48 protein-coding genes, 7 tRNA genes and 1 pseudogene (1 of these 56 running past the window's edge) are annotated in these 44,368 nt (G+C 51.5%); 39 read left to right on the top strand and 17 right to left on the bottom strand.

Annotated elements, in window-relative coordinates; genetic code table 11:
* Positions 1-182 (top strand): annotated as a pseudogene (locus LC073_RS13130) (IS630 family transposase); the annotation flags it as partial.
* A 212-nt stretch (positions 183-394) separates the two neighbouring features.
* Here LC073_RS13130 and LC073_RS13125 read toward each other — a convergent pair.
* The 3 genes from LC073_RS13125 to LC073_RS13115 form a co-directional block, all read right to left on the bottom strand.
* Entirely contained in the window at positions 395-949 is a 555-nt protein-coding gene (locus LC073_RS13125) for a hypothetical protein (protein ID WP_226647699.1), read from the bottom strand.
* A 528-nt stretch (positions 950-1,477) separates the two neighbouring features.
* Complete coding sequence (locus LC073_RS13120; RefSeq protein WP_226647698.1) at positions 1,478-2,182, bottom strand: type 1 glutamine amidotransferase; 705 nt, start codon at positions 2,180-2,182, stop codon at positions 1,478-1,480.
* A gap of 1 nt (position 2,183) precedes the next feature.
* Entirely contained in the window at positions 2,184-2,831 is a 648-nt protein-coding gene (locus tag LC073_RS13115) for a hypothetical protein (RefSeq protein ID WP_226647697.1), read from the bottom strand.
* Positions 2,832-2,970: 139 nt separating this feature from the next.
* Between LC073_RS13115 and LC073_RS13110 the strand changes: the two genes are divergently transcribed.
* The gene (locus LC073_RS13110) at positions 2,971-3,873 is read left to right on the top strand and encodes a LysR family transcriptional regulator (RefSeq protein WP_226647696.1); all 903 of its coding nucleotides are present in this window, start codon (positions 2,971-2,973) and stop codon (positions 3,871-3,873) included.
* Between the two features lie 74 nt (positions 3,874-3,947).
* Here LC073_RS13110 and LC073_RS13105 read toward each other — a convergent pair whose 3' ends face one another.
* Positions 3,948-4,565 (bottom strand): hypothetical protein, encoded by a 618-nt coding sequence (locus LC073_RS13105; protein ID WP_226647695.1) that lies wholly within the window; start codon positions 4,563-4,565, stop codon positions 3,948-3,950.
* Between the two features lie 238 nt (positions 4,566-4,803).
* Between LC073_RS13105 and djlA the strand changes: the two genes are divergently transcribed.
* The 3 genes from djlA to LC073_RS13090 all read left to right on the top strand — a co-directional run bounded on the left by djlA (position 4,804) and on the right by LC073_RS13090 (position 7,636).
* A complete protein-coding gene (gene djlA / locus LC073_RS13100; RefSeq protein WP_226647694.1) occupies positions 4,804-5,586 on the top strand; it encodes a co-chaperone DjlA in 783 nt (260 codons plus the stop codon).
* Positions 5,587-5,759: 173 nt separating this feature from the next.
* Positions 5,760-6,068, top strand: a complete 309-nt coding sequence (locus LC073_RS13095; protein ID WP_226647693.1) for a BolA family protein — start codon at positions 5,760-5,762, stop codon at positions 6,066-6,068.
* A gap of 677 nt (positions 6,069-6,745) precedes the next feature.
* The gene (locus LC073_RS13090) at positions 6,746-7,636 is read left to right on the top strand and encodes an OmpW/AlkL family protein (protein WP_226647692.1); all 891 of its coding nucleotides are present in this window, start codon (positions 6,746-6,748) and stop codon (positions 7,634-7,636) included.
* A 105-nt stretch (positions 7,637-7,741) separates the two neighbouring features.
* On the opposite strand, the gene LC073_RS21675 is transcribed toward LC073_RS13090, so the two are convergent.
* The 3 genes from LC073_RS21675 to recQ all read right to left on the bottom strand — a co-directional run bounded on the left by LC073_RS21675 (position 7,742) and on the right by recQ (position 11,623).
* On the bottom strand, positions 7,742-7,870 hold the full coding sequence (locus LC073_RS21675; RefSeq protein ID WP_264190556.1) for a hypothetical protein: 129 nt from the start codon (positions 7,868-7,870) through the stop codon (positions 7,742-7,744).
* Positions 7,871-8,140: 270 nt separating this feature from the next.
* Complete coding sequence (locus LC073_RS13085; RefSeq protein ID WP_226647691.1) at positions 8,141-9,652, bottom strand: CoA-acylating methylmalonate-semialdehyde dehydrogenase; 1,512 nt, start codon at positions 9,650-9,652, stop codon at positions 8,141-8,143.
* A gap of 165 nt (positions 9,653-9,817) precedes the next feature.
* The gene (gene recQ / locus LC073_RS13080) at positions 9,818-11,623 is read right to left on the bottom strand and encodes a DNA helicase RecQ (RefSeq protein WP_226647690.1); all 1,806 of its coding nucleotides are present in this window, start codon (positions 11,621-11,623) and stop codon (positions 9,818-9,820) included.
* Positions 11,624-11,786: 163 nt separating this feature from the next.
* Between recQ and LC073_RS13075 the strand changes: the two genes are divergently transcribed.
* Positions 11,787-12,218: a hypothetical protein gene (locus LC073_RS13075; protein WP_226647689.1), complete on the top strand. Its 432-nt coding sequence runs from the start codon at positions 11,787-11,789 to the stop codon at positions 12,216-12,218.
* Between the two features lie 2 nt (positions 12,219-12,220).
* On the opposite strand, the gene LC073_RS13070 is transcribed toward LC073_RS13075, so the two are convergent.
* On the bottom strand, positions 12,221-13,012 hold the full coding sequence (locus LC073_RS13070) for a glutaminyl-peptide cyclotransferase (protein WP_226647688.1): 792 nt from the start codon (positions 13,010-13,012) through the stop codon (positions 12,221-12,223).
* A 9-nt stretch (positions 13,013-13,021) separates the two neighbouring features.
* On the opposite strand from LC073_RS13070, the gene LC073_RS13065 reads away from it, so the two are divergent.
* The gene (locus LC073_RS13065; RefSeq protein ID WP_226647687.1) at positions 13,022-13,654 is read left to right on the top strand and encodes a DUF502 domain-containing protein; all 633 of its coding nucleotides are present in this window, start codon (positions 13,022-13,024) and stop codon (positions 13,652-13,654) included.
* Between the two features lie 54 nt (positions 13,655-13,708).
* Here the strand turns inward: LC073_RS13065 and mnmC are convergent, their stop codons facing one another.
* From mnmC to LC073_RS13045, 4 genes are all read right to left on the bottom strand, one after another.
* The gene (gene mnmC, locus LC073_RS13060; protein ID WP_226647686.1) at positions 13,709-15,688 is read right to left on the bottom strand and encodes a bifunctional tRNA (5-methylaminomethyl-2-thiouridine)(34)-methyltransferase MnmD/FAD-dependent 5-carboxymethylaminomethyl-2-thiouridine(34) oxidoreductase MnmC; all 1,980 of its coding nucleotides are present in this window, start codon (positions 15,686-15,688) and stop codon (positions 13,709-13,711) included.
* Between the two features lie 13 nt (positions 15,689-15,701).
* The gene (gene fldB, locus LC073_RS13055) at positions 15,702-16,241 is read right to left on the bottom strand and encodes a flavodoxin FldB (protein ID WP_226647685.1); all 540 of its coding nucleotides are present in this window, start codon (positions 16,239-16,241) and stop codon (positions 15,702-15,704) included.
* A 14-nt stretch (positions 16,242-16,255) separates the two neighbouring features.
* A complete protein-coding gene (trmL, locus tag LC073_RS13050; RefSeq protein WP_226647684.1) occupies positions 16,256-16,729 on the bottom strand; it encodes a tRNA (uridine(34)/cytosine(34)/5-carboxymethylaminomethyluridine(34)-2'-O)-methyltransferase TrmL in 474 nt (157 codons plus the stop codon).
* A gap of 94 nt (positions 16,730-16,823) precedes the next feature.
* Entirely contained in the window at positions 16,824-17,354 is a 531-nt protein-coding gene (locus LC073_RS13045; RefSeq protein WP_226647683.1) for a glycine cleavage system protein R, read from the bottom strand.
* 130 nt (positions 17,355-17,484) lie between these two features.
* Between LC073_RS13045 and LC073_RS13040 the strand changes: the two genes are divergently transcribed.
* From LC073_RS13040 to LC073_RS13025, 4 genes are all read left to right on the top strand, one after another.
* Positions 17,485-17,784 carry an MTH1187 family thiamine-binding protein gene (locus tag LC073_RS13040; protein WP_226647682.1) on the top strand — a complete coding sequence of 100 codons (300 nt, stop codon included), beginning with the start codon at positions 17,485-17,487 and terminating at the stop codon, positions 17,782-17,784.
* Between the two features lie 22 nt (positions 17,785-17,806).
* Positions 17,807-18,619, top strand: coding sequence for a class I SAM-dependent methyltransferase (locus LC073_RS13035; RefSeq protein WP_226647681.1), 813 nt, complete (start codon positions 17,807-17,809; stop codon positions 18,617-18,619).
* An 81-nt stretch (positions 18,620-18,700) separates the two neighbouring features.
* Complete coding sequence (locus LC073_RS13030; protein ID WP_226647680.1) at positions 18,701-18,925, top strand: YheU family protein; 225 nt, start codon at positions 18,701-18,703, stop codon at positions 18,923-18,925.
* Positions 18,918-19,565: an alpha/beta family hydrolase gene (locus tag LC073_RS13025; RefSeq protein WP_226647679.1), complete on the top strand. Its 648-nt coding sequence runs from the start codon at positions 18,918-18,920 to the stop codon at positions 19,563-19,565. The genes LC073_RS13030 and LC073_RS13025 overlap by 8 nt, the downstream gene beginning before the upstream one ends.
* On the opposite strand, the gene LC073_RS13020 is transcribed toward LC073_RS13025, so the two are convergent.
* Positions 19,540-19,827, bottom strand: coding sequence for an antibiotic biosynthesis monooxygenase family protein (locus LC073_RS13020; protein ID WP_226647678.1), 288 nt, complete (start codon positions 19,825-19,827; stop codon positions 19,540-19,542). The two genes, LC073_RS13025 and LC073_RS13020, sit on opposite strands and share 26 nt — an antisense overlap.
* Before the next feature lie 77 nt (positions 19,828-19,904).
* On the opposite strand from LC073_RS13020, the gene tusA reads away from it, so the two are divergent.
* Positions 19,905-20,171: a sulfurtransferase TusA gene (gene tusA / locus LC073_RS13015; protein WP_226647677.1), complete on the top strand. Its 267-nt coding sequence runs from the start codon at positions 19,905-19,907 to the stop codon at positions 20,169-20,171.
* Between the two features lie 90 nt (positions 20,172-20,261).
* On the opposite strand, the gene LC073_RS13010 is transcribed toward tusA, so the two are convergent.
* The gene (locus tag LC073_RS13010; protein WP_226647676.1) at positions 20,262-20,948 is read right to left on the bottom strand and encodes a hypothetical protein; all 687 of its coding nucleotides are present in this window, start codon (positions 20,946-20,948) and stop codon (positions 20,262-20,264) included.
* Between the two features lie 304 nt (positions 20,949-21,252).
* Here LC073_RS13010 and LC073_RS13005 point away from each other — a divergent pair, with 304 nt between their 5' ends.
* Genes LC073_RS13005 through LC073_RS12985 form a run of 5 tightly spaced genes read left to right on the top strand, consistent with a single transcriptional unit; the run spans position 21,253 to position 25,980 of the window.
* Positions 21,253-21,849 carry an elongation factor P hydroxylase gene (locus LC073_RS13005; RefSeq protein ID WP_413231447.1) on the top strand — a complete coding sequence of 199 codons (597 nt, stop codon included), beginning with the start codon at positions 21,253-21,255 and terminating at the stop codon, positions 21,847-21,849.
* Positions 21,846-22,739 carry a 5'-3' exonuclease gene (locus LC073_RS13000; protein WP_226647675.1) on the top strand — a complete coding sequence of 298 codons (894 nt, stop codon included), beginning with the start codon at positions 21,846-21,848 and terminating at the stop codon, positions 22,737-22,739. Before LC073_RS13005 ends, LC073_RS13000 begins: the two co-directional genes overlap by 4 nt.
* The gene (locus LC073_RS12995) at positions 22,736-23,887 is read left to right on the top strand and encodes a 4-phosphoerythronate dehydrogenase (protein ID WP_226647674.1); all 1,152 of its coding nucleotides are present in this window, start codon (positions 22,736-22,738) and stop codon (positions 23,885-23,887) included. The genes LC073_RS13000 and LC073_RS12995 overlap by 4 nt, the downstream gene beginning before the upstream one ends.
* Positions 23,878-25,041 (top strand): ATP-NAD kinase family protein, encoded by a 1,164-nt coding sequence (locus LC073_RS12990; RefSeq protein ID WP_226647673.1) that lies wholly within the window; start codon positions 23,878-23,880, stop codon positions 25,039-25,041. Before LC073_RS12995 ends, LC073_RS12990 begins: the two co-directional genes overlap by 10 nt.
* Positions 25,042-25,980: a class I SAM-dependent methyltransferase gene (locus LC073_RS12985; RefSeq protein WP_226647672.1), complete on the top strand. Its 939-nt coding sequence runs from the start codon at positions 25,042-25,044 to the stop codon at positions 25,978-25,980.
* Positions 25,981-26,033: 53 nt separating this feature from the next.
* Here the strand turns inward: LC073_RS12985 and LC073_RS12980 are convergent, their stop codons facing one another.
* Positions 26,034-26,435, bottom strand: coding sequence for a hypothetical protein (locus LC073_RS12980; RefSeq protein ID WP_226647671.1), 402 nt, complete (start codon positions 26,433-26,435; stop codon positions 26,034-26,036).
* Positions 26,435-27,649, bottom strand: coding sequence for a pyridoxal phosphate-dependent aminotransferase (locus LC073_RS12975; RefSeq protein WP_226647670.1), 1,215 nt, complete (start codon positions 27,647-27,649; stop codon positions 26,435-26,437). Before LC073_RS12975 ends, LC073_RS12980 begins: the two co-directional genes overlap by 1 nt.
* A 126-nt stretch (positions 27,650-27,775) precedes the next feature.
* Here LC073_RS12975 and msrB point away from each other — a divergent pair, with 126 nt between their 5' ends.
* From msrB to cyoD, 17 genes are all read left to right on the top strand, one after another.
* Positions 27,776-28,201 carry a peptide-methionine (R)-S-oxide reductase MsrB gene (msrB, locus tag LC073_RS12970; protein ID WP_226647669.1) on the top strand — a complete coding sequence of 142 codons (426 nt, stop codon included), beginning with the start codon at positions 27,776-27,778 and terminating at the stop codon, positions 28,199-28,201.
* Positions 28,198-28,974 carry a DUF1499 domain-containing protein gene (locus tag LC073_RS12965; protein WP_226647668.1) on the top strand — a complete coding sequence of 259 codons (777 nt, stop codon included), beginning with the start codon at positions 28,198-28,200 and terminating at the stop codon, positions 28,972-28,974. Before msrB ends, LC073_RS12965 begins: the two co-directional genes overlap by 4 nt.
* 161 nt (positions 28,975-29,135) lie before the next feature.
* A tRNA-Glu gene (locus LC073_RS12960) sits at positions 29,136-29,211 on the top strand.
* A gap of 1 nt (position 29,212) precedes the next feature.
* Positions 29,213-29,288, top strand: a tRNA-Gly gene (locus LC073_RS12955).
* Positions 29,289-29,408: 120 nt separating this feature from the next.
* Positions 29,409-29,484 (top strand) — tRNA-Glu (locus tag LC073_RS12950).
* Between the two features lie 34 nt (positions 29,485-29,518).
* Positions 29,519-29,594 (top strand) — tRNA-Gly (locus LC073_RS12945).
* 114 nt (positions 29,595-29,708) lie between these two features.
* A tRNA-Glu gene (locus LC073_RS12940) sits at positions 29,709-29,784 on the top strand.
* 39 nt (positions 29,785-29,823) lie between these two features.
* Positions 29,824-29,899: transfer RNA gene (locus LC073_RS12935), tRNA-Gly, on the top strand.
* A 203-nt stretch (positions 29,900-30,102) separates the two neighbouring features.
* The gene (locus LC073_RS12930; RefSeq protein ID WP_226647667.1) at positions 30,103-31,038 is read left to right on the top strand and encodes an ABC transporter ATP-binding protein; all 936 of its coding nucleotides are present in this window, start codon (positions 30,103-30,105) and stop codon (positions 31,036-31,038) included.
* A complete protein-coding gene (locus LC073_RS12925) occupies positions 31,035-31,808 on the top strand; it encodes an ABC transporter permease (RefSeq protein WP_226647666.1) in 774 nt (257 codons plus the stop codon). The genes LC073_RS12930 and LC073_RS12925 overlap by 4 nt, the downstream gene beginning before the upstream one ends.
* A gap of 8 nt (positions 31,809-31,816) precedes the next feature.
* The gene (gene queF, locus LC073_RS12920) at positions 31,817-32,647 is read left to right on the top strand and encodes an NADPH-dependent 7-cyano-7-deazaguanine reductase QueF (protein WP_226647665.1); all 831 of its coding nucleotides are present in this window, start codon (positions 31,817-31,819) and stop codon (positions 32,645-32,647) included.
* A gap of 440 nt (positions 32,648-33,087) precedes the next feature.
* Positions 33,088-34,632, top strand: a complete 1,545-nt coding sequence (locus LC073_RS12915; protein WP_226647664.1) for a DcaP family trimeric outer membrane transporter — start codon at positions 33,088-33,090, stop codon at positions 34,630-34,632.
* Between the two features lie 109 nt (positions 34,633-34,741).
* A complete protein-coding gene (locus LC073_RS12910) occupies positions 34,742-35,194 on the top strand; it encodes a hypothetical protein (protein WP_226647663.1) in 453 nt (150 codons plus the stop codon).
* 217 nt (positions 35,195-35,411) lie between these two features.
* The gene (locus LC073_RS12905; RefSeq protein WP_226647662.1) at positions 35,412-36,440 is read left to right on the top strand and encodes a cytochrome c oxidase subunit II; all 1,029 of its coding nucleotides are present in this window, start codon (positions 35,412-35,414) and stop codon (positions 36,438-36,440) included.
* Positions 36,437-38,512, top strand: coding sequence for a cbb3-type cytochrome c oxidase subunit I (locus LC073_RS12900; RefSeq protein ID WP_226647661.1), 2,076 nt, complete (start codon positions 36,437-36,439; stop codon positions 38,510-38,512). The genes LC073_RS12905 and LC073_RS12900 overlap by 4 nt, the downstream gene beginning before the upstream one ends.
* A gap of 6 nt (positions 38,513-38,518) precedes the next feature.
* Positions 38,519-39,145: a cytochrome c oxidase subunit 3 gene (locus LC073_RS12895; protein ID WP_226647660.1), complete on the top strand. Its 627-nt coding sequence runs from the start codon at positions 38,519-38,521 to the stop codon at positions 39,143-39,145.
* On the top strand, positions 39,138-39,458 hold the full coding sequence (cyoD, locus tag LC073_RS12890; RefSeq protein WP_226647659.1) for a cytochrome o ubiquinol oxidase subunit IV: 321 nt from the start codon (positions 39,138-39,140) through the stop codon (positions 39,456-39,458). The genes LC073_RS12895 and cyoD overlap by 8 nt, the downstream gene beginning before the upstream one ends.
* A 33-nt stretch (positions 39,459-39,491) precedes the next feature.
* Here cyoD and LC073_RS12885 read toward each other — a convergent pair whose 3' ends face one another.
* Complete coding sequence (locus LC073_RS12885) at positions 39,492-40,886, bottom strand: adenylate/guanylate cyclase domain-containing protein (RefSeq protein ID WP_226647658.1); 1,395 nt, start codon at positions 40,884-40,886, stop codon at positions 39,492-39,494.
* A gap of 241 nt (positions 40,887-41,127) precedes the next feature.
* On the opposite strand from LC073_RS12885, the gene LC073_RS12880 reads away from it, so the two are divergent.
* The 5 genes from LC073_RS12880 to LC073_RS12860 form a co-directional block, all read left to right on the top strand.
* The gene (locus LC073_RS12880; protein ID WP_226647657.1) at positions 41,128-41,694 is read left to right on the top strand and encodes a nitroreductase family protein; all 567 of its coding nucleotides are present in this window, start codon (positions 41,128-41,130) and stop codon (positions 41,692-41,694) included.
* 139 nt (positions 41,695-41,833) lie between these two features.
* Positions 41,834-41,921 (top strand) — tRNA-Ser (locus LC073_RS12875).
* A gap of 754 nt (positions 41,922-42,675) precedes the next feature.
* Positions 42,676-43,641 carry a DUF2971 domain-containing protein gene (locus tag LC073_RS12870; protein ID WP_226647656.1) on the top strand — a complete coding sequence of 322 codons (966 nt, stop codon included), beginning with the start codon at positions 42,676-42,678 and terminating at the stop codon, positions 43,639-43,641.
* Between the two features lie 198 nt (positions 43,642-43,839).
* Positions 43,840-44,133, top strand: a complete 294-nt coding sequence (locus LC073_RS12865; RefSeq protein WP_226647655.1) for an HNH endonuclease — start codon at positions 43,840-43,842, stop codon at positions 44,131-44,133.
* A 91-nt stretch (positions 44,134-44,224) separates the two neighbouring features.
* Positions 44,225-44,368 carry the 5' end (the start) of a hypothetical protein gene (locus LC073_RS12860; RefSeq protein WP_226647654.1) on the top strand. It continues 450 nt past the right edge of the window, so the window shows 144 of its 594 coding nt (coding positions 1-144); its start codon is at positions 44,225-44,227; its stop codon lies off the right edge, out of view.

The following is a 44,368-nucleotide window of genomic DNA, read 5'->3' as shown; positions in this document are numbered from 1 at the left end:
CTGAATTGAACCCGGATGAATATTTGAATTGTGATCTCAAAGCGGGCGTTCACAGTGGGATGCCAGCACGAACGAGAGAGAAGCTGAAAAGCAAGGTACTTTCTCACATGAGAATGTTAGAAAAGAAGCCCGCACGTGTAGCTTCCTACTTTAAACACCGCTCAATTAAATATGCAGCATAATGAACCACTTATCCGCCGGGTTAATAACTTACTTGGGTTTGTGTTTGTTGGTTAGGTTTGGCTGCGTGTCTTATGATTATAACTGAGCTTAAATTTTTGATATTTTTTTTGTGGGGTATAAAATACCTAATATCTTTTCTATTGTTTTTTTTGAGCACTACGCCAGAAATATATTCTGGCGTAGTTAAAGGTGGTGAATCCTGTCTGGGTAATTATTCAGCCTGTACTGTAATTTGTAGTTGTCCCATAAATGGTGAGTCCATCTCTCTATTCATCCACTCGGCATTAGGAACAGTAACGGTAAATTTTGCATTCTCACCAGCAATTGGGTCTGTGCAGGCAGTTGCCTCGATTGATTGATTCATAATGGGGACGTTGGGCGTAGCCGGTATTGTCCCAGGTCCAGGGTTGTTGTTGTTCTTAAAGGCTACCATGTAGTTAATTGGCAAGGAGCCAGGATTTGTTTGTGAAGTTAACTCAAACGCTGGCCCTGTAGAAGCTGGATTGACAAAAGTAATACTGTAATTCATAACGGTGCCAGTTCCGGCAACACAGAATGATTCATCAGCAGTTGCATCTGCCGTGGGTGCAGGTTGCATGATATTTACAGGGTCAACAAACGCTATATCAATACTGTTCACCTGCATCAACATCAGCGTTATAGTGGTAGTTTCACTATCTGTTTGGGATAACGCAGATGTGGCTGAGCCTAACGCAATACTGGCAGCGGCTATAGATGTCAGTAATTTGGAGGATGAATTCTTCATGAAAAACTTCCTTGCATGAAAAAAATACTTTTGTGAAGATGCACCAAAACTAATCGTAGTTATAGGCGATTAGTGACAATGCGTTGGTCTAAAAATGATAGCTGTTAAATTTCTGGGGGGGAGTGGAAGTGGTTGGTTGTTTGCTGTATTTAGGAAAAATTTACTAGCGATTGAGAGTGATTTCTTATTTCTTGATTGCATGTATGATTTTTTGATTCTATGCATTTGAAGGTTTTTGAGATTTCTTGGTGGTGTGACTGATATTTGAATTTGTAAATGTCAATGTTTTTCATGGGTCTTCATATGCTTGAATTTAATTCTGAGTTATAAAATATTTGTCATTGTTTTCTTGGTTGTGTGGTGGGGTTGGTAGTTGGGTTAGATGTTATCGCTAGTGTTGGGCTGTCTGTCTTAGTTTGAAAATAGAGATTGTTTGGCTGGTTTTTTAGATTGTGTAGTAAGGTTTTACTAGGTGCTGAGACAAATTTCTTATTTTTCGGTGATGGATGGCGTCCTGGCTCTTCTATTCTACGCATTATGTGCGATGATGAGGGAGTGTTCAGCATCTTTATAAATATATTTTTTTGCTTCTCTGCTTATAAGGTGGGTATTTATAATTTCAAATAACACTTCATGGCTAGCTGAGTGATTCTTCTCAGGAGACCCGTATTTTTGGAAGTGCTCTGGAAAGAGTTGTGCGACCTTCTGTTGTGACCACTCCAGGTGAAATTGTAAGCCGAGAATGTTATCTCTATATAAAAATGCCTGGTTAGGGCAGAGTTTGGAGCTCGCCAGGCGTTTGGCCCCCTCAGGGATTTCAAAATAATAACTATGCGCTTGAAAGACTTTATCTTCGTTGGAGATGATGAGGTTCTGCGCTGCCATCCAGTCAAGAGAGTGCCAGCCCAATTCTTCCTGCTCCATTGGCTTAATATCTGCTCCCAGTGCGTGAGCGAGGATTTGTGCACCCAGGCAAATGCCTAAAAAGGGAATTTGCTGATGAATAGTACGTTTTACCCATTGAATTTCGTCTGCCAGCCATGGTAGTAACTTGTGATCTTTGACATTCATCATTCCACCAAAAATGATGACGCCACTAAAACCATTTTCTGGTAACACAGATTCTTGCGGGTTAAGAATGGTTGTTGGTATCTGGTGTTGGCTTGCCCAGTCGGCAATATATCCGGGACCTTCATCTTCTCCATGTTGGATAATGAGAATCGGTTTCTGCATCTTATTGAAAGTCCTGCTTTTCCAGGTAGAGCTGTCGGCGAAACACAATCCCCGCTTCTTTGAGACGTTCAGGCCAGTGGGCTTCAGAAACAGGGCGTTTACTATCCGTGTTGATAGAGTCGGGAGCAGATGGGCCCGCAGTAACTTCCAGAATCTGGTCGAAACTGGGAGGGGATGCTATTTCGTGGATAAGCAGGCTCGTTGAATTTAAGTGCACCAAACGGTAGTGACCATTCTCTTTGCGAGTGAGGGGGCGGTCTAGTAACTTGTTGGCAACCCTGAATTGAATAGATTTCAGTTGAACTTTTCCTTCACGCTCAAAGTGGCCATTAAATACTTCACCGGTAAAAAAACCTAAATCGCCGTTGCGCAAACGGTTTAAGGAGAATTCTTCGGGCTTGAGAGAAATGAACGGTGTGTTCTGAGCCAGCTCAACAATGGCTTTATCATTATCTGATTCCAGCGCCAGAAGAATCTGGTGTCCGTGGCGCCTGCTGTGAAGAGGCATATGGGAGGCAATGAGTTGCCCTTTTATGGGAAATAGCGCCATACCATGAGTGCCGTTCGAATCGTCTGCAGTCGTTAATGCCGCTGCCATGGTTAAGGCTGCCGAAATACTGAATCCCCAGAGTCGAGAAAGTTTGCCCATCAGTCTGTCAGTTCCTAGTGGTGGGACCGCTACATAGGAAGCTCCTTGCTATTAAGCGGACCCAAAGGCTTGGTGTTTTGCGATTTTAAACGTACATTGGTTACCAATCGATTCAATATCTACAGCTTTTGATTCCAAAATGGAAATAGAAGATCTTGAGAAATTCCTTGTTATTGCCGCTACAGAAAACCTGCAGCGCTCGGCTGACCGTTTGGATACGACCCCTGGGGGCTTAAGTAAGGTTTTACGTCGTCTGGAAAAGGCGTTGAACACGCGTTTATTCGACCGGGTGGGCAAACAAATCCGGCTCAACGATGCGGGGCGTCGATTACAGGGGCGGGCAGCTGAGATTACAGCCATCGCGCGGCAGGCCCAGGCTGAACTCGATGGGTTGGGCAATTTACCCGAGTGTCGGGTGGCGGCTCCTGCAGTCTTGCAACTGACCTGGGCTGCCTTAATTCAAAGTAAGTTGGCAGAAAGACACCCAAAAGCCCGCCTATCATTGACTTCTGCCTATGAATCCTTGGCACTGAGCATGCTGGTGAGAGGGGAGATGGACTTGGCCATAATCACCGGAGCAGTATTGGGGCAGGTACCAGCCCGGATAACGACACGCAGACTGGGAATAGAAACCCTGTGTATCGTTGCAGGGCCTGGCCATCCCTTGGCCTCTGATAAGTGGTCAAAATCTGGGGTGCCAATAGATATTATTCAACAATACCCCTTTGCTGCACCGAGAATTTCTCCGTTCTGTGGTGAGGAGAGAGGCATCGGCAGTGATGGTTGGGGAGAAAACCTACCTGCCAGAAAGCTTCAGGTCATGGTGAATGACTATGGAGTGCTTAGCCGCCTGATTCAAACGGGTCAGTTTCTCGCTTTGCTGCCAGAAGCTCTTGCTGAGGATGTGGGTGGTGCAAAAATAAAGGTTGCCGGTGAATTTGTAGAGCCGCAAGAAGAGCTTTTTATCGCTTGGAGGGGAGGGCATAAAGGATGGCTGGATGACTTGGCCCTGGCTTTATCGGGAGCAGAGGGACTTAAATAGAGGGACTTGAGTAGAGGGGTTAACAAATAGTGCCCCTCTAGCCTTTGCCTCATCAACCCTCTCCCCGCTAGCAGTTAATCTGAAGGAGCCTGTGGTGGACAGGGTGTTCCTGCGGCTATCCAACCTTTTAGTGCCTCTACCAGTTTCTCGTGGGGAATATTGACGGGTTCCCTCTTGCCGCCAGGATTCCAGCCCCAAAGAGCGAGGGGATTCTCACTCATAAATTGCATCAACTGCTCCGGGGAGCGGCCGCCATTATCTTGGGGGGTGGTCAGCAGCTTGCAGATTTGGGCCGACGACATATCAGACCAGTTAAGGCTGATGGGGGCCATAGCCCAACCCGGTGCACCGGGTGCGCCAGTTACTGGATTATTCTGGTTGGAGTGGCAGTTACTGCAGCGCATTGTGCCTATGCCCATATTATCGGGCCCCCGTTCTACGCGGGGTACATGAGGGGAGCCTTGATTGATAAGAGGCAACTCCAGCTGGTGACAATTCAAGCAGCGGGGGTGAAGGAGTACTTCAACAATGGTTTCCCAGTCCTGATGACCAGTGGTATCAACCTTGTTAGATTGTGACTCGGTAGCCTGACTATTTGTATCCTGCCGGTTTTCGCACCCTGTAAAAACCAGCAATATAAGAAGGCTCATTGTTAAATGGCGCAATAAGCCTACCGCTCGCCGCAGTTTCATTTAGCCTTTCCTCATTTCCTATGAGAATGCCCTGTACATCATTGTGGCAGATAGAGGGAGACTGTTAGGAAACTAAATGTACCTGACAGGGATCAAGGTGACGCCTTAAGGAAAAGTGCGCTTGACTTTTTAGTCACGTCTTTCGGCTGACGTTCTCTTACACGTGGTAAGATAGCCGGGATTTAACAGTTTGATTTAGATGATATTGGAGCGCCACTTGGCGTTCGGAGGAGAGTGTATGTCCTGGTTAGGGGCGGGAATTGGTGCCGGATTTGGTTTTATGTTTGGAGGCCCTATTGGCGCGGCCTTGGGTGCCTGGATTGGTAGCTCCTTTGGATCTGGCCTAAAGCGCCTGGGTAGTGCTGCTGCAGTCCTAAATAAAGAAGGCGCCCAGAAAGTTTTTATTGTTACCTTATTTTCCATGCTGGCCAAGATGGCCAAGGCAGATGGGCAAGTATCCAAAGCGGAAGTGCAGCTGATCGAGGATTTTATCCAAAATAATCTTCGCCTGAGCGCCGAGGATCGCAAACATGCAATCCGAATCTTTGAGAATGCGAAGACGGATAAGTACAGCATTTACGATTATGCAAAACAATATCGTATGTTGGTCCAGAACCAGGCGATGCGGGAAATGGTTTATCGCCTTTTATTTGCTGTTGCTTACGCAGATGGTGAATTGCATTCCTCTGAGGAAGTCATTCTCAGAAAAATTACTGCGGATTTGGGCTTGCATGAATCATTCTTTGAGGCCATGCAAAATCAATTTGGGCACGGTAGGGGAAGCAGTGCTTCTGAGCTTCAACAGCATTACGCAGTGCTTGGTTGCTCTGAGGAAACCAGCGATAAGGATTTGAAGTTGGCCTATCGCCGTAAGGCTGCTGAGTATCACCCTGACAAAATGGCGTCCAAGGGGCTTCCTGAGGAGTTTATGCGTCACGCCGAAGATCAAATGAAGAGTATCACCGTTGCGTACGAGGCAATAGTTGAAGCCCGGAAGAGCAAGACAAAAGTTGCCAGTTAATTGCCTTGCCTTGAAGGCACGTCGCGGAATGCTAAGCAGGTCGGAAGATCTGCTAGCCTTCCTGCTGTTTTTCCTAGCTAGGTGGCGGTAGTACATAAATCTTTTGTTTCAGCTCATTGTTTGAAATAAAAAATCCTGAAGACTCACCTGAAGAAAATTTGTAAAGAGAATTTATGAGCCTTGCAAATCAGATCGAAGAAAAATTAACCGCTAGCTTCCATCCCCAATTTATTGATGTTCAATGTGAAAGCCATTTGCATAATGTTCCAGCAGGATCTGAAATGCACTTCCGTGTGGTACTGGTGAGCGAGGCCTTCGAATCAATTCGAAAAGTTCAGCGTCATCAAAAAGTTTATGCCGTTCTTGCCGATGAATTGGCTGGCCCCATCCATGCCTTGGCTCTCCATACCTATGCGCCGAATGAGTGGGAAGGCGACGCTCCCGAGAGCCCTGAATGTCAGGGTGGTAGCAAGAAAGAGTAAGTGGTAACAGGCTATATCAAGTTAATATACCCGCGCGTACACATCCTTGATGTTCGTAGGGTTTAGCGACGTTCCACCCCTGAGAAGAGTGTTTTTTCGGGGGGAAGCTTATAAAAACAACAAAAAAACCAGGCTGCCCTGACCCAATTTAGAGCAGCCTGATTTTGAGTTCACAAGTTTTAACATTCCCAGATATATTCATAAGGTTTTCACCTCGCGCTTATAATCCCTTGAAGCAGAGAAATTAAGCCAAAAGTTGTTAGGCTGTAATTTCTGATAATGCGATATTTATTCAATTTTTCTGAAAGTAATTCTTTTATTTCCAGCTTAAGGCAAAATGTGGGTTTTTATGCCAACTCTATTCTGGCTCTCCTAATTCATTCCTGTTTTTATTTTTAGGCATGAAATTGTGTCAGCCCCTATTGGAATTTGAGGTAATACTAGTTGTCCAACTCACAACCGAAGAAATACTGTGGGCGCTAGATTCCTTGTTAGATTAAGATCTGATTGTTAATTTTCGCGTCAAAAGATCTTATCGGTGCCATAAAAACGTAGAATTATATTTGGGCGCCAACATTTGTTTGTTTTTTCTACATCTGTGATTTCGTGCGACTAGACTGACCATTGATTGGGCTGATTGCTGTTTGATCTGCTGAATTTCAATGGAGTTACCACAAATGAAGATGACGCGTATTCTGATCCCCGTTATGACGCCCCTCGCCTTAGCAATCTCTAGTGTCGCTTCGGCAGGACCTGCTGGCTATGCCCCACCACCCCCTCCTACCCAGGAGTTCAAGATCCGGATTGGCGGAGCTTACTGGTCACCAAATTCAGACAATGTAACCTTTGCTGATCGGTGGCTTCGCTGGTACGACGATGATGATGACGATTTTAATCGTTTTAATGATTGGGGTGCCTTCCGAACCAACCTTGACCCAGATGGTGAGTGGGGATGGTTTATCAATGCTGAATGGAAGCCAACTGATCACTGGGGTGTTTCCCTGAGCTACCAACAAGGTGATCGACATACTGGTGGTAGTCGTGATCCTTGGCTGTGGCGTTTCTGGGATGATGACTGGGATGATAATCTATTTGATCGCCGTCGAGGTGATTTTGCTCGCTGGAAGCCCCAAACCACGGCTGCATATCTGAACTGGTATCCACTGGATCCCAGCTGCCTGGTACAGCCTTACATGGGTATCGGTATTAACTATACCGACTTCAGTGATGAGCGCCTCAGACACTGGGGTTTCTGGTATGAGGATGATGATGATAATCTAGTCTGGCGTGACTGGGATGGCCGTTTGAACTTTGGCGATAGCTGGGGTTATACATGGCAAATTGGTGTTGATTTCACCTTTGGCCATGATAGTAGCTGGCTGATTAATGTGGCTGCTATTTACTATGATGTAACCACTGATATCGAAGTAGATACGTTCAATCGCCGTCTCTTTGATGATGATGACGATTTTGGCCGCTGGTGGGAGCACAGATTCGGAGGTGACTACGAGTTTGATCCCTGGGTATTCAATATCGGTGTAGGCTATAAGTTTGATTTCAACTGGTAATCAATCTTATCCTTTGAAAAGGGGCGCGTTGCGCCCTTTTTTTATTTATTTCATGAGTCACTTTGGGGGTAAAGCTAAATCCTTTTCTCTCTGAGCGGCTTTAACCTAGTCTTCTTCCATACCTACTGCATTTATTTTTCCTGAACTTATCTCGGTACTGCCGAATCTTTCCCTTCCATTCATCCATCTTTTTACCGGAGCCTCCCTTTTTTCTTTTGTCTTGATAGTGCTCAATCTTATTGTTCCAAGTTTGGCACTGTTTCAGGGTCGCACTTTGCGCTATGGATAGTGAAGATATGGAGGTAGTAAGTAAGAAAAACAGAAGAGTTATAAATGCTTTAATGATTGTTTTGGGGCTAGATTTATTGGTCATCTCTATCTCCTTAGATTTTAGGCTTCCGTTATTGCCGGTACATCAAGGGAGGGAGGCTTATTTGGGGGGGCTTAAATTGATGCTTTTTACTGGTGGAAGGGACGGATATCCGCCCCTGATTTTATCTCTAATTAGCTATTACTTGGGAAGCTGAACTGTGCACCTTCTCTTACCCCACTCGCAGGCCAGCGCTGGGTGATAGTTTTCCGCTTGGTATAAAATCGTACGGAATCTGGCCCATAAGCGTGCAGGTCTCCAAAAAGGGAGCGTTTCCAGCCGCCGAAACTGTGATGCGCTACAGGCACCGGTAAAGGCACATTGATGCCCACCATACCTACTTTAATGTTGTCACTAAAGTAACGGGCAGCTTCTCCATCTCTCGTAAATAGACAAGTACCATTGCCGTACTCGTGAGCATCAATGATATCCATCGCTTCCTGCATGGTATCTACACGCATTACGCAGAGTACTGGACCAAAAATTTCACTGCGATGTATGGCCATCTCTTGGGTTACACGATCAAACAAACAGGCTCCTAGGTAATTGCCACTTCCATAGCCTGGTACCTTAATATTGCGGCCATCCACTACCAATTCTGCGCCTTCTTCGATACCAGCAGCAATAAAGCCTTCAACCTTGTTTAAGTGAGTACTGGTAACCAAAGGCCCCATATCGTTTTGGTTGTCCATGCCATCGCCAATCTTTAGTTGGGAAATTTGCGCCTTAAGTTTTGCTACTAAAGTGTTGGCTGTATCATCACCTACTGCAACGGCTACAGAAATAGCCATACAACGCTCGCCACAGGAGCCGAAGGCAGCACCCATTAATGCGGCTACGGCATTGTCGAGATCGGCATCCGGCATCACGATGGCATGATTTTTTGCACCGCCAAAGGCCTGAACTCTTTTGCCGTGTGCAGTACCTGTGGTGTAGACATATTCTGCAATGGGCGTTGAGCCTACGAAGCTTACGGCCTGAATACGCTTGTCGGTCAGCAGTGTATCCACGGCTTCTTTATCGCCGTTAACAACATTTAAAACCCCGGCCGGGATGCCGGCCTCAATCCCCAGTTCGGCGATAAACAGGGCGGAGGAGGGAGTGCGCTCGGAGGGTTTTAAGATAAAGGTGTTGCCGCAGGCAATCGCCATTGGCCACATCCATAGAGGCACCATGGCCGGAAAGTTAAATGGGGTAATTCCTGCACAGACGCCCAGAGGTTGGAACTCACTCCAGGAGTCAATGGCTGGGCCTACATTCTTACTGTGCTCGCCTTTGAGCATTTCTGGTGAAGAGCAGACATATTCAATATTCTCGATGCCCCGCTGCAGCTCACCCATGGCATCATTGAACACTTTACCGTGCTCCAGGGTGATCAGCTCGCAGATCTTCTCCGCATTCTCCTCCAGCAGATCGCGCAAACGGTACATGATACGCACACGCTTTGCTGTGGGCAGGTTACGCCAGGCGGGGTAGGCGGCTTCTGCTGCAGAGATTGCCTCCTCAACGGTGGCTTTGCCAGCCAGTGCGACCTTACCGATTATTTCATTCGTTGAGGGGTTGGTTATGTCTTGTAGGCGAGGGTGCTGGGCCGAATCGTCGCTGGTTGTTAGCTTGCCATTAATCAGGTGACCAATAACTTTCATGGTTTCCTCTCACTGGGGATTTATACGTTATTTTTTTACCTCTTTGTGCCTTTGTAACACAGGTAACCCCAGGTGGGAAAATTCACCAGTTGTTGGTACATGAAATAAAATAGGTCTCTTGTACCTTTTTTTATTTTTTAAATAATTTCTATTAGCTTGCAGTTCTTAATTATGTTTCGGGAAGTCCCTAAGTACGGCAAGAAAAGCATCACCAAAACGTTCCAGTTTACTATCGCCAACACCGGAGACAGCCAGGAGTTCACTGTGGGTTTGCGGGTGCGCTTTTACCATTCCACGCAAGGTGGCATCGTGAAAGACGACATAAGGCGGGACCCCACGCTCTTCGGCCAGTTGTTTGCGGCAGTTGCGAAGCGCTAGCCAGAGAGGTTCTTCTTCCGGTTCTAGATCATCCAGCACTTTTGGATTCCGGGTTTGCGCACGAGGCATTTTCTTGGGAAGTTTTCGCAGCTGTAGCTTTTCCTCTCCGCGCAGTAATGGGCGGCAGCTTTCTGTGAGCCTGAGTCCTTGAAATTCACCTTCAACTTCCAAATAGCCTCTTACAATCAGTTGGCGAACCACGGCCCTCCACTCACTGCCACTGAGTTCTTTGCCAATACCATGGGTAGTGAGCTGATCGTGGTTGAATTTACGTACCTTTTCATTATCTGAGCCGCGTAGTACGTCAATCACATGACTGGCACCGAAGCGTTGACCGGTTCGGTACACACAGGAGATCAGCTTGATGGCGGCTTCACTGCCATCCCAGGTAGCGGGTGGTTCCTGGCAAATATCACAGTTGCCACAGGGGTGCTCGAGAGTCTCAGCAAAATAGTGTAATAGTGCCTGACGTCTGCAGCTGGTCATTTCGCACAGGCCCAGCATGGCATTTAGGCGTGAGCGCTCGAGGCGTTTGTGCTCTTCGCTACCTTCGGAGGATTCCACCATTTGCCCTAGTTTGACCACATCCTCCAGGCCATAGAGCAGTAACGCTATAGAAGCTTCTCCATCGCGCCCAGCCCGACCGGTTTCCTGATAGTAGGCTTCGATGCTCTTGGGCAGGTCGAGGTGTACCACAAATCGCACATCAGGCTTGTCGATACCCATACCGAAGGCGATGGTGGCGACAACGATCACCCCTTCCTCGCGCAGAAAGCGGCGTTGATGTTCTGCGCGGGTTTCCGCTGGGAGGCCAGCATGATAGGGAAGGGCAGTATAGCCCTGTTGCCTGAGCCACTCGGCGGTATTCTCTACTTTTGCACGGGACAGACAGTAAACTACACCAGCCTGGCCTTCTTGCCCGTTCTTCAGAAGTTGCAGGAGTTGCCTGCGTTGGTTTTCTTTTGGTTCGATACGGTATTGAATATTCGGACGATCGAAACTGCTGACAAAATGCCGGGCATTCTCCAAATCGAGACGTTGTGCTATTTCCGCACGTGTCCGTTTATCAGCAGTGGCTGTCAGCGCTATGCGCGGTACCCTGGGAAACTGCTCGTGTAAACAGCTGAGTTGTAGGTAATCCGCGCGAAAGTCATGGCCCCACTGGGAGACACAGTGAGCCTCATCAATGGCGAATAGTGAGAGTTCGACACGCTGTAAAAGCGCCAAGGTTCTGGGTTGTAACAGGCGCTCCGGTGCCAAATAGAGTAAGTCGAGCTCGCCGTGTAGCAACTGACTTTCAATGGCCTGGGCTTCGTCATAGGAGATGGAAGAGTTCAGGTAGGCGGCTCGAATACCAGCCTCCTGTAATGCCTCCACCTGGTCCTGCATCAATGCGATTAATGGGGATATCACCACACCGCAGCCGTTCCTGGCTAGGGCTGGAATCTGGTAGCACAGGGATTTGCCGCCACCAGTGGGCATAAGCACTAGGGCGTCTTCACCGGCTACCAGCGTGTTGATGACCTCTTCCTGGGGATCGCGGAAGTGGGTATAGCCGAAGACGTGTTCGAGAATATGTTGTGGGGAATTCATGGCGGCGGAGTATACCCCGCGTAGTGACTTTGTGCGGTGGGTTTATAGGGTGGGTTGCCTTGAAATACAATGCAATGGCAGCTTATAAGTTGTGACAGAATTCACGGGTTATAATCACCTCTCACCCTGCATCTCATCACAGCGATCGCCTAAGGACAGGTCTATGCGCACTTTGATCGTGCTTTTTGTGTTGTGGTTGACAGTTCTGGCCGGGCTTTTCGGCTGTTCCTCCATTGCTCCGCGCACTCTTGCGCAATCTGTTGTGGCGGACACTCATCTGGGCTGGCACCCAGCGCCGGAGAATCAGTTGGCTTTCTCTCTGGCCACCGCCTCTGGTGTTGCACAGATTGAGCTACAGCCGCTGCCAGAGCAGTTTACCCTGGTCACTTTAGAGCTTCTCGGCATGCGCAATGTCGAGGGAATTCAATGGCGGGATGAAAAGGGTGAGTCCACCTTGCTTTACGATGGGCAGGCCGGGCTTGATGGTGTCAGCTTGCAAAGTCGGGACCACGGCTTTCACCTGCAGTTGCAGCTCTCCTCAATGGATTATTTGCGTAACGGCGGGGTGCTGACGGTCATTGACCGCAGGCGCTGAACTCAGTGGGCTGTGTTTTTAATAAAGCCCAGTCCCTCAGGCCGGATCAAATAGAGCTGCTTCCAAAATTTTCCCGTTACCCAGAGTCCATTTCGGTTTTTATCCCAAGCGATACCATTGGCAACTGTGTCTGGGTTTTGGCGCACATCGGGATTAAGCCGGCCTAGATCAATAGCACCGAGCACTTCTCCACTCTCTGGGTCTATGGCGATGATGCGACTGTTCTGCCAGATATTGGCCCAGATTAAACCCTCGGCAAATTCCAGTTCATTCAGGTTCGACCAGTCTTCCCCGGCTCCATGAACCCTGAGCTGACGCTTGACCTCAAAGGTATCTGGATCGCGAAAGGTTAGTGTATCGCTGCCATTACTCATAATCAGGGATTCGCCATCGCTGGTGAGCCCCCAGCCCTCGCCACTGTATTGCTTAACCCCTAAATGTTGCAGATCGCCGGAGCTGTAAATATGTAATTCACCGGCTTTATAAGTAAGCAGGTAGAGCTTATCCCCCAGAACGGTGAGCCCTTCGGCAAACAGTCTGCCTGGCAGCCATTTACGCCTTACAGGTTTGGCGCTAGGGTCGGTATACTCAGCGAGCCATGATTGGCGGTAAAGGCCACTGCTCTCCCACCAGCGCTGGCCGTCGAAATACAGCCCCTGGGTGAAATGATCCTCGCTACGCTGGCGTTCCTCCAGAATGGAGAAGGGGGTTACCTTTAGCTGTGCTTGTGCCGCTATTGGCAGCAGGCAAGATAAGAGCAGCGGTATGCAGTTGCGGAGTGTAAATCGGTACATCAATTATCTATGACCAGAGTAAAAACCTTTGTCACTTTGACCCTTTTGGGTGGTTTGGCGGTAGTGCTGCCCATCGCAATCTTAGTACTTTTATTCCAGTGGTTGTTAGGCCAAGTCAGTGAAATTGTCGCCCCTGCCGTTACCTGGCTGGAAGCGAACACAGAGTTTAAGGATACTCTCGCCAAGCTTGTGGTGATAGGGCTGATTCTCGGAGGTTGCTTTTTGATTGGCCTGCTGGTGAAGACCAGTATTGGCAACTGGTTACATCGCCATGTTGACCATTGGCTCGGTCGCCTGGCACCAGGGTATAGCACCATTAAAGATTTGGTTGTGCAATTTATCGGCGGTGGTGGTGAGGGTGTACTCTCTGGGCCCGTGGCACGAGTGCGCATCCATGGCGCGGATAACCCGCTCACGGTGACGGCGATAGTGACCTCTCAGCATGCCAATGGCGAGATGACGGTTTACGTACCAACGGCTCCAGTACCCACTTCGGGTTTTGTTTTCCATGTGCCGGCTGAGTGTGTGGAAATACTGCCTGGCGTTAGCGTTGAAGCGGCCATGAAAACTATCGTGGCCTGTGGGGCCGGCAGTGCCAGTCTGTTGGCACCATCGGGGAAATCTAAAGCAGAGAAAGCTTAAGGTAGGGGAAACCTAAAATATTGGGGAGCATGAGAAACCTCTGCTCTCACTCGATTAGCGATTCTTACCCAGGTCGCGGATGGCAAAGCGCGCAGGGTGTAGGGCCTTGGCCAGATCTGCGCACACAGGTAGGGGCCCACCCACAATCCAGCTGGCGAGTAATTCGGCAGTTAACGGCGCGTAGGTAAAACCGCGGGAGCCCAGGCCGCCCATCACGTAGAGCCCCGCCTGATAGTCCGACTGCGCTGCGATCAATAATTTGCGGTTTTTACGCAAGTTTGCGTAGGTGCTGTCCAGGGATTCCCAGTCGGGAATTGGCCCGGCAACGGGCAAATAATCCGGTGTAGCTGCGCGCAGTGCGGCGCGGCCACAGAAATCCTGGTTGGAAAACTCCTCAGCAAGCTGCGGCAGCAGTTCTGCCAGTGTCTGCAGATTCTCCTTGTGTTCACTTTCCCGTAACTCTGTTGCGGTTTCTTTGAGTTTAAAGGTAGCGCCGAAGCTCTGGCGCCCCTCGTGGGCCGGAGTGATATAGCCCTCGCCACAGAGGGCAATTTTTAATTTTGCGGAAGTCTCTGTGGCGCGCACGCGGGAGACTTGGCCGCGTATTGGCCGCAAGGGCAGGGCTTCAGCCGGTGCAAAGCTGCGAATATCATTGGCTCCACAGAGAATGAGCGCCTCCGTTTCTATCTCTTTGCCTTCTGCATACAGCAGCCACTTGTCTTGTTGGCGAGTCAGGGTTTCCACTGCTGTGCCCTGGTATTGGGTGATATTTTGGTGTTCCAATAGCGCAGCGCACACTTTTTGGGGTTCCAGCCAGCCCGCATTGGGGAAGTAGAGCCCGCCAAAAAGAAGATCTACGCCCGCTAGCTGACTGGCCTCCTCATGAGAAACTATTCGGGCCAGGTTTTGCTCTTGGTGCTCTGCCAGGCTAGTGGCGATCTGCTCCTGTAGCAGTTTTTCCTTATCACTCTGAGCCAGCTGTAAGAGGCCGTTAAAATGTGCGAGCTGCGGGCAGTGTTGCTTGTAATATCGCTGGGCGAACATCAGGGCATGGAGGTTAAAGTCTCCATTTGGGCCCGGTTTGGGGGAGAGCTTACCGTAGAGTATGCCCTGGTCGTTGCCGGAGCCGCCGCTGCCGGGGGCCGGTCCCCGCTCAACAATTTGTACTTGTACGCCTCGCTCCGCGAGTGCTCTGGCAATGGTGGCACCGGAAATACCGCCGCCGATTACTGTGGCAGATTTTGGTTGCTGTGGCCCGCTAATGGGCAGGTGCCAGGGAGTGCTGTGGTGCTGATAGCTATGTAGCTGTTCCAGTGTGCCGCACAGCATCTCCCGCTTGCTGCCAAATCCTGGTACTTTGCGCAAGGTAAAGCCTGCTTCGCGCAGGCCGCGCTTGACCAGTCCCGCACAAGTAAAGGTGGCGAAGGTGGCGCCGGGTCGGCTCAGGTGAGCCATATTTGTGAACAGCTCTTCTGTCCACATGTCCGGGTTCTTGGCCGGCGCAAAACCATCCAGAAACCAGGCATCGACGTATCGATCGCGGTTCTCTTTTTCTAAGCGCAGGCTATCTAAAGCCTGGCTGGCCTCCTCGATAATCAGTGTTAGCTTTACTGGACCGAGCTGCAGGCGGTGAACACCTTCGGCTAGTAATGGCGGGTAGGCTTCGATCAGCGCCTGGGAGTAGGGCTGCAGTTGAGGCCATAGTGCCAGGGCGCGCTGCAGATCCCGCGGGTGCAGAGGAAATTTCTCCACTGTAATAAAGTGCAGCTGCGTATTTTTCGGGGCGGTTTTCTCCCAGAGCTCCCAGGCGGCAAGAAAGTTTAAACCGGTACCAAAGCCGGTTTCGCCAATGGTAAAAGTGGCGCCCTCGGGTAGAGCCGCCCAGCGTTCCGCCAGTGCGTTTTGCTGTAGGAATACGTAGCGGGTTTCCTCCAGCCCGGAGGCGGTGGAGAAATAGATATCGTCATAGGCGCGGGATAGGGGTTGGCCGTCTTCGCGCCACTGGATATCCGCGTGTTTGCCGGATTTGCTCACTTCAATACTTCCGCTAGGCGCCATCCTTCAGGCCGAATTCGCGCATAACCTGGTCACACCAGCGTCCAATACGCTCCTCGCTGAGGTCAAATTCATTCTCTTCATCGAGGGCGAGGCCGACAAATTGGCTGCCATCTTCGGTAAGCCCTTTCGACTCTTCAAACTCATAGCCCTCGGCCGACCAGTAACCTACCGCACGGGCGCCGCAAGCGAGCAGCTGGGCGTGCAGATAGCCCAGGGCATCCTGGAACCACTGTGGGTAGCCCTCCTGGTCGCCGAGTCCGAATAGGGCGACGGTCTTACCGTGCAGGTCCAGCCCTGCCAGGTCGTCCCAGATATTCTCCCAATCTTCTTGCAGTTCCCCATAATCCCAGGTGGGAATACCGAACAGCAAGAAATCGTAGTCTTCGGCCAGGGTAATATCCGCCTCGACCACGTTGTGCAGGTCGATCCACTGGGGGCCAATATATTGGCGGATTTTTTCTGCGGCCATTTCGGTGTAGCAGGTACTGGAGCCGTAAAACAGGCCTATCGGGGCTTGGGAGCTTGGCATAACTAAAAAGATTCTTACTGCTTGTCTATGGCGCCGTTGAAGTCGAGCTGACGCCAGGCTTCATAGATCACAATGGCGGCGGCGTTGGACAGGTTGATACTGCGGCTCTCTGCGCGCATGGGGATGCGCAGGGTGTTTTCTGGGCCCACCATTTGTAGAAACTCCGTCGGTAGACCGCGGGTCTCAGGGCCAAACACAATCGCATCGCCGTTCTGATACTCCATCGAGGTATGGCTGTGGCTGCCTTTGGTTGAGAGGGCCAGCACCCGCGCAGGTTTTTCACTGTCGATAAAAGCCCGCCAGTCTGGGTGGCGAACCACGCGACTGTATTCACTGTAATCGAGCCCGGCACGGCGCAGGCGTTTGTCGTCCATGTCGAAACCAAGGGGTTCGATCAGGTGCAGCTCGGCGCCGGTGTTGGCGCAAAGTCGAATAATATTGCCGGTGTTCGGGGCAATTTCCGGTTGGTATAGGACAATTTTGAACATTGCTTGGCGGATGCCTTGGAGCGGTACTTTCTCGCTAGGATGATTTGAGCCGGGCGGCGGGCCCGGCTTTGTATGGCAGCGGATTATTCCACAATTAGAGAGGAGTGGCGATCTCCTCGCAGTCGATCTCGACCCCCAGTTCATTGGCGATCTGATCGAATTCATCGCGCAGGCCGTCGAGATCGATATCCTCGTCGACATTGATTATGCACTCGGCAGTAAATAGTGGTTCTCCACTCCACGGAGTACTGCTGTAGGTGGTTTCCAGCTGTTCCATATTGATATGGTGAACGCTGAGCGCACGGGAGATTTCCCGCACAATGCCGGGGCGGTCGTTGCCTACCAGCTTCAAGGTCAGTGTCTGTTGGGGCTTGGTGGTTACGGCGATCGCGTCTTCCACAATTAGGTTATAGCCGGCCTGGGCGAGGCTGGCGAGGGCGTCCTTCAGCTCTTGAGTTTTATCTCCGGGGACGGCGACACGCAAGATACCGGCAAATTTTCCGGCGAAATGCGCCATATGGCTGTCTTCCCAGTTGCCTCCGTTATCCGCAATGACTGCAGAAAGCTTTTCTACAACACCGGGCTTATCGTTGCAGATCATGGAGATAACAAGATGCTGTTGCATATTTTGTTCCTTTGCTTCAGTAAAGACGTGTCATTTGCATTGTAATAGGATCTCGTCGGATAACTCTATCGTCCAATCTTAAAGCCATTTTTCTTTTCCCAATAACAGGTAACTTAGCGAGGGACTGTCAATGAAGGTTATTGCCGATTTGTGCGTAGTACCCATGGGAGTGGGGGTGTCTGTCAGTAGGTATGTTGCGGAGTGTGAAAAGGTGCTGACAGAGGCCGGACTCACTCATCATCTACATGCTTATGGCACCAACATAGAGGGGGACTGGGATGCGGTGATGGCAGCGGTAAAAGCCTGTCATGAGCGAGTACACGCCATGGGCGCAGACCGCATCACCACCAGCCTGAAATTGGGAACCCGTACAGACCGGGACCAGTCATTACAGGATAAGATCGACAGCGTGCGATCGAAGCTGGATTAACGATAACAACACAGGAACGATTATGACGATCAATATCAAGAAATCCCTGCTGGCTCTGGCCGGTGCCCTGGCCCTGGCTGGCGGCGCCCAGGCCGCCGACTTGAACTCTGTCATCAAGGGGGATCACCGCAGCAAGGAATACGCCGCACGCGACCAATATCGTAACCCGGCGGAAACTCTGGAGTTTTTGGGTATTAAGCCAGATATGACGGTGGTGGAAATCACTCCAGGCGGTGGCTGGTATACCGAAATCCTCGGGCCCTACCTCGGCGAGAAGGGTAAGCTCTACGCAGCGCATTTCCCGGAGGACAGCGAGTCTTCTTACTACCAGAGTTCCTTGAAGAACTTCAAAGACAAGTTGGCCGCCAATAAAAAAGCCTACAAAAATGTTGTGGTCACCGAATTTTCACCACAAACCGGTCGTGAGATAGCTCCAGCGGGCAGCGCTGATGCGGTGGTGACTTTCCGTAACGTACACAATTGGATGTACCGCGGTTATGAAGACAAGGCCTTTGCCAGCTTTTACAACGCGCTGAAACCCGGCGGCATTCTCGGCGTGGTGGAGCACCGCGCTAAGCCAGGTACCAGTAAAGAGGATATGGTCGAGAGTGGCTATGTGACCCAGGAATATGTTATTGAAGTGGCCAAGAAGGCCGGCTTTGAGTTGGAAGAGGTTAGCGAGGTCAATGCCAACCCGAAGGATACCGCCAAGCACCCGAAAGGCGTCTGGACCCTGCCGCCGTCTCTCCAGCTGGGAGATGAGGACAAGGACAAGTATCTGGCCATCGGCGAGAGCGACCGCATGACCCTGCGCTTCCGCAAACCGAAATCCTGAGTTTTAATTCCCTCCTACCAATATTGGTAAATACCGGGGGCGGCACTCGCCGCTCCCGTTTCACCCGGATATGAAAGTTGTATGATCATTCCCTTTAAGCAGTTGGACCCCAACACCTTACAGAGCCTGCTGGAAGAGTATGCTACCCGTGAGGGCACCGAATATGGTGAGCGCGAGGTGGAGCTCCCGGAGAAGGTGGCGAGCCTTCGCCGCCAGTTGCAGTCGGGCGAAGTGGTCATCTGGTTCGATCCCGGCGAGGAGAGTGTCAATCTGGTGCTGGCCGAGGATCTGCCCGCCGATGTCTGAACACATCATCGATAGGCCCCAGGCCTCTCAACCCCCTATAGCGCGCTTTCTGTTTGCCCATGGTGCCGGTGCGCCCATGGACAGTGATTTTATGCAGGCGTTGGCTGTTGGGTTGTGTTGGCAGGGTATCGAAGTGGTGCGTTTCGAGTTTCCCTACATGTCTCAGCGCCGCAGTGGCGGCAGCAAGCGGCCGCCAAACACCATGCCGCAGTTACAGGAGTGCTTTGACGCGCAGATTGAGCGTTTTGCTGGGGAACTGCCCCTGTTCATTGGGGGTAAGTCTATGGGAGGGCGAGTAGCGAGTCTCTTGGCGGATAAAAGCTTTGAGCAGGGTTTGATTGCCGGGCTCATTTGCCTGGGCTATCCATTCCACCCTCAGGGCCAGCCAGACAAACTGCGTACTGAGCATCTGCTGAATATTGTTTGCCCCACTTTGATTGTGCAGGGAGACCGTGATCCTCTTGGCAGTCGCGAAGAGGTGGTGACCTATGGGTTGGCGGATTCCATTGAGATTGAGTGGCTGGCTGATGGTGACCACGATTTCAAACCCCGTCGCGCCAGCGGCTTTGCCCAAGCTCAACACTGGGACTCGGCGATAGATAAAGCGACGGGCTTTATGCAGCGGTTTCCAGGATCGTGATGCGCTCCTGGCCCACCAATAAGGGGTCCAGCTGGGCCATTTGGGCGCGCCGATCCTCACTAGTATACCAATGTTGCCAGTGCAGTTCGGACTGCCACTTGGACAGAGTAAAGCGGCGCAGTGGATTGCCCCTTTCGATATAAGTTTGCCCCTCGATGAAGCCCACCGTGCGGTAGGCACTGGTGAGGATTCTGCGCGCGGCCTCCTCGTAGCTGCTTTGCATCTCGGCGGCAATTTCCCGTTCAATCAATACATAGATCATCATGTCCCCAAATCGCTACAGGGTCTTAGTGGATTCTAGCGCGCCAGTCAGCGGAAGAGTCGACAGGCAGTTTCCTGATGACGAAGTGCGCTAAATTGCGCACAATAAATACCATGAAGTTTGATCACACCCTCGATGCCCGCGGCCTGTTATGCCCGGAACCTGTAATGATGCTGCACTCAGCGGTGCGAAATGTCGCCGATGGGGAAGTATTGAAGATGATGGCCACCGATCCCTCAACTCAGCGGGATGTACCCAAGTTCTGCCAGTTTCTCGGCTATGAACTGGTGCAGCACGCGGAGGAAAACGACGAGTTCGTGTTTTGGATTAAGAAGGCAGAATAATTGGTCAGATAATGCCCCGGCCCTGTCTCGACAGGACCGGGGTACACACTCCCGGTGAAACCTCTTATCGACTCTTGGGTCGTTTGGAACTTAAGGCGCCGTTACCAGGGCGGCAATGGCGGCCAGTGCCTCAGGATCCTCGGATTTGATCTTGTTGGCGATGTGATGTTGGAAAAAGTAGCGAAAGCCCTCACTCTCCTGCGCCGGGTATAGGCAGTGATCCCCCGGTAGTACCGGGGTGGTCTCGACCACATCATGGTCGATCAGCATACCGTGAATAACGCCGTCAGCGTGGAGTCTCCAGCTGATGACCTCGATCAGTGTCAGGTTCTCCCGGTCCTCATCCATAAACACCGCGTGGGTGCCAATGGTATCGGGAATCTCCTGCAGCACTTCCTCGGCCTTGCTGCTTTCATACTCAAAGTATTCCGCCGCAGTCTCCAACTCGACGACTTTGTGGATAGGGGGATGGTGAAAGATGTCCTCAATGCCGGGGTCATAGTAGCCTTCGAAACGTCCGTCCAAAGGGTCCTTGATATCTGGACAGGCCACTATGGTGTTTAACCAGGGAACGAGGCCAACGACCTCGCCATTCGCTTTGAGTCCCCAGCAGAGTATTTTCAAGCTGTATAGATCTGTTCCGCTGGAGTTGTTGGAGTAGAGCATTTCCAAGCCGTCTAGCTCCGGCGAAAGACGAATAAAGCGCCTGTCCGCAGAAGTTTCGATCGGCTCGCCGGTGAAGAGGTCAACCACATTGTTGATGCTGTGGTCTGTCATGGAACACCTCCTGGCAGGGCCGGTTATTTACCGTCTCCGATCAGATCTAAGGTGCGACTGCCAAGGCCCTATCTCTGAAGGAAGACCGGGGCAGGAGGGTAATTGACTGCTTTAGACCCCTCCTCGGGGAATACGCTGAAAGGGCGGGTACTCACGGGTGCTCAGCGGCCTCCCTGTGAATAAAGGTATATGTTGATTTGCAGAAATACAACCGGGCCTGGGAGCACCCGTCGGGGCGGCACGACTTTGATCAAAGCGCCCCCGTTGATATAGTCCCCGCCTTTGCGGTACCCCGGAGAACATCTTGCCTGCCCCTAACCCAGAAATGGCTCCAGTTTCTAAAACATCCCTTGAAGCCAGATCCACTGCCGAAAGTATTGTGGCGGTCTTCAACCATTGTTTTGCCGCACCTGAAGGGCTCAATACCCGACTTTGCGGCGGCTTTTCCGAGCCTTACTATCGTCCCGCCGGGGACCAGCAGGGCTATCATCAGGTGGAGTTCACCCTGGATTATGCCGCCAGCGCCTTACATGAGGTGGCTCACTGGTGTGTGGCCGGCGAGGCCCGCCGGCAATTGCCGGACTATGGCTATTGGTACGCGCCGGATGGGCGCAGTGCTGAGCAGCAAGCAGAATTTGAGAAGGTGGAGGTCAAACCCCAGGCGCTGGAATGGGTTTTCGCCCGAGCCTGTGGCCTTCGTTTCCGGGTCAGCGCAGACAATCTGGAGAGTGGCCTCGGCCCCAGCGCCAGTTTTAAAGAGGCTATTTGGCGCCAAGTCCAACACTACTGTGCCCAGGGACCCAACCAGCGTGCCCGGACTTTTACTGCGGCTCTCGCCGAGGCGTTTACCCAGTCAGATCCATTGAATGGCGACGCCTATCATCTGTCGGAGCTATCGTGAGTAGTTACCTGATCGACTCCTCGGTCTATATCTTTCGCTACTACTTCGCTTTGCCACCTAACTGGCAGAGCCGCAGTGGCTATGACACAGAGGCGGTCTACGGTTTCACCAATTTCCTGCTGGATCTTTTGGCGAGAAGTCCGCGCCATATCGCCTGTGCTTTCGATGAATCTCTGGGCAGTTGCTTTCGCAATACGCTTTACCCGGACTATAAATGCAGTCGCGCACTGCCAGACGAGGCCCTGGCCTTCCAGTTGGCGGCCTGCCGGGAGATGGCGGAAGCCCTGGGTATCGCCAGCTTCTCCAGTGAGCGCTATGAGGCGGACGACATCCTCGCTACTTTGACGCGAAAACTACGCAATCATGCTCCGATCATTGTGAGTCGCGATAAAGACCTGGGGCAGTTGCTGGCTCGCGGAGCCTCCAGTCTGTGGGACTTCGCCGCAAACCAGCATATGGACAGCGCGGCTCTTGAGCAGAAATTTGGCGTAATACCCGCGCAGATTGCCGACTACCTGGCACTGGTGGGGGATACCAGTGACGATATCCCTGGAGTGCCCGGCATTGGCGCCAAGACTGCAGCGCGGTTGTTGGATGAGTTTGATGATGTCGAAGCGCTGTTGGCACAGCGAGAGCGGGTGGCAACACTGCCCGTTCGAGGCGCCAGAGGGCTTGCCCAGCGGCTGGAAGAGTATGCCGACCAGTTGCGCCTGGCGAAACGCCTGACAAGCCTGGTGGAGGATATTCCCCTTGGTATCAAAGTAAAGGATTTGCGTCCCCAGCCGGTGGATCTGGAGCTGGCTATGGCTCTGGCGAAGGAATTTGGGATCGGTGGGCTGGTGGGAAAAATGGAGCGCACACTAATGAGCGCTGAAGGAGAATCTACATGAGTGAAAGCCACGCACAGGGCGTTGGCCTCAAGATTGTTGCCGATGAGAATATACCGGCACTGGAGCAGTATTTTGGCGACCTGGGTACGCTGGTGCGCTATCCGGGCCGCACACTAACTCGCGAGCAATTGATCGATGCGGACATACTGCTGGTGCGCTCTGTCACCCGGGTGAATCAGAGCCTGTTGGAGGGCACATCGGTGCGTTTCGTGGGCAGCTGTACCATCGGTACCGATCACCTGGATACCGACTGGATGGAGCGCAACGGCATTTACTGGAGTGCCGCGCCCGGCTGCAATGCCAACTCAGTGGTTGAATATGTATTTTGTGCGTTAGCCGCCCTGAAGGTCGACTGGCGCGGGCGCAGCTTTGGCATTGTCGGGTGTGGCAATGTAGGGGGGCTGCTGCAAAAGCGTCTGCACGCATTGGGCGCCAGCTGCGCTATCTATGACCCCTGGTTGCCAGATAACCCCGACTTTGCTCCTCTGGAGCAAGTACTGGGCCAGGACATTGTGTGCCTGCACGCGCCTCTAGTAAAAAGTGGGCCATTTCCCAGCTTGCATATGATCGGTGAGGAGCAACTCACTCAGATCCGCGATGGTGCCGTTTTGATTAGCGCAGGCCGCGGAGCGGTAGTCGATAATCAAGCGCTATTGCAGGAACTGCAGCGGGAAAAACGCTTTAAAACGGTGCTGGATGTCTGGGAGGGAGAGCCGGGTATCAATACCGAGTTGCTGGAGCTGGTGGACTTGGGTAGCCCGCATATTGCCGGATACAGCCTGGATGGCAAGCTCGCGGGCACTCGTATGATTCGCGAGGCGCTCTCTAATGCGTTGGATTTGGCTCAGTCAGAAAACATTGCTGATGCCGATAATAGGCAAGCTGAGGCCGGGCACACCCAAATTGAACCCGTGAATGAGAGTGCGGCGCCGATAGCGGATTTGCTATTGCAAATGTATGACCCGCGCGAAGATGACGGGCGCCTGCGTGAAGCGGCTCAAGGCACAGAACCTATGGCCAAGGCTTTCGATCGCCTGCGCCGTGAATACCCCGAGCGTTTGGAGTTTTCCCATTACCGCACTGCAGCGCAAACCCTGGGTGAAAAAGATAGAGAAGAATTGGCAGTACTGGGGCTCATGTGCAATTAGAGAAGCAAGTTAAGACGCTCGGTTTGATTATCAATCCCTGGGCCGGTGTTGGCGGCCCAGCGGGGCTAAAAGGCAGCGACGGTGCCGAGACGGTGGCACAGGCCCTGGCGGCCGGTATCGAACCCCAATCCCATAAGCGCGCCGCAATTGCCCTGGAGGCCTTGGCACCGTTTCGGCAGCAACTAGAGTTCTTGTGTTTTGCCGGCGATATGGGCGCAGAGACGGCTCGTGAACTGGGCTTTGCCGTGCGCGAAGTGGGGGCAGCCGAGTCCACTCCATCAACACCACAAGATACCGAGAGAGCGGCGGCGGCGATCCGCGATGCCGGTGCCGACCTGATTGTATTTATTGGCGGTGATGGCACTGCACGCAATATGACCAATGCCCTGGGAAATCACTTCCCGGTGTTGGGTATTCCCGCCGGAGTCAAAATGCACTCCGCCTGTTTCGCCATTTCCCCCAAAGCTGGTGGAGAAGTGTTGCGAAAATTGTTGGCTGGTGAGCTGGTGGATTTATGCGAGCGCGAAGTGCGCGATATCAATGAGGATAGCTTTCGCCAGGGGCGTGTGAGCACTCGTCACTATGGCGAGCTACTGGTGCCCCAGGAAGGCCATTTTCTGCAGGCGGTAAAGAATGCAGGACGCGAGGTGGAGGAGCTGGCCGTAGCGGATATCGCCGCGGAGGTCGTTGAGGAGTTGGAGCCAGATACCTTGTATATCGTTGGCCCCGGCTCAACCACGCTGGCCATCCTCAACGAGTTGGGGTGTGACGGCACTCTGCTGGGGGTGGACCTGTTGTGTAATGGTACCTTGGTGCAAAAAGATGTCAGCGCTCCGCAAATTGAGGCGGCAATCGCCGAGTACAGAAATTCGGAAGATAATGGTCAAGTGAAGATTGTGCTCACGGCTATCGGTGGGCAGGGGCATCTGATCGGCCGCGGTAACCAACAGTTCTCCCCCAAGGTTCTGCGCCAGGTCGGTCGCGAAAACCTGATAGTTGTTGCCACTAAAACCAAAATAACCGAGCTCGGCGGGCGACCTCTGTTGGTGGATAGTGGTGACCCCGAGCTGGATCGGCAGTGGAACGGTTTTATCCATGTGGTTACCGGCTACCGCGATGCGATCCTCTACCCCCTAAGTAATGGAGAAGTTTAAGTGTCTACCGATTGGCAAGTGCTGCTGCAGCAGGTTGAGCCCAAGTTAGTACCGGGCGGCGGTGACAGCCGGCGTTTGTTTCACGGACGCGGTCGTTGTTTTGCAGGCCTGGAGCAGGTTTGTGTCGATAGTTTTTTCCCTGCGCTGCTGGTTACTTTTTTTGAGGAGTATGAGGGGGAGGGGGAGCTGTGCGAGAGGCTTTGGCAAATGGCCGAACTCTGCGGTTATCAAGGTGTGGCCGCACAGCGTCGCTATCTGCCCGGTGCGCCACTGGAGTGGCAGTGTGGCGAGCCCGTGGCTGCTCCACAGGCGCTGCGTAACGGTCTGCAGTTTCCGCTGACCTTTGATCGACAGAATGTCGGCTTCTTTCTCGATATCGAACCCGGCCGTGCCTGGCTTGAGGCTCAGGTTCGGGAGCGCTCGGGGCGTGAACCGGTGAAGATGTTGAACCTGTTCGCGTTTACCTGTGCTTTTTCTGCCGTGGCCCGTGCGGCCGGGGATATTGAAATCGTCAATGTGGATGTGAATCGGGGCGTATTGAATCGCGGCCGTGAAAACCACGAGGTGAACGGCCTGTCCCTGCGGGGCATTCAATTTTTGCAATTCGATGCGCTGCGCCAGTTCAAGCGCTTCGACCGCCGGGGGCCCTTTGAACTGGCTATTGTAGATCCGCCCACGCGCCAGAAAGGCCGCTTCGACGTGAGCCATAACTACGAAAAGCTATTGCAACAGCTGCCTGCCTGCCTCGCCGATGAGGCGGACCTGCTGATGGTGATCAACTCTCCGCGCCACAGCGAAGCGCACTTTCGCGAATTGATACTCGGTGCCGATAGCGGCTATGAAGTGGAAGAGCGGCTGGCGCAAAACCCGGATTTTCCAGACCGGGACCCGGATGCCGCCCTAAAAATGCTGCACGTTAAATATCGCCGCCAGAAATAGCGGCACCATTTAACGACAAGAGCTCTTAACGACAGCAGCCCCTGCTGCCTAAATTACAGTGCGGCAAAATCCCGCATCAGGCGCTCCACCAGCGCCTGTAACTTTGCCGAGGAGCCATCGCGCACGGCGGTGTTGAGCAGCTGTGCGTTGCTCTGGCCAGAATTTTCTTCCGCGTTAATTAAAAGCAAAAATCCCCGGTGGCTCAGTACCACTTCCTCCGCAGCTTCCTGGCGCACCAGCTGGGAGAAGTGAATGTAGCCGCTTTGTTTTAACCAGCTGATAGCCCCCAGACAGGCCAGGTGCCGAGGCGAGTGAAGGCCGAATTCGTCGGGGGTGTCTGGCCCGGCGATATCCTCCACGTAAATGGTGGAGGGCAGGGGGAACTGGCCAAACAGTGCCAGCAAAACTCTGCCGGCATCGCGGTAAAAATCGTGGATATGTAAATCGTCCAACATCAGCGGGTATATCGCTCCAAAAAGTAACCCAGTCGTTCAATCGCGTGGGAGAGGTCGTCGGCGCGGGGCAGAAAGACAATGCGCAGGTGGTCGGGTGCGTCCCAATGGAAAGCGCTGCCCTGTACCAAAAGGATTTTCTCCTGGCGCAGGAATTCCAATACCAGTTGCTCATCATTCTCGATTTTATGGTGATCCAAATGCAACTTGGGAAATAAGTAAATGGCACCACTGGGTTTGACACAGCTGACACCGGGGATGTCATTGAGCATGCGGTGGGCCAGGTCTCGCTGCTGGCGCAAGCGGCCGCCGGGGAGTACCAGGTCATTAATGCTCTGATAACCTCCCAGTGCCGTTTGCACCGCAAACATGGCTGGCACGTTGCCGCACAGGCGCATGGAGGCAAGCATATCCATGCCTTCGATAAACCCTTTTGCACGATGTTTGATGCCGCTGATAATCATCCAGCCGGAGCGGAAGCCTGCCAGGCGGTAAGACTTGGAGAGCCCATTGAAGCTCAGGCAGAGCACATCCGGGGCCAATTTGGCCATCGGAGTGAATTCCGCGTCGTCGTAGAGGATTTTGCTATAAATTTCATCGGCAAAAATCACCAGGTGATGACTGCGCGCCACCTCTACAATTTCTTCTAACAGGGCCTTTGGATAAATAGCCCCGGTGGGGTTGTTGGGGTTGATTACGACAATACCGCGGGTACGGGGTGTGATTTTCGCCTTGATATCCTCGATATCGGGCAGCCAGTCAGACTCTTCGTCACAGCGGTAAAGTACCGGATTGGCTCCGGCGAGATTAGTGGCAGCCATCCAAAGTGGATAGTTAGGCATGGGCAGCAACAGCTCATCGCCATTGTTGAGTAGTGCCTGGGTTGCCATGGAAATCAACTCGGAGACACCGTTGCCCAGATAAATGTCGTCAATTTCTACACCCTGGATACCCAGGGTCTGGCACTCCTGCATAATGGCTTTGCGCGCGGCGAACAATCCCTTGGATTCCACATAGCCCTGTGCCTGGGAGAGGTTGTGGATGACATCCTGGATAATTTCATCCGGGGCATTAAAGCCGAAGGGAGCGGGGTTGCCGATATTCAGCTTGAGGATGCGGTGCCCTTCTTCCTCCATGCGATGGGCCTGTTCCATCACTGGGCCGCGAATCTCATAGCAGACGCCGTGCAGTTTTTCAGATTTATGGATGTCCTTCATGGTGGTGCGGCAGCCCTGTGAATTGGCAGGAGCAGCCTGGGCCGCGAGCGAGCAGCGCGATAGGCGGGACGTTCACTGGCGGCAGTTGCCGCTCCTGCGGGAACGGTTAAAACGGAACGAGAGAGTATGGCAAAACCAAAAGACGATAACTACTGGCGTGATCAGCTGACAGATGAGGAGTTTGAGATCTGTCGCAAGGGTGGGACAGAAGCCCCGTTTAGTGGCGAATATTGGGATGTTTTTGACGACGGCGTCTACTGCTGTCGCTGCTGTGGCGAAGTTCTGTTTGAAGCCGAGGCAAAATTCCAGAGCCACTGCGGTTGGCCGAGTTTCGATGCGGAGTTCACCGTGGGGATAATACGGGAGCTGTCCGATAGTAGTTTTGGTATGGAGCGCGTTGAAATTCGTTGCAGTCAGTGCGACAGCCACTTAGGGCATGTGTTCGATGACGGTCCCACCGAGACGGGTCTGCGCTACTGTGTGAACTCCCTGTCGGTGAAGCTGGAGTTGGAGTCCGGTGGGGAAGATGAGGGTGAAGGGGCGAAAGAGTGAGCAAAACACACTGGAGTCGCTGGCTGTTGAGGGTTCAATGGGGGCTGCTTGCTCTCATTGTACTCGCCGGACTTGCGCTGAGATTCAGGCTGTTGCGTTTCGATGTGGTTTTCAAGGTATTTACCTATGCCGGAGGGGCGGCACTCGCCATCGCTCTGGCCAGTTTGCTGGTATTTGTCTGGGGTTCGCGCAATCACAGCCCCATGGTGCGCAGCAATGCCCTCTGGGCGGCGCTGCTTGGACTGTTGCCGGTGGCGGTACCGCTGATTACTGTGGGCAAGGACAATTTCAATGCACCCAAAATTCACGATATCACCACGGATACCCGAGATCCTCCAAAGTACCAGGCGATCCTTGCTCTTCGTAAGCCCAGTGATAATAGCGCCGAGTATGGTGGCGAGCCTGTTGCGAAGCTGCAGCGCGAGACAGATGTTTACTCCGATGTCTATCCGCTGCATGTAAACTTGCCGGTTGCCCGTACCACCGAGCTGGCAGCTGCAGTTGCCAGGAATCTCGGCTGGAAGATTGTCTCTTACGAACCTCAAAAGGGGCACCTTGAGGCAACTGACCGGACCCTGCTGTTAGGCTTTACCGATGACATAGTGGTAAGGGTGAGGGTTGCGGAGGATGGTGACTCGCGGGTGGATGTGCGTTCCAGTTCCCGCGTGGGGGTGAGTGATCTAGGCGCCAATGCTGAGCGTATTCGCGAATTCATCGATGAGCTGTACCTCCGTGTGCTCAGCGAGCGCCATGGGAAGCCTCCCGCCGCCTAACTTATCCTCCTGCAAACGGTGGGGTTAGGTAAGTGTCTGACAATAAAAGAAAAAAATTTTAATTCGGGTGTTGACAGCATCCCGAACGGTACATAGAATGCGCCCCACTTCTGACGCAGAGCTACACTTAAAAACGCAGCGAAACGACAGAAGGTTTCTGGGTCCCCATCGTCTAGAGGCCTAGGACACCGCCCTTTCACGGCGGTAACAGGGGTTCGACTCCCCTTGGGGATGCCACGCGGGAATAGCTCAGTTGGTAGAGCGCAACCTTGCCAAGGTTGAGGTCGCCGGTTCGAACCCGGTTTCCCGCTCCAAGTTTTGCGCTTTGCGAGATGATCTCTAGTCAACTCGGGAAGCATCGCCACAGAGAAATCCGTGGCACTGCCATGGACAGCATGGCAGCACCGGGTCGTAAGGCCGCAGTGCAAGTTTCTGTCCCCATCGTCTAGAGGCCTAGGACACCGCCCTTTCACGGCGGTAACAGGGGTTCGACTCCCCTTGGGGATGCCAATACGACCCGGTAGCCGCGCTACCGGGTCAAATTGCGGGAATAGCTCAGTTGGTAGAGCGCAACCTTGCCAAGGTTGAGGTCGCCGGTTCGAACCCGGTTTCCCGCTCCAATTTTACTTTTGAATAGATCTTTGGCCCTATTCAAAGGTGAAGTCACCGCAAGGTGGCAATGCCATGGACAGCGTGGCAGCACGGGACCGAAGCGGTTGTAGTGCAAAGTTTCTGTCCCCATCGTCTAGAGGCCTAGGACACCGCCCTTTCACGGCGGTAACAGGGGTTCGACTCCCCTTGGGGATGCCAATACGACCCGGTAGCAATGCTGCCGGGTCAACACAAAACGCGGGAATAGCTCAGTTGGTAGAGCGCAACCTTGCCAAGGTTGAGGTCGCCGGTTCGAACCCGGTTTCCCGCTCCAAAATAAAAAAGCCGCTCAATCGAGCGGCTTTTTTATTTTTCGATATATTGCTTCTAAGTTTATTACTTGCACTGGTATTGCCGGGGAGCGACTCTGCGCCTGGAATTCCACCCTCTGCGGCTAGGAACATCCCCTGTAGTTCCGCCGGTTGAAATTATTCGGGTAAGTGCGTTGAATGGCGCATTCAGCGATAGGAATTCACAATGACCGCCGCGCTATCTATTCATGATCTGCAAAAAACCTACGATGGCGGCTTCCAGGCCCTGAAAGGGATCAGCTTTGAAGTGCAACCGGGGGATTTCTTTGCCCTGTTGGGTCCCAACGGTGCGGGCAAATCCACCACTATTGGTATTATCTGTTCACTGGTGCGCAAAACCGCCGGCAACGTGTCGATTTTTGGTGTCGATATCGACAGTGATTTTGCCGCTGCCAAGCGTCTGCTGGGAGTCGTGCCGCAGGAATTCAATTTCAGCCAGTTTGAAAAGGTCTTCGATATTGTGGCCACCCAGGGCGGATTCTATGGGATGCCGCGCAAGTTGGCGGAGGAGCGCACGGAGCAGTACCTGAAGCAGCTGGGGCTTTGGGACAAGCGAAACACCCAAGCGCGTATGCTGTCTGGGGGAATGAAGCGACGCCTGATGATCGCGCGTGCACTGATCCACGAGCCGAAGCTGTTGATTCTGGATGAGCCCACTGCCGGCGTGGATATCGAGCTGCGCCGCTCCATGTGGGCTTTCCTGGAGGAAATTAACGCTCGGGGCACCACAATTATTCTCACTACCCATTATCTGGAAGAGGCGGAGAGCCTGTGTCGCAATATCGCCATTATTGATAAGGGCGTTATCGTTGAGAATACCTCGATCAAATCCCTGTTAAAGACCCTTAACCGCGAGACATTTATTCTCGATAGTAGCGAGTTCCTTAGTGAGACGCCGGAACTTGCAGGCTTCGAATGCCGCCTGCTGGACAGTCATTCCCTGGAGATTACGGTGGAGAAGGGGCAGTCGCTGACGGAGGCTTTTGTCGAGCTCAAGGCTCAGGGGATTACCGTTACCAGCATGCGCAACCGCGCCAACCGCCTGGAGGAGCTTTTTATTTCCATGTTGTCCGAGGAAAAAGAAGAGGGGTTGGGCTCGTGAGCGGTAAGTTGACCTGGATATCCTTCAGCACCATTTTCCGCCGGGAGGTGCGCCGTTTTATGCGCATCTGGCCGCAGACTCTGGTGCCACCGGTGATTACCATGACATTGTACTTTGTGATCTTCGGCTCTCTGATAGGCAGCCGTATCGGGGATATGGGTGGGTACCCCTATATGGAATTTGTGGTGCCGGGCCTAATTATGATGTCGGTGATCACCAACTCCTATGGCAATGTCGTGTCCTCTTTTTACAGCGCCAAGTTTCAGCGCAGCGTCGAGGAGCTGTTGGTGTCACCCACACCAAACTGGGCGGTAATGGCTGGTTATGTACTGGGTGGTGTGGCGCGTGGCTTGATCGTTGGTTTGATCGTCACACTGGTGGCAATGTTTTTTACTTCGCTCGGTGTTGAGTACCTGGGTGTTACGGTGGCAATTGTCTTTCTCACCTCGGCATTGTTTTCCCTGGCGGGATTTATCAATGCGATTTATGCCAACAGTTTTGATGCCATATCGATAATTCCCACTTTTGTTTTGACCCCGCTCACTTATCTGGGTGGCGTATTCTATTCCATTGACCTGTTGTCACCCTTTTGGCAGGGACTGTCGAAATTGAACCCGATTCTCTATATGGTGAATTCCTTTCGCTATGGAATCCTGGGTGTTTCCGATATCAAAGTGGCTTGGGCATTTGTTGGGGTCTTGGTATTTATTGCACTGCTCGCCAGCTGGGGACTCTACCTGATGAGTCACGGCAAGCGATTGAGGCACTGAGGTTAAGTATGAGCAGAGAAGATTGGCAGAATCTCCCGCTGGGCCGGGAGACCGTTTACGAATCCAGTTACAACCCGGAGCTGTTGCACCCGATTCAGCGCTCTATTTCCCGTGGCCAGCTGGGACTATCCGTTGGCGCCCTGCCATTTTTTGGAGAGGATGAGTGGTGGGGCTTTGAGCTCTCTTGGCTCAACGCCAGAGGCAAGCCCCAGGTGGCCGTGGCGCGCTTCAGCTTTCCAGCGGAAAGCCCCTGTATGGTGGAATCCAAGTCTTTTAAATTGTATTTGAATTCCTTTAACCAAAGCCGCTTTGAGTCCTGGCGCCTGGTTCAGGATACCTTGCTGCGGGATTTGAGTGCAGCGGTGGGTACTGCCGTGAGTGTTACTCTGCTGGAGGTAGAGGATATCTCCCTGGATGTGCAGAGGCCACAAGGCTTCTGTCTCGACCAACTGGATATTGCCGTGGAGCAGTACCAGCCGGATTCGGCGCTATTGGCGTTGGATGAAAGCGGTGTAGTAGTTACTGAGACTCTGTACAGCCATCTGCTACGCAGCAACTGCCCGGTTACCGGCCAGCCGGACTGGGCCACGGTGATGGTGGAGTACAAGGGGCCGATGCTACAGCGCGAGGCGCTGCTCGCATATATTATTTCTTTCCGTGAGCATCAGGACTTCCACGAACACTGCGTGGAGCGGATTTTTTGCGACCTGCAAAACCTTGCGGACTTTTCCGAGCTCACAGTCTGTGCCCGCTATACCCGCCGGGGAGGGCTGGATATCAACCCCATACGCTCCACTCGTATTGAAAAGCCGCTACCGCCGCGCTTTGCCCGCCAATAAATTCTCAAAACCTCTGGTGATATTGGTCGCAGGAATTCCATGCAAGGAATTGGGTGGCCAATATCGCCTAAAACATTAGCAGCAAAATGGGCCAAAGGTCTTTAGTGTGCCTGGTCCGCTCTTTTTGCTACCAATGGCGTTATTCCTCTTGAGCTAAGCTTTTCTGGATGGGTTATATGGAAAGCGAATGTGCAGAAAACAGCTTCTTTATGAGTCTGTTCAGCGGCATCAATTTTGATGCACTTTTTATTGCTTCGACACAAAAGTAAACGGACAGCTAGATAGGCATCGGCAGTGGTTGGCGCTGGCCTACAGAGTTTTCGCAGCCCTTATTGATGCCGGAATATTGCACCGGTGGCAGTGAAATAATGGGGTTCATTTATTTCACCATTTGCTGAATAGCTGCCTCGCATTGCAGGAGATAGGGTCGAGACCTAGATATGGAAATCCAAACACAGTCTCCTGCGCTGCCTGCTGTGCTTGTGGTTTTTATCCAGTTTATTTCCTCCTCGCCCGCCAATGCGCAAGTCTATGTCGAAGCCGACCAACTGATGAAGGTGATTGAGGCACAGCAACGTCAACTTGAGGCACAGGAAGCCCAGATTCAACGCCAAAAAGCCGACCTGGAAGCCCTCAGGCAACAAGTGGAAGAGCTGCGCAGGACAAGATCTCCTAGCCCCTCAATGGCGCCAGCACCGACAGCTCCATTACCCAGGGGAAATAGCGAGCCCGTGGAAAGAGTGGAGCTCGATGACTTACGCGATCAGATTGAAGCCATTCATAAAGCCATACCTCCTGGTTCCCTACCACCTCCTCGGGCCAGGGGCGATCCGACGCTCCCTGAGCAGGCAGATATTGAAGAGCTGATTTCTAGTACGCCAACTGACTGGCCAGGGTCTATTCCCGTGCTGGGTAGCCCCATGCGGGTGAAAATTAGCGGCTTTGCTGAGTTGGATGCAAATTATAATCTCGGAGCCATAACCAGCCTGGCGGAGTTCGCTACCAGTGCTATTGTTACCAGCGATCGAACCGCAGCGGAGGGAGAGGACGGCAAAACCAACGTTTCTGCGCAGGTATCGAGGTTAGAGCTGAAGGCGCGAACTCCTTGGGGAGGTCGGCAGATCGAAAATGAAATAGCTATGGATTTCCTTCGGGACTCAAGTGTTACCGAGCCTTTATTGCGCTTGCGCAAGGCTTACGGCCAAGTCAGTGATATTTTGTTTGGTGGAGATTTGCGGTTTGGTCTCGACTGGTCCACTTTCACTAACTTAACCGCATCGCCAAATACCCTGGACTATGAAGGGCCTAATTCGCTTCTGTTCATGCTGCACCCGATTGCGCGCTGGATTCGTGTCTATCACCCGACGCTCACTCTGGAAGTTGGTCTGGACGCGCCAGATCAGCGGGTTTTTCAGAATGCAAAGGAAGTTTCTCGTTGGCCTGATTTCGTTGTTGCTGTGATTTCCCAGACCGACCGGGTGAACTTTCAAGGGAGCTTTATACTGCGGGATTTGCGTGGCAGCGGCGAACCACAATCTGCTGTTTCGGATACGGGTTGGGGTATTAATTTGAGTGGCGTTATTGATATGCCCGATAGGCTTGCGCCGGATTTTGCCTCTTACTCATTTAGTTATGGTTCTGGTTATGGAGGGCTTTTAAACGATGCGCCCCCCGATGCCGCTTATGACTTTTATAATAATCGGCTTGAGGCGATTCCGACGCTTGCCTGGTATTTGGCTTACCAGCACTGGTGGAGCCCCTGCATGTACACCGTTGTCACCCACGGTCAGGTGCAGCAAGACAATCTGGACTTCCAGGCCGGATTCTCATTCCGGGAAACCCAGTACAGTAGTATTAACCTGACCTGGACACCGACACCGCATTGGTTGTTTGGAGTGGAGGCCCTCTATGGAACCCGGGAGGATAAAGATGGGGCCTATGGTTCAGTTTGGCGCACCCAATTCACCAGTCGCATCTCGTTTTAGCCGAGTGGGGAGGATAGTAAATAGGAAACTGGGTGTTACTTTGCTGTGTTGTTTTTTTCTTTCCTGTAATTCACCGCGAACGATAGTAACCGATACCTGGCATTCACCTTTGATTACTGCACGCCCCTTGGGGAACACCTTGGTTTTGGCCTATACCTTGTTCCCCCGGCCTATCATTGGGCTTTATGTCGAAGATGTATGGGTTGAGCAGTTGGGCCGGTACGGCGTGAATGCTCTCTCATGGAGTAATTTTTCAGTAGATGGCAAGGTGCCCTCCATGGGAGAGCTGGCTGATGTGCTGACCGAATATCAATTCGACACCCTTTTGGTGACACAACTAATCAGCTTTAAACATCTGAATAGGGATGTTTCAAACTCTCAGGTAGCCATTGTGGAGACCCGTTTATATTTAGCGCCAACTGAAGAGGTGTACTGGTCCCTGCAGTCCGAGAGTTTCCTTGCGAACTATGTCATGGGTGAAATCCGCCGTCCAAGGGAGGGGGATGCCTTGGAGTATGTGGAGACGGTTATTCAGGAAATGATGAAAGATGGTGTTTTCTAGGCGTATTTACCCTCCGCGAATGTAAATAAGCGCCACAAACTGCTTTCATTCATAGTGTGGATGAAGTTAAAACGTCATTTGTTCGGCTATTCTGGTGAGAAGTGCCGTACAACAGCGTGTTGTAAACACTTGGCGTATTAACTGTTTACGGTGAATTTGTTGTAGCGGGTAGTCTGACGCGAGTGCCTGCAGAATCCTAAGGTCGGAAGGCTTTGCAATGGATTGGAATACCGAGGCCCCTGTCAGGCTGTTGCAATATTGGACACGGTTACGGGGGTATATTGGTTGCCGCCCTTTCTGGCTGATATTTTCTCTTCCCATTCTGATTTTTCTGCTCCCCCATTCCATTCACGCTACTGAAACCTTCTTAGAACCCCTGGGGCCTGTTGCCCATGAGCAGAAAACGCATTTTTTCTGGGCGACGGCACTCACCATGGTGGCGATATTACCAGTGTTTGCTTTGGTGCCGGTTATCCTCATTAAATATCGACGCAAGAAGGGGAAAGGTATTTATGCTCCCAAGTGGGAGTCTTACGGGCCCTTGGAACTCATTATGTGGGGCGTCCCCTTTTTAGTTATTTTTGTTCTCTCTTTTATGCTATGGCGTGCTACCAGCATGCTGGATCCCTATAAGGAAATAGAGGGGGTGGTGCCACCTATTCAAGTGCAAGTCGTTGGGTTGGATTGGAAGTGGCTGTTTATCTATCCCGAACTGGAAATTGCCACGGTGGGAGAGCTGGTTGTTCCAGTACATACTCCGGTTTCTATGATCCTCACCAGCGATACGGTGATGCAGTCTTTCTGGATTGCGGCGCTGGCGGGGCAGATCTATGTCATGCCAGGCATGACCACTAAGCTTAATTTTATTGCGACAAAGCATGGAAAAACCCAGGGCGAAAATACCCAATATACCGGTAAGGGATTTACTGAGCAGAAATTTGATGTATTGATTAAAAGTGAAGAGGATTTTCAGGCTTGGGTAGCACAGGTTCGTGCCAATGGCATTGTTCTAAATCCTCAGACTTATAAACGCCTGGCCATGAGAAGCACTCGAAAAGAGATGCAAAAGCAGTTGGCTACACCGCAAATGCCGAGTAATGCCCTCTACTTTACCCTTTCCGATCCTCAGCTCTTCCAAAGTATTGTTATGCGATATCACTCAGGTAAACCCCTTAGCATGGAAGAGCAACCCGGCACCGTGAAGTTTGGTCAGGGTGAAGAGAAAACCGAGGGAGCGCAGCCATGAATATTACCGATTATGGTTGGCTGGGAAAACTGAGCTGGGACTCCATCGTTTTCAGCGACTTGATTAGCAATTTCTCGGTAAGTGCAGCGGTAGGGAGTACTGCTGGCGCTATCGTTATTTTTGCGACAGTCGCTACTCTCGCATTACTGACCTGGTTTAAGGTGTGGGGCACTCTCTGGTCTGAATGGTTGACCAGTACAGACCATAAAAGAATCGGCATCATGTACATAGTGTTCGCACTGGTGATGATGACGAGAGGGCTGCTGGAAGGCATGGTGATGCGGGCGCAGCAGGCTGCGGCACCGGATGGCTTTCTCTACGCCGACCACTTCGCACAATTGTTTAGTACCCATGGCACGATAATGATATTTTTTGTCGCTGTGCCTTTTGTGGTGGGGTTGGTCAACTTAGTGATGCCGCTGCAGATTGGCGCTCGCGATGTGGCCTTCCCAGTGCTCAACCAGATTAGCCTGGCGGTGACAGTTGCAGCGGGGATGTTGCTGATGGTTTCCCTCGTGGTGGGGGAGTTCTCCACTGGCGGCTGGTCTGCCTATCCGCCCTATACGGGAGGGGATTTTAACCCCGGTGTGGGGCCGGACTATTGGGTGTGGGCTATTGTCTTTTCCGGGGCCGGTACCACTCTTACGGGGATTAATTTCACCGTCACAATTCTCAAGTGCCGTGCTGTGGGTATGAATTTTTTCCGTATGCCCATGTTCTGCTGGACGGTACTCTGTTCCTCTATTCTAATGATTTTCGCCATGCCGCCGCTCAGCGTGGCGGCATTAATGCTCGGCTTCGACCGGTATCTGGACTTCCACTTTTTCACTAATGACCTCGGCGGCAATATGATGAACTACGCTAATTTATTTTGGCTGTTCGGTCACCCCGAAGTCTATCTGCTGGTACTGCCGGCCTATGGTGTTTTTTCCGAGGTTTTTTCCACTTACTCCGCCAAACGCCTATACGGCTATAAATCGCTGGTATTTGCCACCATGAGTATTGCCGTATTGAGCTTTACCGTGTGGCTGCACCACTTCTTTACTATGGGGCAGAGCCCTACAATCAATATTGTATTTGGTATTGCCACCATGCTAATTGCGGTTCCTACTGGAGTTAAAGTCTACGATTGGATGGCGACCATGTACCGGGGTCGAATTCGTTTTACTACACCGATGATTTATTCCATTGGGTTTTTAATTTTATTTGTGATTGGAGGTTTGTCGGGGGTGATCCTGGCAAATCCTACCGTAGATTTCCAAGTACACAACACTCTGTTTTTGGTGGCGCATTTCCACAATGTACTGATACCAGGGGTACTGTTTGGGATGTTGGCGGGGTACAACTACTGGTTCCCCAAGGCATTTGGTTTTCGCCTCGATGAGCGGCTGGGGAAATGGTCAGCGTATCTATGGATCATCGGATTTATGCTGACTTTCTTTCCCCTCTATGGTGCCGGCTTATTGGGAATGCCAAGGCGCTCATTCAGCTATATGGATCTGGCTTTCAAGCCTTATATGGTGGTGGCCTTTATTGGCGCCATGGTAGTGCTGTGTGCATTGATTAGCTTGGTATTGCAGTTATTGGTCAGTTTGCGGGATCGTAAAAAGAACCGTGTTCCCGTTGGGGACCCTTGGGATGGCCGGTCTCTTGAGTGGTCGATTCCGGCCCCGGCGCCCTCGTACAACTTTGCTGAGCTGCCCAGGGTAACGGATAGGGATGAATTTACCGAGGCCAAGGAGCAGGGGCGTGCTTATCAGCCACCAAAAATCTATCGGGATATTGAGATCCCCAAGAATAATCCCTTGGGATTTTTACTCTGTGTACTGAGCGGCATCCTGATGTTTGCGCTGGTTTGGTATATGTGGTGGTTAGCCCTGCTTTCTGCACTGGCCATTATCATTGTGGTCATTGCCTCTACATTCCGCTGGGATAGCGAACAAATTATTCCTGCAAGCCAGGTGCAACAGGATACAGAGAGGTGGTTAGCGCTGGTGAATAATACAGAACCTGTAGGCCGGGACCTGGAAAACACCCCGCAGAACAATGGCTACGCAAAGTTGGAGCACTAGTTACCAATGGATGGAAACTCATCTGCGCTAAATAAGGGTTTGGGAGAGAGCCCTGGAGCCATTCATAAAGACCCAGACGTGGTGATCTTTGGTTTCTGGGTTTTTATGATGAGCGACCTGATTTTTTTCGGGGTCGTTTTTGCTATTTATATCACCATGATTGGTGCCACTGCGGGTGGGCCGGGACCCAGGGAACTGTTTGATTTCGGCAGTCTCTTTGCACAGACCATGTTTCTACTTACCAGCAGTCTGACGGTGGGAATAGCCACCATCACCATGAAGCACCAGCGCAGCCAAGGTAGCTTTTTGTTCTGGGTGGTGGTGACCCTTCTATTTGGACTTGGCTTCCTTACCCTGGAATTGCTTGATTTTTCCGATATGGCGGCAAAGGGGGGAACGCCTCAGCGCAGTGGCTATCTCTCCGGTTTCTTTGGTTTGGTGCCATTGCATGGATTACACGTGAGCTTTGGTTGTCTGTGGATGCTGGTAATGATTGCGCAGGTACTGGCTGTAGGTATGACTGATCTGGTGAAGCTGCGCTTTTTGCGACTGGCGCTGTTCTGGCATTTCCTGGATCTGATTTGGATAGGGATTTTCTCGGTGGTTTATTTTGGTGGCTGGGTCTATGGCTGAAAAATCCGGTTTTGCCGCGCATCTGCGCACCTATCTCACAGGGTATGTTCTCTCGGTGGTGTTTACACTGGCCGCATTCTGGGCGGTCCTTGCACTGGGCAAAGAAAACAAGAGTGTACTATTGCTGGTGGGATTACTGGGAGTGGCCCAGCTGGCAGTTCAACTTAAGTGTTTCTTAAATGTGACCACGCAAAGGGAAGGGCGGGATAATTTGGCTCTAATCCTTTTTTCTACTTTAATTCTGCTGATTATTGTTCTTGGTACCGCCTGGATTATGGGGAACCTGGCAATGCGGATGCATACAACCATGTGATGGTAGAGCCAGGTTACTGAGTGATTTACGTATTCAGATAATTACTTTGCTCTTAAGGCTGGTTGTGGCTTTTTCCAGGGATTGCAGCACCTTGACCTTGTCGTAGTTGCGGATTTTATCCAGGTCCAAGTGCATGGAAAAGCCGGGGGCGTGCTCCTCCAGATAGCTCTGTTGGCCACCCAGATTCTTGCGCAAGTCGGTGACTTGATAGACTTTGACCGGGGTGCTTATTCCCTTTACGGTAATATGGCCTTTGTCCCGGCACATAACTGTGTGTTTGATCATTGCCCAAGTTTCGTGGCTGATCAGAATCTCCCCCGGTTGTGCTGCACCTTCCAGGCGCGAAGCCAAGTTCACATGAGTTCCCATAACCGTGTAGGCCTGGTAGTTGGCTGTGCCGAAGATGCCCACAGTACAATAGCCAGTGTTAATGCCCATGCGGACTTGCAGTGGGCGTGAGATACCCTTGTTATACCACTCCTGCTTCATTTCCCGCACACGCTTGCGCATGGCCAGGGCCATAGCCACACAGCGCAGCGCGTCGGATTTCGGGCCCTTGCTTTCATCGTCCCCAAAAACCACCATCACCGCATCGCCAATAAATTTGTCGATAGTGCCACCGTACTGGCCGGCGATTCGGGCCATCTCCGAAAGATAATTGTTGAGCAGGAGGGTAAAAGTTTCCGCCTCGAGCTCCTCGGTAAGCTGGCTGAAATCCTTGATGTCAGAGAAGAACACTGTAAGCAGCTTCCGCTGAGTATTCAGCGCTTCTTCATCGCCGGTAGTTACCGATCGCCACAGGCGTTGTGGTAGGTATTTGGAGAGCTTATAAGAGCGCATTTTGCTCACACGTTGCTCTGTCGCCAGGGACTGGTTGGCCTCCTTGAGCTTACCGATCTGGCGATGGGTAAAAAAAGCATAGGCACAGAGGTAGATAAGGATGCCCATCAGGCTCACGGTGCTAATGGTGAGATCGGCATTAATTAATAGCGCTGGCCGGTGCATCAAATAACCCAGCACCACTCCAACTAAAAGGCCTGTATTGTGTTCAAACCACTGGCGGCCACCGCCCTGGGTAAGGGCATTGAGCTGCACCATCGTAATGAACAAAAGAGATGGCAGCATACTGAAATTGGCTAGTGCGACAGTAATGCCTACTAATACGGTATCGATAAAAGTTAGGGTGCGGCGGGTTTTATAAGCCTTTTTATTGCGGGCCTTATAAAGTAGAAACTGGGCAAAAGCACAGTAAAACAGCAGGAAGACCGCGGTTCCCAAATTGAGCAATTTGTCCGGGTGCCAGGGGGACGACCACTCGACTGCAGTTGCCAGCGTACCGGCAGCCGCAAAAAGAATTAGGGTGCGAAAATAGGTCGAGTAATGAGGGCTGATACTTTGCCCTTTGTTCCCCTCAAGCTGGTCCTGCATTTGTGGTTATCTTTTTGTCCGTTAAGCAGTAATAAACAAACTGCGCGCAGGCCACAGGTCGGTCCCGGAAAGTTCTGGGCCCGTGTGGTCGCGCAGTGATTTACTGGGCGAAGTGTACTCCTACAACAGCCAGATTGCTAAAAAACCGATGCCTGCACTTGGTTTTTATGCAGGGGGTACGTATGCGCTACATGGAGGGGTTAGGGTACACTCAGCACTCAGACAATTACCGGAGAGAACGATGGATGCCCTGAGTGCCCTGCACAACCGAGTTTCAACGGGTAAGCTGATCGAGCCCGCGCCTAATAAGCAGCAGCGGCAAAATATTTTTCGCGCGGCATTGCGTGCTGCGGACCACGCTGGTCTACACCCATGGCGTTTTCTGCTAGTGGAAGGGCAAGAGCGTGAGCGTCTCGGGGAAATTTTCCTAAAAGCGGCCGAGCAGTCAGAAGGGGTATCTCTGAGTGAGGCCCAGCGTCAGCGCACCCGCGCTATGCCCATGCGTGCCCCCCTGATTATTGTGGCCATTACCCGCTTGCAGGATCATCCCAAGGTTCCCCACCTGGAGCAGCATATGTCCACCGCTGGGGCGGTGCAGGCGATGCTCACCGCCGCTTATGCGGAGGGTGTGGGTGTCTACTGGCGAACCGGACCCCTGGCGAGTAATCCTCTGGTCGCCCAAGGTCTGGGCCTGGCTGAAAATGAGCGGATCGATGGATTTATCTACTGCGGAACCCCTGATAAAGCCCCCCGGCAGGCTCCGGAATTACCGGTAGAAGAATTTTTTTCACAATGGAATTCGGATTAGTGCTTGCACATCGATAAACATTTGGGTAAAGTGCGCGCTCTCTCGACGAGACAGCAGCTATCTCTCTGATTTACTTGAAGATTTAGCCAGCGAGAGAGCCCCGCTGAGAAGTGGGATGCCCCAAATGGGGTGACAATTTGGTGAGGTGTCCGAGTGGTCGAAGGAGCACGCCTGGAAAGTGTGTATGTCGAAAGGCATCGAGGGTTCGAATCCCTCCCTCACCGCCATATTTTAAAAGCCCGGCTTATGCTGGGCTTTTTTGTTTCCCACCTATAAAGCCCCCAACCTCTTTTAAGCTATACGATTGGCTGATGATTTATGCTGGCCATAGAGGCCCTCAGCAGTTCGTAACTTTAGCCAAGCTTTCACAGAGTTAAGTGATATTAAGTTGCTGGTTAGTAGTTACAGTATTATTTCAGAACAGCCGAATACAAAGGCGCAATCACAAAGCCATCTGATTATCTCAATATTACCGATTGCTGTGGCTCTACAGCCATTACCACCATAAACGGCGATACCGGGAATGTAGCCCGGTAAGCCGCTTATTCCTCATGGCAAAAACTGAGCGAGAACTAGGTGATGGCGCTACTAGTATTTTTGTTGGAGCCTCGGCTAGAGTTGGTGAGCGCAACTTCAGTATCGGGAATCACACTGAAATGATTAGGATTAGAGGGAGACTCAGGTTCGTATACCATTTATTCTGCCATCTATTATTTTGAGGCGGGCGATCTGTTATCTATAAAAGCCAACAGTGGCTGTCCGATCGCTAACCATCTCGCACCTCTGCCGTTTTGGGGATACCGGGAGCGATTTTGTAGGGGAGGTTTTGTAGATGTTAAGTGTGTTGAATGGGGTTTATTGGGATAGTCAAGTTAGTTAAGCAGCTGCATAATGATATAGGAAAAACTTGTTACATCGTATAGTAGTTATTGATATCAGAAAATAACAATAACTGAACTGTTAATCTTAGGAGTGAGTTGGATGGATTCTGAAGAACAAGAAATGTACAAAAAGCTAGAAGAGATATTGGCACCTTATGTAGTTGAGGGGCGAACTAGAGTTTCAGAGAATTCGCATAAATTTGTTCATTATACCTCTGCGCAAAATGCTTTAAATATTATTCGAAGTCAGGAATTGTGGCTGAGGAGCCCTTCTTGCATGAATGACTACATGGAGGTGTCACGTGGTTTTGATATGTTCACGAAATTTCTTAATCATTCTGAAAATGGTGAAAAGTTTCAAAATATTTTGAATCAAATTGGTGAGAACACTTGGCAGAGTGTTGTAAATGGTTTTAGAAATTGGTGGGAAAAATCTAGGCTCGACACGTATCTTGCATCAATATCGCTTCATATAGCCGAAGAGAGTCAGCATGGCAGGCTCTCTATGTGGCGGGCTTATGGTGGTGATACAGGTAAGGCAGCATTAGTTTTTAATAACCCCCCACAAATTCAAAATCTGAGAGTTATTTTAAGTCCCGCGCTGTATTATTCGAATGAACAGCTGGAGGCGGAGCTGCATAAAATAATGAATAATATAGAAGACAATATTACTTACTTAAAAAATTTGCCTGAAGATATTGTGTGGTCATCTGTGGTAATGACGCTGATCATTTTAACTGTCTGTTTGAAACATCCTGGGTTCAAGGAAGAGCAGGAATGGAGGGTGATTTATTTTCCTGAAATGGACATAGAAGAAAAATTTTTAGTTGATAATGTCGAAACAATTAACGGTATCCCTCAGATCGTATACAAACTTCCCTTTGTTAATGATGAAGAGATGGGGATAACTGGGCTAAGTATTTCCGAGGTGCTAGATAGTATATTAATCGGCCCCACCCAGTACCCTCAGGTTATTTACCATGCATTCTCTAGAGAATTAAGAGATAGAGGATTTAATGATTCAGAGGCTAGAATAAGCTTCTCAGGAATACCTTTAAGAACTTAAAGGTATTTATTTCTGGGTTAACTTTTTGATGTTTATGAATTTTATGTGTTTACTTTCCCTGGTAGCTATATATAGCGGCTGCTATCAAACTGAGCCTGAGCCTGAGACCGACAATAATGGCTTCCCTGTTGGTTCGATGCTGACGGTAACTGTTAGAACACTCGCCAGGAACTGCTAACTCGCCTTTTCCTGGCTCCGGTGACTTTTAGCAATGAAAAACCTGCGCCGTTGTGTAGGGCTTGTGGATGGCCCCCCTATTCCGGCCAGTTTTTCCAAAAGGCTCCGGACCTGGATGTGGAGCATATGGCCCCACTCGCCTGGGTTCATAAGCGCGGCGGTGCCAATTGGTCTCGCGAACAGCGCCCCACTTCTGCTGAAGACCCAGCTATCCTCTGGTTGATCGAGGGAGACCACAATCTAAGAAAGGGTAACAAAGGTCCCGATGAATGGTTGCCCCCATACCAGCCTGCTACCTCAATCTATGTAAAGTAGTTTGAAATAGTTGTGCGAAAATTTGGGTTGATGTGACCTGGATACATCAGTAACTATTTTGATTGGTCACAGAGAGACTATGGAATAGTTTATGGCAATTAATGGGGTGGATATTTTAAAGGGGTTATTTAAGCTGGTATCGGCTTCAGTCCTTCTTGGTGTTTCTACTTATCTTACACTTCAAAAGTTGCCAGTTAAAATGGGGCTTTCGATAGTTGCAGGCGCTTTGGGTTTA

The organism is Microbulbifer variabilis (assembly GCF_020524905.1).
Taxonomy (GTDB): Bacteria; Pseudomonadota; Gammaproteobacteria; order Pseudomonadales; family Cellvibrionaceae; genus Microbulbifer; species Microbulbifer variabilis_A.
Note: the sequence above shows the minus strand (reverse complement) of the source record. Positions and strands in the feature narration are given on the sequence as shown.

What these genes read in the sequence shown, in the direction of transcription:
- LC073_RS13125 (WP_226647699.1), bottom strand. Translation starts at nt 949, where the DNA reads ATGAAGAATTCATCCTCCAAATTACTGACATCTATAGCCGCTGCCAGT.
- LC073_RS13120 (WP_226647698.1), bottom strand. Translation starts at nt 2,182, where the DNA reads ATGCAGAAACCGATTCTCATTATCCAACATGGAGAAGATGAAGGTCCC.
- LC073_RS13115 (WP_226647697.1), bottom strand. Translation starts at nt 2,831, where the DNA reads ATGGGCAAACTTTCTCGACTCTGGGGATTCAGTATTTCGGCAGCCTTA.
- LC073_RS13110 (WP_226647696.1), top strand. Translation starts at nt 2,971, where the DNA reads ATGGAAATAGAAGATCTTGAGAAATTCCTTGTTATTGCCGCTACAGAA.
- LC073_RS13105 (WP_226647695.1), bottom strand. Translation starts at nt 4,565, where the DNA reads ATGAAACTGCGGCGAGCGGTAGGCTTATTGCGCCATTTAACAATGAGC.
- djlA (WP_226647694.1), top strand. Translation starts at nt 4,804, where the DNA reads ATGTCCTGGTTAGGGGCGGGAATTGGTGCCGGATTTGGTTTTATGTTT.
- LC073_RS13095 (WP_226647693.1), top strand. Translation starts at nt 5,760, where the DNA reads ATGAGCCTTGCAAATCAGATCGAAGAAAAATTAACCGCTAGCTTCCAT.
- LC073_RS13090 (WP_226647692.1), top strand. Translation starts at nt 6,746, where the DNA reads ATGAAGATGACGCGTATTCTGATCCCCGTTATGACGCCCCTCGCCTTA.
- LC073_RS13085 (WP_226647691.1), bottom strand. Translation starts at nt 9,652, where the DNA reads ATGAAAGTTATTGGTCACCTGATTAATGGCAAGCTAACAACCAGCGAC.
- recQ (WP_226647690.1), bottom strand. Translation starts at nt 11,623, where the DNA reads ATGAATTCCCCACAACATATTCTCGAACACGTCTTCGGCTATACCCAC.
- LC073_RS13075 (WP_226647689.1), top strand. Translation starts at nt 11,787, where the DNA reads ATGCGCACTTTGATCGTGCTTTTTGTGTTGTGGTTGACAGTTCTGGCC.
- LC073_RS13070 (WP_226647688.1), bottom strand. Translation starts at nt 13,012, where the DNA reads ATGTACCGATTTACACTCCGCAACTGCATACCGCTGCTCTTATCTTGC.
- LC073_RS13065 (WP_226647687.1), top strand. Translation starts at nt 13,022, where the DNA reads ATGACCAGAGTAAAAACCTTTGTCACTTTGACCCTTTTGGGTGGTTTG.
- fldB (WP_226647685.1), bottom strand. Translation starts at nt 16,241, where the DNA reads ATGCCAAGCTCCCAAGCCCCGATAGGCCTGTTTTACGGCTCCAGTACC.
- trmL (WP_226647684.1), bottom strand. Translation starts at nt 16,729, where the DNA reads ATGTTCAAAATTGTCCTATACCAACCGGAAATTGCCCCGAACACCGGC.
- LC073_RS13045 (WP_226647683.1), bottom strand. Translation starts at nt 17,354, where the DNA reads ATGCAACAGCATCTTGTTATCTCCATGATCTGCAACGATAAGCCCGGT.
- LC073_RS13040 (WP_226647682.1), top strand. Translation starts at nt 17,485, where the DNA reads ATGAAGGTTATTGCCGATTTGTGCGTAGTACCCATGGGAGTGGGGGTG.
- LC073_RS13035 (WP_226647681.1), top strand. Translation starts at nt 17,807, where the DNA reads ATGACGATCAATATCAAGAAATCCCTGCTGGCTCTGGCCGGTGCCCTG.
- LC073_RS13030 (WP_226647680.1), top strand. Translation starts at nt 18,701, where the DNA reads ATGATCATTCCCTTTAAGCAGTTGGACCCCAACACCTTACAGAGCCTG.
- LC073_RS13025 (WP_226647679.1), top strand. Translation starts at nt 18,918, where the DNA reads ATGTCTGAACACATCATCGATAGGCCCCAGGCCTCTCAACCCCCTATA.
- LC073_RS13020 (WP_226647678.1), bottom strand. Translation starts at nt 19,827, where the DNA reads ATGATCTATGTATTGATTGAACGGGAAATTGCCGCCGAGATGCAAAGC.
- tusA (WP_226647677.1), top strand. Translation starts at nt 19,905, where the DNA reads ATGACGAAGTGCGCTAAATTGCGCACAATAAATACCATGAAGTTTGAT.
- LC073_RS13010 (WP_226647676.1), bottom strand. Translation starts at nt 20,948, where the DNA reads ATGACAGACCACAGCATCAACAATGTGGTTGACCTCTTCACCGGCGAG.
- LC073_RS12995 (WP_226647674.1), top strand. Translation starts at nt 22,736, where the DNA reads ATGAGTGAAAGCCACGCACAGGGCGTTGGCCTCAAGATTGTTGCCGAT.
- LC073_RS12980 (WP_226647671.1), bottom strand. Translation starts at nt 26,435, where the DNA reads ATGTTGGACGATTTACATATCCACGATTTTTACCGCGATGCCGGCAGA.
- LC073_RS12975 (WP_226647670.1), bottom strand. Translation starts at nt 27,649, where the DNA reads ATGAAGGACATCCATAAATCTGAAAAACTGCACGGCGTCTGCTATGAG.
- msrB (WP_226647669.1), top strand. Translation starts at nt 27,776, where the DNA reads ATGGCAAAACCAAAAGACGATAACTACTGGCGTGATCAGCTGACAGAT.
- LC073_RS12930 (WP_226647667.1), top strand. Translation starts at nt 30,103, where the DNA reads ATGACCGCCGCGCTATCTATTCATGATCTGCAAAAAACCTACGATGGC.
- queF (WP_226647665.1), top strand. Translation starts at nt 31,817, where the DNA reads ATGAGCAGAGAAGATTGGCAGAATCTCCCGCTGGGCCGGGAGACCGTT.
- LC073_RS12915 (WP_226647664.1), top strand. Translation starts at nt 33,088, where the DNA reads ATGGAAATCCAAACACAGTCTCCTGCGCTGCCTGCTGTGCTTGTGGTT.
- LC073_RS12905 (WP_226647662.1), top strand. Translation starts at nt 35,412, where the DNA reads ATGGATTGGAATACCGAGGCCCCTGTCAGGCTGTTGCAATATTGGACA.
- LC073_RS12900 (WP_226647661.1), top strand. Translation starts at nt 36,437, where the DNA reads ATGAATATTACCGATTATGGTTGGCTGGGAAAACTGAGCTGGGACTCC.
- LC073_RS12895 (WP_226647660.1), top strand. Translation starts at nt 38,519, where the DNA reads ATGGATGGAAACTCATCTGCGCTAAATAAGGGTTTGGGAGAGAGCCCT.
- cyoD (WP_226647659.1), top strand. Translation starts at nt 39,138, where the DNA reads ATGGCTGAAAAATCCGGTTTTGCCGCGCATCTGCGCACCTATCTCACA.
- LC073_RS12885 (WP_226647658.1), bottom strand. Translation starts at nt 40,886, where the DNA reads ATGCAGGACCAGCTTGAGGGGAACAAAGGGCAAAGTATCAGCCCTCAT.
- LC073_RS12880 (WP_226647657.1), top strand. Translation starts at nt 41,128, where the DNA reads ATGGATGCCCTGAGTGCCCTGCACAACCGAGTTTCAACGGGTAAGCTG.
- LC073_RS12870 (WP_226647656.1), top strand. Translation starts at nt 42,676, where the DNA reads ATGGATTCTGAAGAACAAGAAATGTACAAAAAGCTAGAAGAGATATTG.